Here is a 51,328-nt window from a genome sequence, read left to right as displayed (position 1 = left end):
GCCTCCGCCGGCCGGCCCGCCCGCCGACGGAGGCGGCGCTGACCGGCAGCCGGCACAGCCCTCGCCGCGACCGCGCCGCCGTCGCGTTCCACTACGACCTGTCCAATGAGTTCTACCAGCTCATACTGGATCCATCGTTGGCATACTCCTGCGCCTACTGGCCGGAGGGCACGACCGCGGACCTCGCCGCGGCGCAACGCGCCAAGCTCGACCTGATCTGCGCCAAGCTGCGGCTGCGCCCCGGCGACCGGCTGCTCGACGTCGGCTGCGGGTGGGGCTCGCTCGCCTGCCATGCCGCGCGCCACCATGGCGCCCGGGTCACCGCGGTCACCGTCTCGGGGCAGCAGCACGCCTTCGTGGCCGCCCGGATCGCCGCCGAGGGCCTCGACGAGCTCGTCGACCTGCGGCTACAGGACTACCGCGACCCGGTCGGCGGTGGCTACGACGCCGTCGCCGCCGTGGAGATGGGCGAACACGTCGGTGCCGCCGAGTACCCGGCGTTCGCGGCCCGCCTCCGCGACCTGGTCCGGCCCGGCGGGCGGGTGCTGGTTCAGCAGATTTCCCGGGGCGCACACCGACCCGGCGGGGGCGCGTTCATCGAGGCCTACATCGCCCCCGACATGCACATGCGCCCGCTCGGCGCGACCGTGTCGCTACTTGAGGACGCGGGGCTCGAGGTCCGCGGCGTCGAGGCGATGCGGGAGCACTACGGGCGCACCATCCGCCACTGGCTGGCGCGCCTCGAGGCGCAGTGGCCGGCGGCGGTTGGCCTCATCGGTTTGGAGCGGGCCCGGATCTGGCGGTTGTACCTTGCCGGCGGGGCCCAGGTATTCGAGGACGGACGGATGGGTGTGGACCAGATCCTCGCCGTCCGGCCGGGAGTTGGCGCGCAATGACCGAGCTGGAGTTCCCGTCCTGGCCCGAGCATCCGGGCCTGGGCAGCTGGATCCCAACCAAGATGCTCGCGGACGTGGTCGCCCAACTGCCCAGCCTCACCGGCGCGGACGGCTGGCTGCGGGCGGTTCCGGACCCGCATGAGCCGTTCCCCGCCGTGCACCTGCAGGTGGTGTGGCTCGCCGACGGGCGCATCCACTTCGCCACGGTCTCGGGATGCACGGTGGCGGTGGCATCCCCGCGCCGGGGGGCGCCACAGCTGGCCGATTACCGCTACGCGTCCCTTGAGCAGTTGGTCGCGGGCGCCGCCGACTGGGCCTCGGACGTCTGGCCGCCGGGGGCGCCGGCGTGACCGCGCTGTGGGAGCAGGCACCGACGTTCGTCGGGGTCGCCGTCGGCGCGCTGTTGTCGTTCACGCTCTCCGCGCTCGCCGACCGCGCCCGGTGGCGTCGCGACGTGGGTATCCGCTGGGACCCGCAGCGCATGACGGTCTACGCCGAGTACGCGTTCGCGGTGCGCGAGATGTACCAGATCGTGCTGGCGGTAGCCACACGGCACGGCTACGGCCAGGGTCCGCCCCGGCGGGTTGCTTCGGACGTGGACACGGCGATCGCGGAGGCGGAGGCGGACCGCGCAGCGCGGTTCGAGGCGGTGCTGCTGGTCGGCAGCCCACGGACCGTCGCCGCCGCACGCCGCTGGCACCAGGCCGTCTGGCACCTGGAGTGCTTTGCCTGCGGCCGGCTCGCCGGCCAGGCCGAGTGGGACGCGGCGATGCGCGAGTTCGGTGAGTCCAGGGCCGATTACTATCGGGCCGCCAGACGGGAGCTCGGCATCGAGGGTGGCCTGCCCCGCACCAGCACACCGGCGTGGAAGGCGGCCCTGGCCCAGAGGGCCGCGCAGCCGGTCGGGTCGGCCGTCGCGGGTGACGCCACGCGAGGAGCCGGTTCGGCGCCCGGCGAGGAGCCGTGACCCGCTGCCGGGGTGCGGCACCACAGCCGCACCCCGGCAGGGACGCCGATCGGAAGTGACATCGCGACGACATGTGTCGAGATCCGAGGGGCTCCAGGTCAGCAGCCGAGCCGCTTACTCGAAAGGGCGATGTCGTCGATCCAGAGGTCGAATTCACCCGGTGTCGTGCCGCCCTGGTAAAGCTGCCAGCCAATCTTCACCGTGTCGACCGTCGGCAGGACGAAGGGAACATCGTTGCCACCGTGGTCGCTCGTGGACGCGGTCAGCTCCGGGTTCGGTACGCCGTCGATCCACACCGCGACGCGATTGTCCCTTGCGTCGATCTTCCATTCGAAGCACTGCCAGGTGTCCTCGGCGACCGGGGCGGACTCCCGCCAGTTGGTCCAGTCGCCGGTCGGACCGCCGTCGGCGCCGATCCCCCAGAACGTTCCGGGGACCGTGGGCGCGTACTGGCCACCGACCGGACGGACGACCTCAGTGCTGCCGGTGCCGGTGGCTTCCACCAGTGTGAAGTGCGCCCAGTCCGGGGCGGTGGGAAAGGCATCGACGCGTAGACGCATCCGGCCGTAGAAGCGGTTACCCGGCGCGGCGAAGTCGTCGACGCGCAGGAAGGCGCGTCCGTTGTCGACCGTGTGGATGTGCAGCACCTGCTTGTCACGGCGGGCCCGTTCGACGGTGAGCGTGCCGTTGCGGGTGTCGACACCCCAGTTCAACGTGCTGGGCCCTCCGAGAGGCAGTCGCTCGAAGTCTTCGCAGAAGAGCAGGCCACGGGGGCACGAGGGCGGGGAGGCACCCGACGCGCCGGCCGGAACGCTGCCGACTGCGGTGCCGAGGATCAGTGCGGCGCTGAACACCGCGAGAAAACTGCGCATGGTCATCCTCCAGGACGGGCTGGTCCCCCACCCCACGGGCTGGGCCAGCAGGATCTTTCGGGCATGGTTGTGGCGTTATACGAGGAGGTTCGCGTCGGTCGGCCGGCGGCGGATTTCCACCGGTGTTCTCGGGGCGAGGCAGAAGCATCGGCCGGCGGCCGGGCGACCGGGTTCGAACGACCACGACGGCACCCGGGCCCGGGTCAGCGTCCTGACCCGGGACACCGGTGCCTGTCGTCGGTCAGGGGCTGGTGCAGGAAAGGCCGCCGGGTGCCGCGTCGCTGCTGCCGTTGACCAGGAAGCCGAAGGTGGTCGAGGCGTTCGCGCCGAGGGTTCCGTTGTATTCGGCGTTGCGAACGCTGACCGCCCCACTGGTGCCGGTGTTGATGCCGCTCCACAGGTTGGCGAGGGTCTGTCCCCCGGCCAGCGTCAGTCGGACGGTCCAGCCACTGAGGGTGGCAGAGCCGTTGTTGGTCACGCTGACCTCACCTTGGAATCCACCGCCCCAGCTGTTGACCATGCGGTACGTCGCGGTGCAGGCGCCCGGCTGCTCGGTGGGCGGCGTGGTCGGTGGAGTGGTGGTCGGCGGGGTCGTGGTCGGCGGGGTGGTCGTGCCCGGCACCGTGGTGGAGGCGGCGTTGAGAGCGTTGAGGACGGCGGTGTACGCCGCCTTCGGATTGCTGTTGCGGTCGAACAGCAGCGGGCTCTCGTTGCCGCGCCAGGAGTCGCTGTCCCGGATGCCCCACGTCGTGATCCCGACGCAGCGGGGGACGTTCATGCAGGCCTGAGTCAGACCCTGGTACTGACTGGTCGAGGCGTTGGTGACGTCGGCCTCGGTCAACGCCACGTCGACCCCGAGGGCCGCGAAGCTCGACAGCGTCTGCTGGAAGTTGCCCGGCAGCGAGCTGCCACCGGTGAAGTGGGTCTGGAGACCGACGCAGTCGATCGGGACGCCGCGGTTCTTGAAGTCCCGGATCATGTTGTAGACGCCCTGCGTCTTGCCGTAGCTCCAGTTCTCGATGTTGTAGTCGTTGTAGCACAGCTTCACGCTCGGGTCCGCCGCGCGCGCGGTCCTGAACGCCACCTCGATCCAGTCGTTCCCGGTGGACTGCAAGTTCGATGACCGCCGGCTGCCGTTCTCCGCGAAGGCCTCGTTCACCACGTCCCAGTAGGCGAACTTGCCCTTGTAGTGGGCCATCACGCCGTTGATGTGGTCGATCATCGCGGTCCGCAGGGCGCTGCCGCTGAGACTTCCCCAGAACCTCGGCTGCTGAGCGTGCCAGGCCAGGGTGTGACCACGGAACCGCATGCCGTGCTGGGTGGCCCAGTTGTAGATCGCGTCACCGGCCCGGAAGTCGAACTGACCCCGGTTGGGCTCGGTGGCGTCGGGCTTCATCTCGTTGACGGCGGTCATCATGTCGAACTCGCGGTCCGCGATGGTCAGGAAGCCCGAGTCGTTGAGACGGTCCGCCCCCATGGCAGCGCCGAAGTAGCGGCCGCTGCGCTCGGCGGCGGCCTGCAGCGTGGTCCCGGGCGGGCCGCTGAGATCGGCTTGGGCGAGGGTCGCCACGGCCATCGAGGCCACGATCACCGCCAGGGCGCAGGCCCCGCCCAGAAGCAGCCGGGCGGCACCCCTGCTGCGGTGTTTTGGTCGAGCGGATACGTCGTACATCTGCGTTTCTCCTCGGTGTGCGGTCTGATCCGATGCCCCACGAGGCACGGAACCGACCGACGCGCCACGGACGACGACCTGAGTGCCGCGCTCGCTGGACCAGCACGTCACAGGTGACGCCGAGCCGTCGTCAGCCCGGCCGCGCTCGAATCGGTGACCACCGGCGGCTGCCCTGTCCGCCCGGTGGATGGCGTGCACCGGCGTCGTACGCCCGTGCGGAGTGACCCTGCCCCGCCGCGATGATACATCGAATCAATTCGATCCGTGCGTCGGCTGGGCGCAGACGCCCGGACTCGACTTCCTGTCACTCCTCCGGCGCGATCAGCCGGTCGTCGGTGGCGTCGCGGACCGTGATCGCCTCCACCGGGCACGAGTCGGCCGCGTCGAGGATGACCTCGGCCGGGGCCACGACGTCGGCCAGCGGCTCGGACAGCCCGCCGACCAGGCGGAAGTGCTCGGGTGCGGTACCGGCGCAGATGCTCGTGCCGATGCAGCGGCGCGAGTCCACCCCGATCCGCCACGCGGTACTCACCACGCCACCGGCATGCCGAGCAGGCCCCGCACCAACATGCCGCGCTTCCACTCCAGCTCGGCTTCCGGTACGGCGAGCCGCAGACCGGGCAGGCGAGTCACGAGGGTGGCGACGGCAACCTGCAACTCCATGCGGGCCAGTTGCGCGCCGACGCAGTGGTGTACGCCGTGCCCGAAGCCCAGATGCGGCTTCTGCTCGCGGTCGAAATCCAGCCGGTCCGGGTCGGCGAAGACGGTACCGTCCCGATTCGCCGAGGACAGTGAGCCGAGAACCGGTTCACCTGCCCGGACCAGCACCCCGCCGACCTCGACGTCCTCCTTGGCGTACCTGGCGAAGGATGAGCCGACGCCGAGCGGAACGTACCGCAACAGTTCCTCGACCGCGGCCGGCACCAGGGACGGGTCGGCCCGCAGCCGATCGAGCTGGTCCGGGTTGTGCAGCAGGACGTAGACGAAGTTGGGGATCTGGGTCACCGTGGTCTCGTGGCCGGCCGCGAGCAGCCCTCCGGCGAGTTCCACCAGCTCGGCCTCGCTGAGCCGATCCTGATTCTCGTCGCGGGCCCGCACCAACGCGCCGAGCAGGTCGTCGATCCCCGGCTCCCGGCGGCGCTCGGCTACCAGATCACCGATGTAGCCCCAGAGATTGTTCAGGTACTCCTGGATCGTCGCCAACGGCAGGGAGGTGGTCGAGACGATCGCCTCGGACCAGATGTGGAAGCGGTCGCGGTCGGCGTACGGCACCCCGAGCAGCTCGCAGATCACCTGGATCGGCAGCGGGGTGGCGACGTGCTCCACCAGGTCGGCCGGAGGACCGAGCCGGACCATATCGTCGACCAGCGCGTCGGCGATCTCCTGGGTTCGGGGGCGCAGCGCCTCCACCCGACGTGCCGTGAACGCCTTCGCCACCAGCCGGCGCAGCCGGGTGTGATCGGGTGGGTCCATGGTCAGCATGCCGCTGTACTGCTGGCGCGGGGTCAGCCTGGGCTCGTCGCGCTGGACGGCCGGGGCGCGGCCGAACCGCACATCGCCGAGGACCGTGCGCACGTCCTCGTACCGGGTGGCGAGCCACGCCTCCTCACCGTAGGGGAGCTTTACCCGGGTCATCGGCTCGTTCTCGCGCAGCTCGCCATAGGTCGGATCGACGACCAGGCGGTCGGGCACACTGAACGGGTACGGTCGCGCGGGCGCAACGGTCCGACTCTCGGTGGTCTGCGCGCTCTCCGTCATCCGAATCCCCTTCGTCGAGACGGCGTCATCCTCAGGCCGGCAGCACATTCGCGACGGCGCCCGGATTGCCAGCGTTCACGGCTTACGAACAGCACGCATCAACGCTCAGTAATCTGTCGATATCGGATCGTAGCGATAGACGTCGATGATCGCCACGGCGGCTGGCCCGCGTCCGTACGCGACAAGCGTCATCGTGGCGATCCATGAATGTCGGCGAGATCGCCGCAGCCGAGCTTGCATCCGGTACCCCGGTACCGCCTTACCGTCGGTGGCATGAGCGATGACCAGACGTGGGTGCCCGAGTCGTGCACCTTGCCGAGCCAGCAACGGCCGTTGCGGCTGGCCGAATTCGACGACCTGTTCGCCACCGCTCTGCTCGCGCAGCAGCGGCTGTCCCCCACCGGACTGCGGTGGCGACTCGACCCGACCGCCGAGGCGGCCGCCCGGGACCTGATCGACCGGGAAAGCTGCTGCTGCTCGTTCTTCTCGTTCACCCTCGCCGCCGATACCGACACGCTGCGTCTCGACGTGCAGGTGCCGGCCGCGCACGTCGATGTCCTCGACGCGCTCGCGCTACGAGCCGCAGCCGGGATGACGGTGTGAGCGGGCTGCGCAGCGGCCAGGTCGCCGCCGCGGCCGGCGTGAACCGGCAGACACTGCGCTACTACGAACGCCGCGGACTGCTCGCCGAACCGGACCGAAGCCTGGGCGGTCACCGTCTCTACCCCGCCGAAGCGGTCACCGTGCTGAGGGTCATCAAGGCAGCGCAGGGGCTCGGATTCACCCTCGACGAGGTCGCCGACCTGCTCGATGCAGGCCAGCACCGCCACGGCCGCAGCCCCGACGCCGGCCTGCGGGCCCGCGCCCACGCAAAGCTCGCCGAAATCGAGGCGAAGATCGCGGACCTGCGGGTCATTGCCGGCACACTGCGAGCCGCGGTACGCCGGCTGCGACGACCTCGTCGAGTGCGCCGGGCAGCCGCGCTGCCCCATCCCCTTCGCCACCATCGCCGTTCGAGGAGTCGCCAATGCCGACGACCGTTGACCAGCGAGGCCGACACGATTGATCAGCTCGGAGTTCGCGGAAAGGGTCCGGCGGTCCGGGGCGGTCCCGCGACAGCCTGCGGACCTGCCGCAGCAGTCAGTGATCTCGGTCCGGGCGGAGGAAGCACGACAGCAGTTGCCGGAACTCCTGCGGGTGCTCGATCGCCGGCACGTGCCCGCATCGGCCGAGCACGTGCAGACGGACATCGGCCAGGTGTTCGAGCAGGGGCTCGGCTGCCGTTCTGAGCGGGGTGACCCGGTCCTCGGCGCCGTGAACGAGCAGCACGGGCGCGCGCACCGCTGCCAGCGTCTGCGCCGGGAGGGTGAGATCGTCTGCCCATCGTGCCCTGGGTGGAGGGAACAACGACGCGAATGCGGCCTCCCCCGCTCGCATCGCCGCCGCGCGGGCATCGACGGCCGAATCGGTCACGAGCGCCTGGTCGAGGACGAGGCGACTCAGCATGTCTCGCGCCCCGAGCGAGCCGGCGGGGGCGGCCCAGATCGCGTCGAGCTCGGCGGACAGCGGCGCACCGGGGGCGCCCATCGTCGAGACCGCTACGACACGGGTGACCTGCTGGGGGCGCGTGGCCGCCAACGCAAGCGCCACGGCACCGCCCATGGAGTGACCCACCACGGCGTAGGACTCAATACCGAGGGCATCCATCAGGCCGGCGGCCTGCTCCGTCCACAGTCGGAGCCCACCCCTGGAGCCCGCCGGGACAGGGGTGCGGCCGAACCCCGCCTGGTCAGGAGCCACCAGGTGCCAGGAGGTGCCCAGCGCCTGCGCCGTCGCTGCCCAGGCGCCGGACCCGGTCGTGCCGGGTCCGGAGCCGTGCAGCATCAGCACCGCGGGCCCGCTCCCGCTCTCCAGGACGTGGACCGGGGAGCCGTCGACGGCGACGGTCCGAAGTGTCGTCACCGGGGCAGGCCAGGTGTGCTCATGCCGAGGCGGGGCTGACGGACTTCGCGAAGAGCTCCATCATCGCCCTGCCGAACTGCGGCATGTCGGGCCATCCCCGGCAGGAGACGAGGTTGCCGTCCACGACGTCGGGAGCGTCGATGACCGTCGCGCCCGCGTTCTCCATGTCACCGGTGATGGGCGGGAAGCACGCCGTCTTCCGACCCTTCAGCAGCCCGTAGACCGCTGGCACCTGCGCGCCGTGGCAGACCAGCGCGATGGGGAGGTTGCGCGCGAAGAAGTGCTCGGTGATGCGCCTGACGTCGGCGTCGACCCGGATCCACTCGGGAGCACGTCCACCGGGGATGATGAGGGCGTCGTAGCGCTCCACGTCGACCTGGGCCCAGGGCACGTCGACCGGCAGCTTCCGGCCGTTCTTCTCCACATAGGCGTCGGAGTTGGGGTCGAACTCGTGGATGACCAGTTGCACGTCACGCATCGTCCGTGACGAGACGTCGACGTCCCAGCCGCCCTCCTGCACGCGGTAGTAGGGATACATGGTGTCGAGTTCCTCGGCGGCGTCGCCGGTCAGCAGCAGCGCTCTGGGCACCTGCTTCTCCTCGCATCTGGGGGCGGTGAGGTAGATCCAATCGGATCCGATTGCGTTAGCATTCCTCGGGCCAGCCCGCCCGTCAAGCCTCTACCGCCATTCCGTCCGCGTCCTTGACCTCCTCGAACAATCGCCGGAAACGCTCGCCGGACCGCAGGATGTGCCGACGCATCGCGTAGGCGGCGGCGTCGGGGTCACGCGCGGCGATCGCGGCCACCACGTCCTCGTGCTCGGCCATGGCCAAGTGAGCGACCTGGATGTCGTGGTGAAGCCGGAAGAGGTGAACGTGGCTGTGCAGGCGAGCGAGCGCCTCACGGATGACCTGGTTCTCCGCGCTCAGGGCGACGAGATCGTGGAAGGCTGCGTCGCGCAGCCCGAAGGCGCCGTAGGCCGTGGGCCCGTTGCCCCCCTCCAGTTCCGCCATCTCCTCCAGCATTCGGCGCAAACCGGCAACCTGTTCGGATGTTGCGCGTTCGGCGGACCTGCGGGCCGCTGCCGGCTCGAGGAGCAGGCGGACCTCGAGCATGTCCTCGAATCGGTGTCGGGTGATTTGCGGAGGAATCCGGTAGCCGGCATGGGGCACCCGCACGACCAGACCCTCGGCCTCCATGCGGTTCAGAGCGTCTCGGATCGGCGTCTGAGAGACCCCCAGCTCTCGCGCCAGGACGTCGATCGTGACGCGGGAGCCAGGCTCGATCCGCAGCGACATCAGCTGTCCGAGCAGCGTGTCGTACACCTCGTCGGCAAGCCGGCCACCGGATCTTCCGGACGGCGTTCCGCCCGTCACGGTCCTACGGCCCCGCGCGATCATCGCTTCGTCGTCCATTGTGACGTGAGGTCCTTTCTTGCGTGTTCGGGAACCTGTTGACATCAGTCACAACGCTGCGGCATGCTGACGCCCCATCAGATCGTATAGGAAAAGTGCCGGATGCCCGTCATCCTGCACCATCGCGGAACCGCCCGCCATCGCACTCGTGACGCCGGCCCGCGGGTCGGCCCCCGCGACAGCAGCCCGGGAACGCGCCTGAACAACCCAGCAACTGCTCGGCGAAGCACATAGCGAGGCTCTAGAAGTCCCCACCACCAGAAGGCAGGCAAAAGATGCGATATCAGAGCCGAATGGGACGAAAGTCGGTTACAGCTCGGAAGGTGCAGCTGGCGACGGCGGCCATGCTGCTGGTGGCCACGACCGCGACGGCTTGCGGCGACGGCAAGGACGACAACGCGAAAGCGGGCGCCCCGAAGGCACCGGCGACCATCCCCGAGCTCACCAAGGACCCGCTGACCCTCAGCTTCATCTGGTTCGACTGGCCCCCAGCCCAAGCACTGGAAGCCTTCGCGAACGCGGAGTACAAGAAGGAACGGCCGAACGCGACCATCAAGGTCAACACCGTGCCGAACGCCAACTGGCACGACGCGATGTTCACCCAGTTCGCCGCGCACAAGACCGACTTCGACATCGCGATCCTCGACTCGCAGCACATCGGCGAGGCCGTGACGAACGGCAACATCCTCGACATCACCGACTTCGTCAAGGAAAACATCGACGTCGAGGCCTACAACCCGTACCTCCTGGCGGCCTACGGCCAGTTCCCCCAGGCGGAGACCGGCAAGCGCGACGAGAACGCCAGCCTGTACGGACTGCCGCTGCTCGGCGACACCTGGACGATGATCTACCGCAAGGACCTGATCGGCGACAAGCCACCGCAGACCTGGGACGAGATGATCTCAGTCGCCGAGAAGTGTCAGGCGGACAACCCCGGCGTCAGCGGGCTGGCTTTCCACCAGGCCAACGGTTCCGACGCCGCGGCCGTCACCTACAACACGGTCAACGGCGTCTACGGCGGCAACCTCTGGGACGCCAAGGCACGCAAGATCGACGGCGTTCTCAACGACGCCGCGGGCCAGGAGGCGATGGACGTCCTGGTCAACAAGATGAAGCCGCTGACCGCCAAGGGCTCCGGCAACTGGTTCATCGACGAGGTGAACGCGGCGGTCGCCCAGGGCAAGGCATGCATCGCGTTCAACTGGATCGCCGCGAGCGGCGGCCTGCTCGATCCGAAGCAGTCGACGCTCGGCACCACGCGGGAGCAGATTCTCGACAAGTTGGGCTTTGCCACCCTGCCGAGCCAGAAGACGAACCTGGTCCCCCTCGGCGGCATGGGGATGCACGTGTCGGCCTACTCCTCCGCGGCAAACCAGGCGGAGGCCCTGAACTTCATGGAGTGGTTCGAGCGGGCTGATGTCCAGAAGAAGTGGGCCGCGGCTGGTGGTGTGCCATCGCGTACGGATGCCCTGGAGTCGCCCGAGTTCCTCAACGCCGGGCCGTTCAACCAGGTGTACACCGACTCGGTTCCGCGGATGCGGGACATGTGGAACGTGCCCGAGTACGCGCGCCTCGTCGACATTGAGAACACCAACGTGAACGCGGCTCTCAACGGCGCGAAGAAGCCGAAGGATGCGCTCGACGACATCGCCAAGGAGCAGCAGGGCGTGCTCGACTCCGGCAGCCGCAAGGGCGGCGACGGACTGTGAGTGACCCTGTCCCTCTGACGACCGACCGCCCGGTGCAGGAGGCGTCCTCGACGCCGCCTGCACCGGGCCGGTCCCGCCGGCTGACCGACCGCGGGCTCGCCGTGGCCTTCATCTCCCCCGCGCTGCTGCTGTTGCTCGCCATGTCGGTGTTCCCGTTGCTGTGGGCGTTGTACCTGTCGTTCACCGACTACTCGGCCACCCGCGGGGGGCCCGCCAATTTCATCGGGTTCGGGAACTACACCGCCATCCTGACGTCGGCCCAGGTCCACACCAGGGCCCTGACGACGTTGATCTACGTGTGCGGCGCGGTCGGCCTGCAGACCGTGCTCGGTTTCGGCATCGCCTACCTGATCTCACGGCGCACGCACGGGCGAGGAGTGCTGACCACTATGTTCCTGGTTCCGATGATGCTGTCGCCGGTAGTGGTCGGGCTGTTCTGGCGATTCATGCTCGACGCGCAGTTCGGCGTGATCAACAGCATGCTCGGCTCGCTCGGCCTGGGGCAGGTGGAGTGGCTCACCCGGCAGCGGACGGCACTGGTTTCCCTGATCGTGGTGGACACCTGGCAGTGGACTCCGTTCATCATGCTCATCGCACTGGCGGGCCTTACCGCGGTTCCCAAGTACCTCTACGAGGCCGCCTCGATCGACCGGGCCTCCGAGTGGTTCCGGTTCCGCACCATCACTCTGCCGCTGGTGTGGCCGCTGCTCCTCATCGCCGTGTTGTTCAGGGCCATCGAGGCCTTCCGGCTGTTCGACCTCGTCTACATCCTCACCAACGGTGGCCCGGGTGTCTCCACCGAGACGTTGTCGTTCCACGTCTACAAGGTCGCGTTCCTGGGCTTCAACACCGGAACCGCTTCGGCGTACGGGATCCTCATGGTCCTCGTCGTCATCGTCCTCACGCAGCTTTACCTGCGCTATCTGAACAAGCTCAAGGAGGACTGATGGCCGTCTCCGTCGACGAGGCCGTGTCCACAGGTCCTGCCCGGGGTCACGCGCCCCCCGCGCGCCGCTTTGGCGGCCGGGGCCGCTCCGTGCTGGAGGTCGTGCTGCTGACCGTGCTGGCCGTCGTGATGCTCTTCCCGGTCCTGTGGATGATCGAGACGTCCATCAAGGAAAATCGGGACGTCTACGCCATTCCGGCCGAGTTCTTCGGCTTCAAGGTCACCATGGACCACTTCAAGGACGTGTTCGTCGCCCCCGGCGGCGGTCGCTCAGCCTTGTCCGTCTCGTTCCTCAACTCCGCGGTGGTCGCCGGGGTCTCCACGGTGCTGGCCACCGTGCTGGGGGTTCCGGCGGCCTGGGCCTACTCACGCTTCTCCGTGAAGGCCAAGAAGGACCAGCTGTTCTTCATTCTGTCCACCCGCTTCATGCCGCCCGTGGTGATCGTGATTCCGATCTTCCTCATGTACCGCCAAGCCGGACTCATCGACAGCAAGCTCGGCCTGATCCTCATCTACGCCGCGTTCAACGTCCCGTTCACGATCTGGATGATGAAGGGGTTCGTCGACGAGGTGCCCGCGGAGTACGAGGACGCCGCCATGCTCGACGGCTACACGCGATTGCAAGCGTTCTGGAAATTCACCCTTCCCCTGCTGGTGCCTGGCATCGCCGCGACGGCGGTCTTCGCACTCATCTTCTCGTGGAACGAGTTCGTGTTCGCCATCTTCCTTACCTCCAGCGACGACGTGCGGACAGCCCCACCCGCCATCGCCGGCCTCATCGGTGGCACCACCACGGACTGGGGTCTCGTGGCGGCCGCCTCCGTGGTGTTCGCCCTACCGGTGCTCGTCTTCGCCTACCTGGTGCGCAAGCACCTCATCGCCGGTGTGACGCTCGGGGCGGTGCGACGCTGATGGCGGGCATCGAGGTGACCGCGCTGCACAAGCGCTACCCGGACGGGACGGTCGCGGTTGACCACGTGGACCTGTCCATCGGCGACGGCGAGTTGTTCGTGATGCTCGGCCCGTCGGGCTGCGGCAAGACGACCACGCTGCGGGCCATCGCCGGCCTGGAGAGGCAGACGACGGGCGACATCCACATCGGCGAAACGCTGGTCAATGACCTGCCGCCCGCCGAGCGCGACATCGCCATGGTGTTCCAGTTCTACGCTCTCTACCCGCATCTGAAGACCCGCGACAACCTGGCGTTCCCACTGCGGGCCGAGGGACTGCCCAAGCCGGAGGTGCACGAGCGGGTCAACGAGGCCGCCCGGCTGATGCGGCTTGGTCCTCTCCTGGACCGACGACCACGCCAGCTGTCCGGCGGGGAGCAGCAGCGCGTCGCGCTTGCCCGCGCCCTGGTGCGACGACCGCGCGCGTTCCTCATGGACGAACCCCTCACCAATCTGGACGCGGAGCTGCGGGCGGACATGCGCACGGAGATCAAGCACCTGCAGGGGGAACTGGGGGCGACGATGGTCTACGTCACCCACGACCAGGTCGAGGCGATGTCGCTCGGTCACCGGATCGCCATCCTCAACAAGGGCCGCGTCGAGCAGATCGGCACGCCACTGGAGGTCTACGACCGTCCGGCGAGTCTTTTCTGCGCCGCATTCATCGGCTCCCCGCCGATGAACCTGATTGAGGTCGAGGTGGCCGACGGGAAGCTGCGCAGTGCCGGCGGACTGGGCCTCACGCCACCGCCGGGCCTGCCGCGCGACCGTCGCCTGGTCGCCGGCATCCGGCCGGAGGCGCTGGAGGTCACCGCGCCAGGGGCGGAAGGCTCGATCCCGGCCCGGGTGGTCTCGGCGGAGTGGCTGGGCGACGAAATCATCTACGTGGTCGACCACGACGGCCAGCGTGACGTCCGGGTTCGGATGCCACCGACTATTCGTTTCGCCGCTGACGCAAAGGTCGGGCTGCGGCACACCGGCGGAGCCCCGGCGGTCTACGACGTGAGCACGGAAGAGCTGGTGGCCTGATGGGAACCGTGGCAGCGCACGGGCTGCGCAAGTCCTTCGGCAAGGTCCAGGCCCTGGACGGGGTGACGCTGGACGTGCCGGACGGCTCGTTCTTCGTCGTACTCGGGCCCTCCGGGGCAGGAAAGACGACGACCCTGCGGGCGATCGCCGGCCTCGAGAAGCTTGACGCCGGGTCTGTGCACCTGGACGGGAGGGATGCGACCGGTGACACTCCGGCCGCACGCGACCTGGCCATGGTCTTCCAGAGCTACGCCCTCTACCCGCGACACACGGTGTACGAGAACATCGCCTCGCCGTTGCGGGCACGCCGCCGTTCGTCGAGCGAGATCGCCGCTGCCGTCGAGCAGATGTCGAGCCTGCTGCACATCGAACGTCTGCTACAGCGTCGTCCCGCGCAGTTGTCGGGCGGTGAGATGCAGCGGGTCGCCCTGGCCCGGGCACTGGTCCGTAGCCCGCGCGCGTTTCTCATGGACGAGCCGCTGACGAACCTCGACCTCAAGCTCCGGGTCGAGATGCGCACCGAGCTGACCCGCATCCACCGGAGCCTCGGAGCAACCTTCGTCTACGTGACCAACGACCAGGTCGAGGCCCTGTCCATGGCCGATCAGGTAGCGGTCCTCAAGGAGGGGAAGGTGCAACAGGTCGGAACGCCGACCGAGGTGTACGAGCGTCCCGCCAACCAGTGGGTCGCCGGATTCGTCGGGAGCCCGCCGATCAGCCTGCTCACCTGCCACGCCGAGGGAGATCGCCTGGTCGGTGCGGACGGCTGGACGCTGCCGCGGCCCCGCTGGGCCACGGCTGAGGACGGTCAGGCGCTGCTGCTGGGCCTGCGCGCGGAGGACCTGTCCGTCGAGCAGCGCGGGGACGCGTCGTTGTCGGGAGAGCTCTACGGGCTTGAGCCTCTCGGTGACCGAACGGTGGTCGACGTCCGAGTGGGGACGGAGATCCTCAAGGTCAAGGCACGACCCACCGTCAGCGGTACGCCGGGCGAGCGACTGTCGGTCACTGTCGACCTGGACCGTGCGCACCTGTTCGACGCGGGCACCGGGGTGTCGCTGTCCGAGGCGGGGCGGTAACGGCGCCGGGCGGCGACGGCACCGTGCGCCCACACGTGGCAATCGAGCGCCCGTCCGTCTACGCGCACCGCGCGATCGCCGGGGCACGCCGGACATCACCAAGAGCAACACAGGAGGCGACGCAATGAGTGACCCGATGAACGTCCTGGCCCCCGAGCACCGGCGGCTCCGGATTGGCGACGCCTGGCGCGACGCCGCAAGCGGAGCCACCTTTGCCGTCGAGGACCCGGCCACCGGCAAGACCATCGCCGAGGTGGCGGACGCCGACGTCGTTGACGGGCTCGCCGCGCTGGACGCGGCGAGCACGGCAATGACGGAGTGGGCGGCCACCCCGCCGCGGAAACGGTCAGAGTTGTTGACCGCGACGTACCGGGCACTGACCGAGCGATCCGAGGAGGTCGCCCGGCTGATCACGCTCGAGATGGGCAAGCCGCTCGCCGAGGCTCGGGCAGAGGTGGCCTACGGCGCCGAGTTCTTCCGTTGGTTCGCCGAGGAGGCGGTGCGTGTCGAGGGGCGCTACAACACCGCCCCCTCAGGTGGATACCGCATCCTCACCGTCCCGAAGCCCGTCGGACCGTGCGCCTTCGTGACGCCCTGGAACTTTCCGTTGGCGATGGGCGCCCGCAAGATCGCTCCCGCGTTGGCCGCGGGCTGCACGACGATCACCAAACCGGCCGGCCAGACGCCACTCACCATGCTGTTGCTGGCCCGCATCATGGAAGAGGTCGGTATTCCCCCGGGCGTCGTCAACGTGGTGACCACCAAGCGTGCCGGCAAGGTGGTCTCCGCACTGCTGGCCGACAGTCGGACCCGCAAGCTCTCGTTCACGGGGTCGACCGAGGTCGGGCGCGTGCTGCTACGGCAGGCCGCGGACAACGTGCTGCGCACCTCGATGGAACTGGGCGGCAACGCGGCCCTGATCGTGTGTGCCGACGCCGACCTGGACGTCGCGCTCGACGGTGCCATGGTGGCCAAGATGCGCAACATCGGGGAGTCCTGCATCGCGGCGAACCGGATCTACGTCGAGGAACCGGTGCGCGAGGAGTTCACGGCGCGCTTCGCCGAGCGGATGGGCGCGCTGTCGGTGGGCCATGGTCTCGACGACGGCGTGGACGTCGGCGCGTTGATCGACGAGGCCTCGGTCGCCAAGATCGACGAGCTCGTCGCCGACGCGGTGGATCGCGGCGCCCGGGTCCTGGTGGGCGGCGAGCGTCCGGATGGGCCGGGCCACTTCTACCCGCCCACAGTCCTCGTCGACGTGCCCGAGGATGCGCTGATGCTGCAGGCGGAGATCTTCGGCCCGGTGGCGCCGATCATCTCGTTCACGTCCGACGACGAGGTGATGGCGAAGGCCAACGACACCGAGTACGGCCTGGTCGGATACGTCTTCACCCGTGACCTTCAGCGGGCGCTCCGGTTCGCCGAAGGGCTGGATACGGGAATGCTCGGCATCAACCGTGGCCTGATATCGGACCCGTCAGCTCCGTTCGGTGGCGTGAAGCAGTCCGGGATCGGCAAGGAGGGGTCGCACGAGGGAATCCTGGAATACCTCGACGTCACCTACGCGGCGATCGACCTACCGTGACCGGCCTGCTGCTCCGGGCGCCCGCCGAGGATCACCGCGCCCCGCGCACCCATAACGCCGACGTTCCGGAGAGGCACTGACATGCTTGAGACCGTCCGCGGACCACGCCAACTGATAGTGGGCGAAGGGGTCGCGCAGAACATCCCACGAGTGGTGGCCGAGAGTGGCTCACGAGTCCTCATCGTGACCGACAAGGTCCTTCTGGGGCAGCCGGGCGTGGCCGAGATCGTGGCCGCCGTGCGGGAGAAGGTCGACGTCGTCGAGGTGTTCTCCGATGCGACACCAGACGTGCCACTCGCCGATGTCGCCCTGGCCGTCTCGGCCGCCGCCAAGGTGGACGCCGACGTGATCCTCGCCATCGGGGGTGGCACGGTGATCGACCTCGCCAAAATCGTCGGCGTCATCCGGCGCCACGGTGGATCGCCGCGCGACTTCTACGGCGAGTCGAAGGTGCCGGGGCCGACGATGCCTCTCGTCGCGGTCCCGACGACGTCAGGCACCGGCTCCGAGCTCACACCCGTCTCGGTGTTGACCGACCCGGACCGCGAGCTGAAGGTGGGCGTTTCCAGCGTCCACATCGTGCCCGACTTCGCCATCGTCGACCCCGAACTCACCTACACCTGCCCCTCGACCGTCACCGCCCACTCCGGCATCGACGCGTTCTGCCACGCGGTGGAGAGCTACACCGCGCGTCCCCGGCCCCACGGACCGCGCGACCCGGTGGAGCAGGTCTTCCTCGGCCGCAACCCGATCACCGACCACTACGCGCTCCTGGCCGCGGAGCGGATCGCCCGTAGCTTGCGTCGTGCTGTCCGGGACGGAGGCGACACGGAGGCACGCGCGGACATGTCCTATGGGTCCATGCTCGCCGGGCTCGCGTTTTCCCATGCGGGCAACGGGGCCCCGCACGCTCTCCAGTACCCCATCGGCGCGGCCACGCACACGCCGCACGGCCTGGGCGTCGGGCTGCTGCTGCCCTACGCGTTGGACGCGGCCAGGGATGCCATCGGCGACCGGTTGGCCATCCTCGCCAGGGTGTGCGGGCTCGACGTGACCGACGCCTCGGATACTGAGGCCGCCGATACGTTCCTCGCCTGGCTCGACGGGCTCCTTGCCGACATCGGCATCCCTCCCACCTTGGCGGACATCGGCGTGGCACGCGCCGACCTCCCACGCTTCGCCGAGATGGCCAGTGGCGTCACCCGCCTGATCCAGAATCATCCAGGCCCGACCGACACCGCGAGCCTGACCGCGATCCTCGAAGCGGCCTGGACCGGGGACCGGAGTCGACTCGTCCGAACTTCGAGCCGTGACAGTGACCGGCCTTTCACATGACGACGGGTCCACTGCCCCACCGGGCGAACCACGCCGCCTCACCGTAGGTGAGCTTCATCCGGGCCTTTTCGCTGTTCTGGACATCCTAGCCGGCTCGCGGCCGGTGAGCCGAGCACGGAAACGGTTCTTCGGCGACCGGAAAGAGCTGCTTCCATTGAACGTTCGAAACAGACAGGTCCAATCTCGGGCGGCGCCGTCAACATCTCATGGAGGCTCGCGACCTGGGATGACGCGGCGTGACGGTGAACGCTGTGGCACCAGGATTCCTCGAGACCGAAATGACCATCGCCGTCACGTCGGAAAGCACCTGGAACGCATTAGACGATGGAGCCCAGTCGGCCGGTTCGCAAGTATCGGCTAAGTGGGCCGCCGCGCGGTGCATTGCGACGACGGCACCGCGACCAACCCGTGATCTGAGCGTTTACTCCCACGCCTGAGAAAGAGCCTCAAAGGTCTCCGGATCGGTGTGGGACGGAATGACGCACACGAGGTGACCGCCCGGGGCCCGTAAGGTGACGCACTCCAACCAGCGGCCGATCTCGACGGCGCCGTGAGCGACCAGCCGGCGGGTTTCCGCCTCAACGTCGTCGGTCTCGATGTCGACGTGGTAGCGAGCCTGGTCATCCACGGCCTGCACCGCCAGAACCAGCCCGGGCAGTGCGCCGTGCAGAGAGGTGAACTGCTGCTCGTCGGGAACTGTCCGTGCAGGCACGCCAAGGGCTTCCGACCAGAAGGCGGCAGCCGCGGCTGCCTCACCGCGTGGTACGTCAATCAGGATGGTCAAGAGTCTGCTGCGATGCGCCACGATCGACCATTATCCACATCCACTCGGAGGTTCGCAGGTCACTCCCACCACCACCAAATCGGACAAAGGCGAGCGCTCACGGCCATCCCGGCCGATTACCCAGCAGCGAGCCACCTCGATGCCATGGTGTGAGACAACTTTCACTGACGACTATTCGTTGATCTTGCCCAACGGGCTGAGATAGCCCTTGGTCTCGCCCTCTCGCTTGCCACCTGGCACAAGCCACCTGGAAGGCGGCGCGGGCGCGGCGGCCGGGAGGATCCGACGCCCAAAGTGGACTGGACTCGCGCTGCGGATCCGGCGTAGCATCCTGCTCCAGAGAGATCGTCAAGCGATCGCCGCTGGTGAATGCAGACAGCGGAACGGGGGGCTAATGATCCTTGCGCTGCCACCGCAACGCCATTTTTCCTGCACTGCTATAGCGCCGCATCCCTGGATTTTCGCCTTGGTTCCCGAGGAATGCTGCGGAACAAGCTGCGGAACAGGTCGACAAGGCTAGCGCCGATCCGCATGAGCCCATTTTCCTGATGTCGGCCAGTGTTCGGCAACCATGGACCGAATTGCAGACAGCGGTGGCCCGGCTCGCACCCGAACTCCAGAATGGTCAGACGACGATGCCGGCGAAACGGCCGGCATCGCATCCGGCGGCGTATCCAAGGCCGGGAGCCGTGTCGGTGCCGTCGCTCGTCGGGCGGGACGGCCCGGCCGGGCATCAACATCGCCTCCGGCCGTCTTCTACGACCAGGCGGCCACCACCTGCCGGGGACGAGGAACGCCCTCGCGCCGTGGTTCACCGAGTCCAGCCGCGGCGTCCCTGGGCCGGCTCAGCCCGCGAGCTGGCGGCGCCAGCGGTGGGAGAGACCACCGGCCACCTCCCTCCACACAGCGGCTACGTGCTGGCCGATATCGATCGCCGGTGCGCCACTGTCCAGAGCGATTGTGCCGACTACTGGAACAGCAGGTCCGTCGAACGGCCCGATGCACACGGGGCACCAGATGAGAGGGGTTTCGCGAACCGTGGTGACAGTTGATATCTTCGGTCGCTGCCAGTCATACACCGAGAGCCGGGAGGCTCGCGCAGCCAACCTTTACCCGTACTTCATTCCCTTCGAGGGGCACGACGCGACCGTCGCGCAGACACTCGACGGCGACATCCTCATGTGCGGCTCGAACAACTACCTCGGGCTGACCTCTGACCCGCGCGTGAAAGCCGCGGCGCAGGCGGCGATCGAAGAGTACGGCACGTCGCGCACGGGCTCGCGGCTGCTCAACGGCAACACGCCACTACACGACAAACTTGAACAGGAGCTGGCCGACTTCGTCGGTATGCCGGCGGCACTGGTGTTTCCGACCGGCTACCAGGCAAACGTCGGAGTGATCGCATCGCTGCTGTCGCGTCACGACGTGGTCATCCTCGACCGCGAAGCGCACGCCTCGGTCTACGACGGCGGCGGCATGAGCCGGGCCAAGACCCGACGGTTCGCCCACAACGACATGGGCGACCTGGAGCGACAGTTGGCAGCCAGCCCCTCGGACGCCGGCCGTTTGGTGGTCGTGGACGGGGTGTACTCGATGGCCGGCGATCTGTGCCCGCTCACCGAGGTGGTACGGCTGTGCCGGCAGTACGGGGCCCGCCTGCTCGTCGATGACGCGCACGGTATCGGCGTGCTGGCCGACGGCCGGGGCACCAGCGCGCACTTCGGCGTCACCGATCAGGTCGACCTCGTCACGGTCACGTTCAGCAAGTCGCTGGCGTCGATCGGCGGTGCCGTGCTCGGCCCGGAGGATGTCATCGAGTACCTGCGCCACCACGCGCGCAGCCTCATCTTCAGCGCATCCGCCCCACCGGCCAGCCTGGCCGCCGCGTACGCCGCGTTGGGCATCCTGAAGGCCGAGCCGTGGCTGTGCCAGCAGGCGACAGAGAACGCGTCGTATGTGCGTCGGGAGCTCACGGCCCTGGGCTACGACCCGGTCCCGAGCGAGACGCCGATCGTGTCGGTACGGCTCGACGACGTACCGCAGACCCTGCTCGCGTGGCGCAACCTGCTGGACCGCGGCGTGTATGTCAACGCCGTCATCCCCCCGGCGGCTTCGCCCCGGCTGCGAGCGAGCTTCTCCACCACGCACACACCGGAGCAGCTCAAACGCGTCGTCGCCGCTTTCGCCGAGGTCGGCGACCTGATGTCCCTGGAGGATCAATGACCGTCAACCAGCTCGAACCCACAGTCAGGACCCGGGACCTGGTGGTCGCATGGGCGCGGATGTGGCGCCTGCACTTCGTGCCCTTCTCGCTGTCGGCAGGTCTGGTCGGTATGACCGCGCCACCGGCCGGGGCCAACGCCGCGAGTATCGTGATCGGGCTGCTGTTCTGCACGTTGGGATACGGCGTCGGCGTGGTCATCAACGACTGGTTCGACCGTGAGGCCGACGCGGTCAATGCGCCGGACCGCCCGTTCGTCACCGGGCTGATCAACCCCCACATCGGCTTGGCGCTGACGCTCACGCTGTCCGCGGCCCTGATGGTGGTGGCCGTCGTGGTCGCACCGACGCTGGCGTTGTGGAGTGTCATCGCGATCGGTGGGCACCTGGTCTACTCCTGGACCAAACGCATCCCCATGCTGGGCAATCTCGTCAACGGCGTGGACATGGCGCTGTTCACGGTACTCGGCGCCGTGGCCGTCCGACCCGACGCAGGTTGGCTCGACATCCCGGCGGTGACCTGGTTCCAGACGGCGCTCGTCGCTGTCACGTTCAGCGGCTTCTGCCTCGTCGGGTACTTCAAGGACATCGAGGGCGACCGGGTCGCGGGCTACCGCACGCTGCCGGTGGCCATCGGCACCAGGGCCTCCAGCCGGATTGCCGTGGTATTTCCGATTGTGGCGGTGGTAGCGGCGGGTACAGCCGCTGTGGCGGAGGCCGATAGCGCGGGTGCCTACGCCGAGATCGTCTGCTGGGTGCTGCTGATCGCGTCGGCGCTCGGCTTCACGCAGAGCCTCGTGACACTCAACCGGGCGCCAGAGACCCGGGCGTACGAGGCACTGGTCTGGTTCATCCGGGCGACCACACTGTTCTTCCTGTCGCTCGGCGCGCTGCACCGACCGACGCTCTTCCTCGTCGTCGCCGTTCCGATGATGGCCTACCTGGAGCTGACGCTGCGTGCGACCCAGTCCTCCCGGCAGGCGTGACATGACCTCTATCGCCGGGAACCCGTTGTTTCTGAACGCGGCCGAGGGCAGCCTGATCATGGCGATGCGCGAGCGCATGGTCCGATCGCCACGGCAACTCAACAACGCCTTCGAGGCCGATGCCGAACTCCTCGACCTGGGTGCCGCCGGGCTTCTGGCGGTTACGGTCGACACGTTGAACGACGGAGCCGAACTGGCCACCGCCACCACGCCGTACGCGAAGGGATGGCTGACCACCACGGTCAGCGTGAGCGACCTTGCCGCGGTGGCCGCCGACCCGGTCGCTGTGCTGGTCTCCTGCTCGCTGCGCCGGGACAGTTGGTCCCTCGATGATGCCCGCGAATTCGGGCGCGGCGCATCCGAGGCCGCCGAGCGGTACGGCTGCCACATCGTGGGCGGTGACACCAACTGGGCCAACGAGGAAAGCTTCACCTCGTGCGCCCTGGGAACCGTCCCACGCGGATCCGTCCTGAGCCGGACAGGTGCTCGGCCCGGCGACGCGCTGTATGTGACCGGTCCGATCGGAGCCGGCAACGCGGTCGGATTCCGTGCGTTGGCACTGGGCGGTACGGGGGTAGGCCAGCCGTGGCTGCCGGAGGCGCGGGTGGCCGCGTGCGAGCCGCTGCGCCGCTACGCCCGGGCGTGCATCGATACCAGCGACGGTCTGCTGAGCGCGGCGGTCAGCCTCGCCGAGGTCAACGGCCTGGGGGCCGAGGTGGTGCTGCGCGACGAGGTGTACGCGCCGATCGTCTCCGCGGTCGCCGACTCGGCGCGCCTGCCCCGGTGGTGTTCGGCTGCCGCCGAGTGGGGCGAATTCGAGCTGCTGTACGCGGTCGATCCCGTCGACGCGGAGTCGTGCTCCCGGGCGCTGTCGCAACGCGGACTGTCTCCCCTCCCGGTCGGACAGCTCGTCGCCGATCCGGAGCTGCTGCTGTTCGACGAGTCAGGCCAGCGCCAGGAGCTGCGGAACCTGCTGCTGCGTATGCGGGCACTCGACCCGGCCGGGTCGTTGCTCGCCGATCTGCGTGCCCTGCTGGCGGGGGGTTCATGATGGGGTCGGGTCTCGCGCTGGTGACGGGTGTCACCGGCTGCGTCGGCCGCGCGGTCGCCGCCGCCCTGCGGGAAGAGGGCTGGTCGGTACGCGGGCTGGTGCGGGCACCCGCTCCGGACGACGCGACGTACGCGGCGCACCTCGGTGACCTGACCGACCCGGAGTCGCTGCGCGGTTCCTGCACGGACGTCGACCTCGTGGTGCACGCGGCCGCCGATCTCACCGACTGGCGACCCGGCCCGCGCATCTGGCAGGTGAACCGGGACGGCACCCGAGCGTTGCTGGACGAGGCGCGGCGCTGCGGCGTCTCCCGATTCGTCTATCTGAGCACCGTCGACGTCTTCGGTTTCAACGCCAGGAAGGTCATCGACGAGGCATCACCGCGGCGGGTGCCGCGATACCCGTACCCACTGTCGAAAGCTGCCGGCGAAGACCTGGCGTGGTCGTACCACGGGAACGGTCTTGATGTCACTGTGGTTTACCCCGCCTGGGTCTTCGGCCCCGGCGACCGCAACTTCCTGCCCGAGCTCGTGCGCGGGCTGCGCGCCAACCAGCTCGTCCAGTTCGACCGCGGCGCACCACCGATCGAGTTGACGTACAGCGCGAACCTGGCCGACGCGATCGTGCTGGCCGGCACCACTCCCAGCTGCGCCGGCGGCCGGTTCATCGTCGGTGACTCGTACGGCCTCACCCTGGGGCAGCTGTTCGCCTCGGTGGCCGAACGGATCAGGGCCAGGCCGCCGACCTCCTCGATCCCGTTCAGCGCTGCCCTGGCCGCGGGAGCCGTGTCCGAACTCGCCGGGATGGCCGGCATCGGGGTCAGATCCGGCCGGCCGCTGCTCACCCGCTACGCGGTTCGGTCCGTCGCCGGGGGGATGCGGTACGACGTCAGTCGGATCCGGTCGATCGGCTATTCACCCCGGTACGGCTTCGCGGAGGCGCTGAGCCACGCCATGGCGGAACTGGAAATGGAGCAGGCGCATGGCAGCCGATGAGAACGACCCGGTCGTCTGCATCATCAACCCCGCGTCCGGGGTCCAGCGCCGGCGCACGATCGTCCAGCGGATCGCCGCGGAACTGCCCGAGGCGGAGTGCTGGTCCACCCGCCACCCCGGGCACGGCATCGCCCTCGGACGGCAGGCGGTCGAGGAGGGGTACGGCACCGTGGTGGCGATCGGCGGCGACGGCACGCTGTCCGAGGTCGCCAACGGGGTACTGGAGGGTGGCGGGGGGAAGGTACGGCTGGCGTACGTGCCGGCCGGCACCTGCAACGACTTCGCTCGCGGCCTGCGGCCGGTCACCAACCTCGGTGGCCTGCTCGACCGCACCCGTGACCGGGAGACAGACGTCGGCCTGGTGACCTTCACCCGGCCCGACGGCACGCGGGACCACCGGTACTTTCTCGTCAGCTGCACGGTCGGGCTGATCAGCGTGATCGGGCAGCGGTTCACCGAGAAGACACCGGTCAACCGGGTGCTCAAGCGGCTCAACCTCCAACTCGCCGAGACGGCGTCGAGCATCCGGACGCTGGCCCGCTGGCGGCCCGTCACGGTGCGGTTGGAGCTCGACGGCGAACCGTCCAACCGGAGCATCACCAATCTCGCCGTACTCAAGGTGCCGTACTTCGCCGGTGGGCTGACCTTCGGCCGCACGGAGCCGCCACGGGCGGGTTACCTGGACGCGGTGTGGGTGGCGGGTGTGGGCCGCGTCGGCGTGACCGGGCTGATGTGGCAGCTGTTCCGCGGTGCCGCCGAGGGGCATCCGGCGATCCACCGGCAGGAGGTCCGCACCGTGGGCGTCGACGCGGACAGCCCGCTGCCGGTAGAGGTCGACGGCGAGATCGTCGGATACACCCCGGCCGAGTTTTCGATACATCCGTCGTCCCTGACGACGGTGGTATGAACCCAGCGAGGGAGCGACACGTGCCTGCCCCGAACACCTTCCACATCGGACTCGTGGTTCCCGACTACACCGGGCAACTCAGCCCGATGGCCACGCTCGGCAGAGAACTCCTTCGGCGGGGTCACCAGGTCACCCTGGTCTCCCTGCCGGACGCTGGAACGAAATCGTTCACGGCCGGGTTCGCCTTCGCACCGATCGGCGAGCGCGAGTTTCCGGTCGGCTCACTGGCCCGTTTCTCCGAGGAGCAGGGTCGGCTGACCGGCCTGGCCGCGATCCGGTTCATCGTCCGGGGGTACGTGCGCGAGGTCGAGGTTCTCCTGCGAGATCTGCCGGGCCTGGTGAAGAGGCACGGCATGGACGCGCTGCTGGTGGACCAGGTCTACGGCGCTGGCAACTCCGTCGCGGAACACCTCGACATTCCGGTCGTGAACGTGTGCAACGCGCTGGCGCTGAACACCGAGCCCGGTGTGCCACCGTTCATGACGGCGTGGCCGTACCATCCCTCGTTGCTCGCGCGGGTGCGCAACATGCTGGGCGACCAGGTGATCGCCCGGGTCATCCGGCCGGTGGTGCAACGGATCAACGAAAGTCGTGCCGCGTGGGGCCTGCCGCCCGTCAACGGTGTGAACGACGGCTCCGATCTTGCCCAGATCACCCAGCAACCGCCGTTTTTCGACTTCCCCCGCACCCGCCTGCCGGACTCGTTCCACTACACCGGGCCGTTCCATGACGAGGACAGCACCGAGCCGGTGTCATTCCCGTGGGATCAGCTCGACGACCGTCCGTTGATCTACGCGTCGATGGGTACCCTCCAGAACCGCCTCCCGCACATATTCCAGGCGATCGCCGAGGCTTGTGCCGGGCTTGACGCGCAACTGGTCATCTCCCTCGGCAGCACGGACGTCGAGCCGCCGACGAGCCTCGCCGGAAACCCGATAGTGGTCCGGTACGCGCCACAGCTCGACCTGCTGGCGCGGGCGTCTCTGGTCATCACGCACGCCGGCATCAACACCGCACTGGAAACGCTTGCCCATGGCGTACCGATGGTCGCGCTGCCGGTGGGGAACGACCAACCGGGCGTGGCCGCCCGGCTCAAGTACCTCGGCGCTGGCGAGTTCATCCCGGTGCACAAGGTGACCCCGGCGCGGCTACGGGCCGCCATCGACAAGGTCAGCGGCGACCCCGCCTACCGCGCGAAGGCGCAGCACTACCAACGCCGGATCGCGGAGTTGGACGGCGTGCGGCGTGCGGCCGACATCGCGGAGGAGGCGTTCCGGACGCGCCGGCCGGTACGCAGACAGGAGATGTCCGAAACCACGGAGGGTGGCCGCCGATGACACAGCAGGCAGGACGCATGGCCCGGCAACTGCCGACGCTCAACGGTTTGCGGGGGGTCGCCGCGGTCACGGTCTTCTTCTCCCACACGACGTTGTTCGGGTTCTTCGCCGACGAGCGGATCGACGACTGGTGGTACGCCGTTCTCAGCCGTACCGGATCCGCCGCGCTCGGCTTCTTCTTCATCCTCAGCGGTTTCGTCCTGACCTGGTCGGCTCCCGACCACGAGCCGAATCGCCGGTTCTGGCGTCGACGGGCCGCCCGGATCGTGCCGAACCACCTGGTCGTCTGTGCCGTGTTCATCGTTCTCATGGTTCTGATCCGAGGGGGCGCGCCGCTCTGGCCAACGCTGGCGAACATCACGCTGGTGCAGAGCTGGATTCCGAACGAGTTCATCTTCAACGGGGTCAATCCGCCGAGCTGGTCGCTGAGCTGCGAGATCTTCTTCTACGCATCGTTCCCGTGGTTGCTCGCCGGCGTCCGAAGGCTTTCCGCCGCCTGGCTCTGGTCGATCACGGGCGGCATCGTCGCCGCGATGCTCGTCGCACCCGCGTTCTCCACGGCGTTCCTCCCGGCCGAGCCGACGTACACCTACGCGGACGCGGCATTTCCGCAGTTCTGGTTCGTCCAACAGTTTCCGTTGATCCGGATGCTGGACTTCGTCCTCGGGATCGTCATCGCCCAACTCGTCATGCGAGGGTTGTGGATCAGGGTGAGCCTGCCCGCCGCCGCGCTTGTCACGCTGGCCTTCTACGGCATCTCGGAGGTCGTGCCGCTGCTCTACTCGGTGGTCGCGGCGATGGTCATCCCGCTCGCGTTGCTGGTGGCTGCCGCGGCGCGGGCGGACGTCGAGGGGCACCGCTCACCGCTGCGTGGGCGGGTCGCCGGCTGGCTGGGCGACACCTCCTTCGCCTTCTACCTCCTTCACATCCTGGTGCTCTACGGCGCCGGCAACATGTCCCCGAGTGGCTTCGGCGTCGCCGCAGCGCTGGCCGTGATGGTCAGCGCCTACCTGGTGACGCTCGGCCTTGCATCGTTGCTTCACATCGGCGTGGAACGGCCGATGATGCGCCGGTTCGCCAGATCCCGGCAACCCGCCGCCGGCCCTCAGCCCGCCGCGGTGGCTGCCGCTTCACCCGCCACTGAACCGATGCCCGTCGCGACGGGTGACGGGACGCGAGTCACGTAGCGACAGCCGGACGTCGGAACCGAACCGGTGCCCTGGCTGATCCTGTCCGGATCAGCCAGGGCATCAGTTCACCGGACGGTCAGTGTGGCCCGGACCGCGCCAGCCGGACGCAGAGTCACCATCGGTACGACCTCCGGCCGCTCATCGGGCGCGGCGACACGGTAACGGGCGAGCAACGCGCTCAGCAGTACGGTCATCTCCAGCAGCGCGAAGTGTTCCCCGATGCAACTGCGCGGCCCGCCACCGAATGGAAAGTAGGCGTAGCGCGGCCGGTCCTGCTGCCCGAGGAACCGGTCGGGGTCGAAGCGCTCCGGGTCGGGCCAGAATTCCGGATGCCGGTGCGTGACCCAGGGAGCGACCACCACCTTGGTATTGGCCGGAATTCGGTGACCGGAGACGACGACGTCCGCTTCGGTCATCCGCTCCATGCTGTAGACGGGCGGGTACAGCCGCATCCCTTCCATGACCGCAGCTCGCACCAGTTCTTCGTCACCCGTGCCGATCCCGGCAGCGACCCGGTCCTGCACCTCGGGGTGCCGACCCAGCAGGTGCATGGTGAAGGCCAGCCCGGCCGAGGTCGTCTCATGCCCGGCGAGCAGGAACACCAGGATCTGGTCCCGGATCTCCTCCATGGACAGCGACTGCCCGGTCTCCGGATCCTTGGCCGCGAACAGCCGACTGAGCATGTCCTCGTTCTCCTCGTCGCCCACCCGCTGGCGGGCGGCGATGATGCGGTCGACGATTTCGTACTGGGCCGTGCGTACCTGCGTGATCCGGCGCGACCGCGGAGTCGGCCAACTCAGCGGCAGCTTGACGACCTGCAGGGCGCGGGCCAGCGCGAGGTCACCCAGAATGGGCATGAGCTCCTGCAGACGGGGGACGACCTCGTCGATGTCGTCGCCGAACAGCGCCCGGCCGACCACCCGCATCGTGTAGCGCTGCATGACCTGGTACAGGTCTACGACGGATCCCGCCGTCACCGCCATGTCGTCGACGACGCGAGCCGCCTCCTCGGCCATCAACTCGGTGTAGCGGGCCACCCGGCGCGGCGTGAACAGCGGTTGCAATGTCCGCCGCTGTTGCAGCCAATGGTCTCCGTCGCTGGTCAGCAGGCCCTCACCGATGAACTCCCGAAGGATCTCGTACGCGCTCGCGCGACGGCTGAAGACCTGCGGCGTGGTGAGGACCTGATGGATACCGTCGGGGTGGTGCACGTTCACCACGTCGACGCTGACGGCACGTGGCCCCCGAGGCAGTCCGACGTGGTAGGCCACCACGTCGCCGTAGGTGTGGAAGCCGTCCAGGATCGATCCCAGCAGGTCGTCGCGGAGCGCCGGCAGCATGCCGAGGAGCGGATGCCCGACCGGACCCGGCACGGCGGCGGCCTTGGACAACTGTGTCGTCACGGTGATCCCCCGTTCAGTTGATCGACGTACGTCGACTATATGTCCACGCACCACCCCCCTTTCCAGTCCCTTGAACGCGGCAACACGGGCAGCCGGGCGTGGCGCCGTTGGACGGCGCGCACGCCCGGCTGCGCGGGCAGGCGCGGCTGCTGCGCTCGCGCCGGCGGCTGCTCACCAGTGGCGGTACGACGTCCAGTCGACGTCCGCGTAGACACCCTCGGCGCCCAGGTCCTGAACCCACAGGCCGACGAACGCGCCGGTGAAGCCCCAGCCCTCAGGCTCGCCATCCACGAGGGTCGCGGCGTACTCGTCGGACAGGATGGTGGCGTCGAGGTCTGCCGGCAGGTCGACCCAGCGCGCCTCGCCGGCCAGTTGATAGGCGAACGTGAGACGCGGGCCGTCGAAGGTGACCCGCAGCGTGATGTCACCCGCGCTCGGCAGGTCGACGCGGCACGCGTCGTGGATGACACGCCGACCGTTGTCGCATGACATCACCTCCAGCACCGGCTGGCCCTCGTCGTCGGCGGTCACATAGGCGTAGTGCCAGTTGCGGGTGTTGTAGTAGGCGGTGACGCCGGCGAGCTGGCGGTAGTTGGCCGGCTCGAAGTGCAGGTGTGCGGTCAGCTCGCACTGCTTCGACGTCACGCGGCGCGCGACCAGACTCGGACGCGACCGGCCGACCGGCGACTGGCCGCCGTGAATCCGCAGGAACGAGGGCCGCGACGTGAGGTCGACCCAGTCCGCAGTGGCGGGACGGCGCAGCGTCGACCACTCGGGGCCGAGCACCGGCGCGGTGAAGTCGTCCCGTTCCTCCGCCAGATCCTCTGCCGGCTCAGCGTCGCCCGGCACGGGTACGAGCACCGCCGGTATCCCGTCCTCGATGCGCGGCCACTCCCCCTCCGGCCATTGCACCGCCTGGATGGCGGTCTCCCGGCCGAGCACGCACCGGCCGAGGGGGGTGTACGGCCGGGCCGTCAGGTGGGCCAGGTACCAACGCCCGTCCGGCGTGGACACGAGGCTGCCGTGACCGGCCTTCTGCAGCTCCAGCTCGGGACGGCCGTACGAGGTGAGCAGCGGGCCGTCCGGATGGGCCTCGTACGGCCCGAACAGGCTACGGGAGCGGGCCATCGTCGCCTGGTGCGTCCAGGACGTGCCGCCCTCCGCGGTCAGCAGGTAGTACCAGCCGTCCTTCTGGTACACGTGCGGAGCCTCGGTGACGCCGGCGGTGGTCCCGTGGAAAATTGTGCGCTCGGTGCCGACGAGGCGACGGACCTCGCGGTCGTACTGCTGGATCTGAATGCCCGCGAACCGATTGCGGCCCGGCCGCCAGTCGGCAACCATCGACAGCATCCAGGTTGTGCCGTCCTCGTCGTGGAACAGCGACGGGTCGAATCCGCGCCCATGCAGCATCACCGGGTCCGACCACGGCCCGGCGAGGTCGCGCGCGGTCACCAGGTAGTTCTGCGGATCCCAGTACCCGCTGGCGAAGCTCGCCACCTCGGCGTACAGGAGATGAAACTCACCGTCCACATAGGACAGATTGGGCGCCCAAACACCATTGGAGTCACCTGCTCCGGTGAGGTCGAGAAGCCGCCGCTCGGTAATGACGCCACCGAGCGGGCGCCAGTGCACCAGGTCGGTCGAGTGGTGCAGCCGAACGCCCGGGTACCACTCGAAGGTCGACGTGGCTATGTAGTAATCAGTGCCGACGCGCAAGATCGACGGGTCGGGGTTGAAGCCGGGAAGGATCGGGTTTCGGATCAGCCGGCCGGGCACTTCGCCGCCGTGCGGCCCGGCCGCCGCCGGACTCTGTGTTGCGGTCGTCATTTTCGGTTCTCCGTAACGGTAGCCTCGTCGAAAGTTTCGGCGAAGTTCGATCGCCGGATCGGCACAGACTAGCCGTTGGAACGGCCTAGTGACAATGTCGACCGCCTGTACAGCTGTGTCTTTTCAGCACTCCTTGTGTCCGGAAGTTGCGCCGATATTTCGCCCCCACAACCCTCTTGGTGGCCCCGGATGAGGGCCTGACCTTCGGGTCCGGTACGGCTGCTCCCGGCGCCCGCGCGCGCGAGCGCCTCATCGACGTCGGTGACCCTGAGCGGCTGGTTTTTCGGCCCGGCGAGGTCGGTCGAGGGCGCGATCGTGACGGTCCGGCGCCCGGTCGCGTGTGGCGGGACGGTCTCCGGGCCGCCGGGTCTGCTGCACCGGTAGGTGATGGCATGACCGGTGTCAGTGCCCGCCAGACGCCACGCGGTCCAGGGCGGGGTGGCTGAACATGACCGTCACGGCGGTCCTCCAGAGCATGTGCAGCGGAGACGGGGCGTTCCCGATGGCCTCGATCCGACGGGCAATCGTTTCGAATTCGAGCCAGCCGAGACGTTTCACGTCAAGATTCCAGCCGAGGAAGATTTTGAGCAGCAGGAACCATACAAGCGGATTAGGCAGGTCGTGGTCACGCACGATTGTGGAGAGGGAGCGACGCCCCACCTGCGGGCTTGACCCGACGAGGGCATTCATCGCCTCGAAACGGGCTCGGAAACTCATCGCCGGGTTGTCCGCGATACGGGCGAGCCGATCGGCCGAGTCGCCGAATGGCAGAAGGAGCGTCAGCGCGGCGCGCAGCGAGCGGGGCGTGTCCGGGTCACCAGCCAGGGCTGCGCAGAGGTCGAACGAGCGCTCTGGCACGGCCGGAATGAAGGAGGTGTATTGAATCGGCGTCGCTGGGATCCCGCAGACGGTTTCGTAATGCAGTTCGCCATGACGTTCGAGCTGCCGTAAGGGCTCGTCCGCGGCGGGGCCGAAGAGCATCGCCAGGGACGTCGCGGCTGCCACCCGGAAGCGGGCCGGCATGCTGGGGTTGGCCACGACGCGTTCAAGCTCCTCGGGGTCGCTGAAGTGTCGGCCGAGCCAGGTCGCCGCGTGCAGCTCCCGCCTGGGCCTCCCCCGTACGGCGAGATCGTGCAGTGCGTGTCGGCGCTTCGCTGCTGCGGCCCGCACGTGCGCCCAGGCTTTTGTCTCGTAGCCCCTCTCGTAGCCCCAGGGCTTGACCGAGCGCGGTTCACCGGCGAGACGTCGAGCAGCGGCCCGAGAGAGATTCGCCCCGACCGCAGGCGACTGGAGCCAGGGAAGTTGGGAGACCGGCTCCCGCCAGAAGCCCGTCGCATTCGCTGCCGCGAGACTCGCCAGCTCGGTGATGCTCCCCGCCTCGGCAAGACGGGCGGCGCAGCCGTAGGTCCGAGGCAACGGCTCGTGCCGGTCGAAGATCGCCCGCAGGATCGGCACGCCACGGGTCTGGTCGCGGGCGAACACCTCAGCCGCCGCGAGATATTGGAGCCAGTCACTCCCCGTGTCCGCGGTCTCCTCCTGTCTCGCGGTCATCGTCACCAGCGGTTCCAGGTCACCTAGGTCGGCCAGAATCTTCCCGCCCGCAAGCTGGACGAGCCGGCCCACACCGGCTTCCTCTACCAAGGCTCGTAACGGGGTGAGGCTACCGTCGTGGGCCAAGCGCTCAGCGGCTACCAAGCGCTGCATGTCGCTGAAGTCGGGGTCACCGGCCCGCCGGGAGAGTGCTTGCCGCCCCAGGCCGCCGAGCGCTCCGCGTTCCCGACCGGAAGGGGGGCCGAAGAGGTTCTTCGTGCGCGGGTCGACCTGCAAGCCGCGGGCTCGCAGAGCGTCCACGGCCCAGGTGGCCGGTTCGGACGCGAACTGTTCGGCAGCATGCCGGAGCTGAGCGACGCCGACCGGGCGGTCGACGTCGATGACCACGTCGGCCAGCACCACCCGCGTCCACTCCGGCACGTCATTGTCCCCTGCCATGGCGATCAGACGCCGCAGTACGTCTTGGTCGACGCTCAGCTCGCGCAGCACGCGCAGGGCTTCCGGCGCGGTGGGGGTGTCGTCGCCCAAGTGAGCGGAAAGGCCGTCCAGCACTGTGGCCCGTGTCGGGTCGTCTACCGGAACGCCGACGGCAATCATGTCGGCGGCCGTGATGATGCCCTCTTCAGCTACGAGAGAGCGGACCATCGCATCCGCGTCGGGGCGGCGGGCCGCAACGAAGGCGGCCAGGCTGCGGGCCGCGGGGTTGGCGGCCATGACACGCCAACGCGCGGTGTCGAGCCTGCCGGCCATAGCCCGCGCAAAGAGGAACTCGGCGAAACTCTGGTGCAGAAACGCGAACTGCCCGTGCCGCATCCCGAAGAGCCCGGTGCTACGCAGTAGGTCCTCAGTCTGCCTGCGGGCGTCGGGAACGGTATCGGTCAGACGATGGGGCGCGTTGGAGTCAAGCCAGGCAAGGGCGGCGCTGCACAGGTCGGCGTTCGGCTGGGCGACGCGGGCCACGCCGACGGCGTCGAGCATGCGAGCGATCACCTCGTAGAAGTCGTCTTTCAACCACGTGGCGATCGCGAGGCCGGCACGGCCCCGTCCCTGCAACGCATCCACCAGGGACGCTTTCGCCTCCGAAAGTTCGTGGCGGCCGTCGAGGAGGTGCTCGACGAACCTCGCGTAGAGATGAGCGCGACTGGCCGGCAGGGCACCCCCGTCGGCCTGCTCGTAGACCATCACCGCAATCGTGGCAAGCAGCGGAACGCGGGCCACCGGGCCGAGCCGGGCACCCGCCACCCGGGTGAGGAAGAGGGCGGCCTCGCGCGCGGCGGCCTCCGGGTCGTGCGGCAGGCGAGCGGTGAACCAGCGCCGCGCGAAGTCGGCGAGATCAGCCCGGTCGAAGGGGCGCAGCTCGTACTCGGCGACCCATGCATTCCTCAGCGTGGCGAGTTCGGCGTCGGGCAGGGGGCGGGACGTCACCAGGAAACGATGAGTGACGTCACCCTCGCGGAGGAGGCTGCGCAGTTCCCAGAGCAGGCGTGAACGATCGTGGGCGTTCACCACCTCGTCGACGCCGTCGACGATCACGTGCCAGCGTCCGCCGGGCACCGGCGGCTCCGCGAACAGCTCGGCATCCACGGTGATACCCAGGTCGCGGGCGCAACTCAGCGTGAGCGCATCGAGCAGCGACCGCCCTACCAGGTCGGTGGCGGTGACCGAGATCGCGAGCGTCCCGAAGTCCCCGGCGGTCAGCGCCCGACTGGCGATCGCGGCCGTAACGGTCGCGGCAAGGGTGGACTTCCCCGATCCGGCTCCGCCGAGCAACAGCCCGTGCCCGTCACTGGTAAGCACGTCGTCAACGCTCACGAGCGCTCGGTGCTGCCCCACACTCACGCCGCCGAGCGCGGGACGCTGTCGGACGTAGACGTCAGGCAATGCAGGCGCCGGCCAGCCGACGAAGAATCGGTACCGATGTCGGGCACCATCGTCTTTGAGTCGCCGCGTCAGCCCGATAATCTGCGGATTGACTACCGGAGTCGGGCCCGGACGGCTACGTCGCAGAGCGACCATCAACGCCGCCGCACCCACCGCCGAGGCCGCCCACGCCGACGGCTCGACCAGCCAGGCCGGCACGGCCGGAACGAGACGAAGGGCGAACAGGGCGACGCAAAGCGTCAACAACGGCCAGGGCAACCGGCGTGGGCGACCGGTAGCTCCACGGGCACGGAGCTCAGCGCGAATTGCCACGAGCAGCGCGGCGACCCCGGCGGCAGCCCCCACCATGGAGGCAATCTGGTCGCCGGTCTCCAGCCAGGCCGCCGCGCGATCCATGCCCGGATGGTAGCCGCGCAATGACGCGTAGGCCGGACGGCGCTCGGCGACATCGCCGCCGTGCTCCACGACGCCGGCCCCCGCCGACAAGGCCGAGGTCTACCGGCAACACAGACTCCGGCCGAACTACCAGCCTGAACACAAACGGTGCGCGCCGCAGTGGATCTCAGCGCACACCGTGGGCACATTGTTTGTGTCCGAAGGGGGCGTCGCGGCTAGACGGTCACCGGCGCGGCCACCGGTTGCCCGTCGGATGGCGCCTGGTCGTATGCGTGGCGGCGGACGCCGCGCGTCAGTAGGTAGCCGATCATCCAGAACTCACCGATCGTCGCGGGAGCGACCAGAAGGTCAGCGATGGCCTGTGCGTCGGGGGCGAGGTATCCGATGAATGCGCTGAGCAGGTATCCGATGCCGCCGCCGACGAGGATCCAGCCGAGTGGGCGGGGCATCCAGTTCGAGCGGAGCACGCAGCGCCCCATGGGGATGAGCCAGAGGCCGAAGAACAGCGCTCCGACGCCCCACAGGTTGCCGCTGGTCAGGTAAAGAAGTTGGACGGTGGCCGCCGCGTCGCCGACCGGGTCGAGCGCGAGGTCGACAGCCGTGGCGAGCAGTGCCGCGCTGACCAGGACCACGACCGCGTTGATGAGGCCGAAGGCGGCGATGGCGCCGGCGGCAAGCCGGTCCGCGGTGCGGAACAGTCGGTAGAACCATGCGGCGGCGAGGGCCTGGCTGATGACGATGAGCAGCTCGAAGGCGACTCCGACGCGCGCGAGTGATTCGTGCTGGACCAGGTTGGCGAGCGTCGCGTTGGGGTCCTCGGCACTGAAGAGTCGCGGCCGGATGAGCAGAAAGCCCAGTGCGCCGGCGAAGGCGAGGGCGAGGTAGAGCAGCCCGGTCACGCGGGCCGTACGGACAAGCGCGGGCATGGTGGCTCCTTTGGGGCCGTACCGGCGTGGTGGTGGTCGCGCTCCGACCACCATCCTTACAATGTAAGGTAACCATACGATGTAAGGTGCCGGCAAGAGGTGGGAGGACAGGTGGCAGCGAAGGCAGTTCGGCAACCGCTCAGCCGCGAACGCGTACTGGCAGCGGCGGTTGCCCTTGCGGACGCTGAGGGGGTCAAGGCGCTGACGATGCGTCGCCTCGCTGCCGACCTCGGTGTCGAGGCCATGTCGCTCTACCACCATCTGCCCGCCAAGGAGGCACTCCTCGACGGCGTCGTGGAGACCGTGGTCGCCGAGATCCATGCGGCGGTTGGCGGCAACGCCACGAGCGATCGGGATGAAGACTGGCAGACCCGGCTGCGCCGACAGTTCCTCGCGGCGCGTCAGATCATGCTGCGTCACCCGTGGGTGCCCGGGCTGTTGGGCTCGCGTCGCACCATCCCCGTCGGTCTGTACGCGTACTACGACGGGATCGTGGGCACCCTGCTCGGTGCAGGGTTCTCGCACCGCCTCGCGCATCGGGCGATGCACGCGTTCGGCAGTCTGCCGCTCGGGTTCGCGCAGGAGATCTTCAGCCCGTCGTCAGCTGGCGGGAGCATGGAGGACGACGTCGCGGAGGCGGACCTGGCCGCGATGGCCGATGCGCTACCGCACCTGACGGCCATGGTGGCCACCGAGATCCACGACGTCACCGACCCCACCCTCGGTTGGTGCGACGGCCAGACCGAGTTCGAGTTCACCCTCGACCTGCTCCTGGGCGGGCTGGAACGCCTCCGCGCCTGAGGACGATCGCGAACTCGTAGCGGGCCGTGACGAGCACCGGGAACGAGCCGAACGAGCCGGCGCCAATCCTGCCGTACTGACAGCGGCGTACCGGTACGGCTGGGTGAAGGCGTCAGCTATCCGTCGCGCCTCTGCCGCGCTGGAAACCCGCGTTGAACGCCTTCGCCATCACCTTCAGCGACCGCTTTCCAGCCGCTGAAACCTACTACCCAAGATCACCGGAAACACTCTTAGCGAGACAGGCGGCGCGCTCCCCGATTAGGCGTTCAGGCGGGCCCTGCGGTCTCAAGGTGGTCCGTATGGAACCAGTTTAGTTGCCACCTCATAACTGGATAGGTTTCCGGGCGGATTGAGTGTCTGTTGTGGAGGCTGGTAGCTTGGCCGAATGTGTCCGTCTGTCCAGCCGCCGCCGTCGTCGTCGTATGACGATCGTTGAGCAGTACAAGACTCAAGAGGAACGATGACATCAGTACTCATCGTTGAACCGGTATCTTCCGGCAACGAGCTCGTCGTCCGAGCCGCAGCCATGGGTTGGAACATCGTGGTGGCGAGCTTCGATGCCGAAGACCGAACTCTGACGGCGGCGACCAAGGATCTGGCATCCACCCTCGTCCAGGTAGATACGAATGACGCACACGCCATCGTTGAAGCGGTGAGTCGCTCGCCAGTGGGGGCCGGGCTCGATGGTGTCGTAGCCGGTTCGGAGTTTCACGTCGAGATCGCGGCCCGAGTTGCGGAGAAACTCGGTCTGCCGGGCCTGACCACCACCGATGTCGCGCTCGTTCGGAACAAGGCCAAAATGCGTGAGGCGCTGCAACGCGCCGGCGTCCGGTCGCCCCGGCACCGGGAGGTGGCCTCCCGCGCCGAGGCGGAGCTCGCGTGCGCGGCGCTGACGTTCCCGGTGGTGGTCAAACCGGTTGAGTCGTCGAGCAGCATCCATGTCTTGAAGGCGCACGACACGGCCGAGGCTGTGCGGGCGTACGCAGCCATCGAGGCCGATGGCATGATCGACCTTGGCAGGCCGCTCGGTGACGAGGTCGTCATCGAGGAATACGTTTCCGGCGACGAGTACAGCGCCGACGGATACGTTTGGCGCGGCGAGGTGCGCATCGCCGCAGTGACCAGGAAGCTCCTCGGCCCCGAGCCGACCTTTGTCGAGCTCGGTCACATCACACCCGCTCCTCTGGGACCCAACGATCTGGGCGCGATCGAGCGGTACGTCGGCCAGGTGGTCCGGGCAGTCGGGCTGGAAAATAGCGTGTTCCACTGCGAGATGCGCCTGTCCGCGAACGGACCGGTACTCATGGAGATCGCCGCACGACTGCCGGGAGACCAGATCGTGCACCTGGTAGCCGACGTCACAGGTGTGTCGATGGCGGACGCCGCCTTGTTGATGGCGGTCGGCGCGAACCCGGAGACCTGCCTCGATGAACACGCGGCAATCGGGGGGGCTGCGGGGATTCGCTTCGTGGACCCCGGCAGCATCACCGCCTACACACGTATCGAGGGATGGGACGACGTGCCGCGCTACGCCGATGTCGTGGAGCGAAAGGTGCTCGTCCCCGCCGGCGAGCAGATTCCCTCGACCTATGAGGCCCTCCGACGCGTGGCGTATGTCCGCTATCGCGCTTCCGATCCAGACGCCGCTATGACGGTCAACGAGCGACTGGGCCGGGAACTGCGACCGGTTGCAGCGTATTTGTCGTGAGTATCGCGAAGTACTATGCGATGCGGTTCGCCAGCTGGCTGTGCGACTACCTGGTCCTGTTCGCGGTACCAGTGTTCGCCTACAGCGTGACCGCCGATGTGCGCTGGTCGGGCGCAGCGGTCTTCTTCCAGTGGGGACCGAGGCTCCTGGGACTGTCGGCAGCGATCCTGCGGCTCGACAACATACGGCAGCGGACCTTGATGGTCGTGGCGGATCTGACCAGGACCGCGACGGCGCTGGTGGCTGGGCTGATGATGGCGGTGTATCCCGGTGCGGTGTTGCCGGTGCTGATGATATTCGCGATGGTCGTGGGCCTCTGCTTCGAATTGACCTTCGTCGGGGGCGAGAAGATCGGACTGTACTTGGTCCGCCCCGAGGGGCAGGAGCGATTCCAATCGCAGCTGACCGCCTTCGAGCAGGCGGCGATGGTCCTGGGGCCGGCGGCGGCGGGCGTGGTGCTGTCGTTCCCACCGCCGGCGCTGATGTTCGTGGCGGCGGGCCTGTTCGGGGTCTCGCTGCTGATGTCGATATCGGTCCCCTCGGGCGGCACGGCGCCCACTTCGACAGCGAAGCGCACCCTACGCGCGACCGTACGCGGTGCGCTCGAGGACCCGGTCCTGCGCCGGATCGTCCTGGTCACCATGGGCCTGAATTACGTGCTCGCGCTGATCAACGGGGCTGCGCCCCAGATCGCGTTCGGAACGTTCGGGACAAGCAGCAGTGAGCTGGGCCTGATGTACGCGGCGAGCAGCGTGCCGGCCATCGTCGGCCTGTTGGCCTTCCACCGGCTGACCTCGCGTGTGTCGCTGTCGACGATCGGGATCGCTGTCGCGGTGGGGATGTGCCTGGCCGCGTTGGGCGTCGCGCTGGCGGCCCAGCTGTGGGTTTTCGCTGGATGCCTCGGTGCGTTCCTGCTGCTCGACTCGTTCTTCAGCGTGTACATCCGGGTCGTCAGAGCGCGTCGGGTGCCACTGGAGAACTACGCGGCGACCGTGGGGCTTTTTGGCATGCTGCTGATTGTGCCGATGCCGCTCGCGGGGCTCACACTGGCCGCCGTCGGGAATCTCATTGACCCAGCGGTGCTCATCTCGACGTCCGCTGCGGCCGTGTTCATCGGCGCCGTCATCACCTTACCGAGAGGGCCAGCCCTCCTAGTGGCCCCCGTCGCCCTGCGGTAGGGACGACCCGCACCAGTCACGACTCCTGGCCCCGGTCAGGCTGCTGCGAACTTTCCGGACAGTGCTTGGAGCCCTGGAGCGGGGTGCGGCAGGTATGGGCCGCCTACTCCCCCGCGGCCCGCAACGGCGCCGACGTGACCCACACGCTGAACGAGGGACTGGCGTCGTTGCGGGCGCACGAGGAGTACCTGAAGGGCCTCGGCCAACCCGCTGGGCCGGCCGGGCGATCAGTGCCGCCCGCCGATCCCGGATTGCGCCTGCTCGAGACCGGTCAGCCTTTCCCGCACCGTCTCGGCGTCGGGGTGGTTCAGCTCGTCGAGGATGACCACGGCCTGCTGCCAGCATTCCTTGGCACCCGCGAAGTCGCCCATCGTCATCAGAGTGTTGCCGAGGTGGTGCTGGCTGTCGGCCTCGGCGTAACGGTTCGCGGCGTCCCGGTTCAACCTGATCGCCTCGCGGTAGCACTCGATCGCCTCGGCCGGATGACGCAGTTGGTGGTTGATGTAGCCCAGGCTGTCCCAGGTCGCCGCCTGCCCAGACAGGTCGCCGAACTCCCGCAGCACCACCAGGGCCCGGCCGCAGTGGTCCTTGGCGGCCTCGTACTGCTCCAACATGGCCAGCGACCAGCCGACATTGTTGAGCGAGACCGCGTGCGCCAGCCGGTCGTTCGCGATCTCGGCCAACATGAGGGCGGCCTGATCGTGGTCGAGCGCCTCGCGGTGGCGGCCCTGCCGCTCGAAGACGCGCGCCAGGGCCAGATGCGCCTGGGCCTGATCACTCGTCGAACCGACCTCGCAGGAGAGGTCGAGCGCACTCCGGCTGTGCGTGTAAGCGTCGTCGTACCGGCCCAGCCAGGCATGGGCCACCCCGGTGCCGCGGTGCGCCTGACCCATGGCGCGCCGGTCGCCGAGCCGCCGGGCGGCGTCCAGGGCAAGCCGCTGCGTGTTGATCTGGTCCCGCCAATGGCCCTGGCGGTTGAAGTACTCCATCAACGATCGAGCGAGGCTGCACAGGCTCGCGTCATGACCCTCGTCCCCGGCCCGGCGAACGAGGTCGAGCAGCATCGCGTGCTCGGCGGTAAACCACTCCACCGCCTCCCGGGCCGTCGTGATCCGGGGAAACCCGGCGTCCGGGCCCTCCCCAGCCTCCTGAGACAGATGCGGCTCGAGCAGTACGGCGGCGCGGCGTGACAAGGTCACGTAGTGGGTGAGCAGCCGGCGAACAGCGGCGGACCGCTCCTCCGCGCTGTCCACCGCGTGGACCAGCTCCATCGCGTAGCCCCGGAGCAACTCGTGCAAGGACAGCCGGGTCAGCTTGTGCTCGCTGACCATCTGAGCGTCCTTCAGCTCATTGAGCAACGTCCGCGTCGCGGGCAGGTCCAGCGCCGCGAGGTGGGCCACGGCCAGTTCGTCGATGTCCGGACCGGGCGAGAGCGCCAGCAGGCGGAACAGTCTCGCCGCGGCCGGGCTCAGCGTCCGGTAGGTCCACACGAATACGACGTGGACGTCCCTCCCGGCCTCAGCCTCGGCCGGCGCCCCGGCCGATCCAACCGCCGCGTCGAGCTCGTCGGCGAGCGTACGAAGGTCCAGGTCAGGGTGGGTCGCGGCGCGTGCGGCGACGAGGGCCAGGGCGAGCGGCAACCCGGCGCACCGGGCGATGAGCCGGTCGACGGCCGCGCTGTCCGCCGTGACCCGGGCGGCGCCCAGCCGGTTGGAGAGCACCCGCCTGGCCTCGTCGCACGGCAACGGGCCGACCGCGATGGGATAAGCGCCCTCGGTCGCCACGAGGCTGGGCAACGCACGGCGGCTGGTGACCAGGACCAGGCAGTCGGGGGTGCCGGGCAACAGGGGCCTGACCTGGTCGACGTCACGCGCGTTGTCCAAAACCACGAGCATCCGGCGACCAGCGACGCAGCTGCGGTACAACGCCGCCTGTGCCTCCAGGCTGACCGGGATGCTTTGCGGCGGCACCTGGAACGCGTCTAGGAACATGCGGGTGACCTCTTCCGGCCGCACCACCACGCCGCTCGGCTCGAAGCCCCGCAGGTTGGCGTAGAGCTGCCCCTCCGGGAACTGCTGCGCCACCCGGTGTGCCCAGTGCACCGCCAGTGAGGTCTTGCCTGATCCAGCGGCACTCCAGAGGACGCACAGCGCGGGCTGCTTCTCCGCCTGGGAAGTTTCGAGGATGTCCGACAACTGGGCCATCTCCGAGTCGCGGCCGGCGAACCCCCGGACGTCGATCGGCAGCTGCGCCGGGACGACCAGGGGCCGGCGCGGTGCGGGCCCGGCGACGGCATGGGGCGGGCGCCGGGGCGGGATCCGGACCTGCGGTGCGAGAACGGCGTCACGGCTGATCGCCGGGCCGGTCGGTCCCATCCGGTCGCCCTGCAGGATCGCCTGCTGCACCCGCTGCAGCTCGGGGCCCGGCTCGATGCCGAGCGCCTCGACCATCTGCCGGCGCACGGCCGCGTAGCGGTCGAGGGCCTCGCTCGTACGCCCAGCAGCGTACTGGGCCTGAATCAGCGTCGCCGCCAGGCTTTCCACCAGCGGATAGTCGTAGGCCAGCACGTTCAGCTCCACGATGACCGCCTGGGGGTCCCCGATCGCCAGCTCCGTCCGGGCCCAGGCGACGACGGCGTCCAGCCGCTCCAGCGTCCACGCGTCCCGAGTGCGTTCCGCCCAGGCGCTGGTCAGGCCGGCCAGTGGCTCGCCGCGCCACAGGGCGACGGCTTGCCGGAGCAGCCCCCGCGCTTCGGCCTCGGAGCACAGCCGTCTGTCGGCCCGCTTCACCAGCCCGCGGAAACGGTGCAGGTCGATGTCGTCGGGCGCCATGTCGAGGCGATAGCCCCCGGAGCCCAGCAGCAGCCGGGCCGGATCCCCGGATCTCGTGTCGATCATCTCCAGCAACCGCCGGATGCGGGTGATGTGACTGTGCAAGGTGCGCCGCGCCCGCTCGGGTGGCTCCTGGCCCCACACCCGCTCGACGAGCACGTCGGCCGGCACCGTCCGTCCGACCTCCACGGCCAGCGCGGCCAGAACCGTGCACTGTTGCGGTCTTCCCATCGACGAAGGTCGACCCTGCGAGCGACCTTCCACCGGCCCAAGAATCATCAAGCCCACAATGCCCCCGTTGATCGCCTAAGCCGGACAACCCCGCGGCTCAGGCCGTACCCCACCGTGTCAACGCCACTGTCAACTCGCCGTCAAGAAATCAGCCTACATCACTGACCATGCTTGTCCAAGGCAGATGGAGGGGGGCCATGTATGTGCCTGAATCACGGTGGTGCCACCAAGTTACGGGGTATTTCAATGGCTCGACAGGATGAGTTTGTCCAGAAACCTGGACTTCTGACATCAGCATTCGAGAATTGGATTGACGGCACCACTTTCTCCTGCCTCGGTGCACGCGCGTCGGTACGCCAGAAGCAACTATCTTGCGTCGAACTGAAGTCGATGCTCGACGCCGACAGCACCCGTGAACTGCACCGAGAAATTGTCGGCTTCGTCGACCAGACCCGGCTGCACGAGACCAGGTTCAGCTCTTTCGCGGCCATCTTCGAAAATCCGCGGCGGCTGAGCGAGACGGAATTCGAGCACACCCTCTGGGCGCAGCTCGCCATGCTTCGCCAGGTGGATCGGGAGAAGTACGCGTGGGCGCCGGGCGTCTCCAGTGATCCCCATTCCCTGGACTTCGCCTACAGCGTCGCCGGACATCCGTTCTTCGTCGTGGGTCTGCACTCCCAGGCGTCGAGGATCTCCCGTCGGTTCACGCACCCGGTGCTCGTCTTCAACTCCCACGTCCAGTTCGACCAGTTGAAGCAGGAGGGGCTCTACGCCTCGCTCCAGGACAAGATCCGAGCCCGCGAGCTGCGGCTTCAGGGGTCCATCAACCCGAACCTCGCCGACTTCGGGGAGCAGCCGGAGGCTCTCCAGTACTCGGGGCGTCCGCAGCCGGCGGAGTGGCGGTGCCCGGTCTCGGGCGGGTCGGCGACGTTCGACGAGAGTTCTCGGTGAACACCTCCGTCAGTCAGGCTTCCCTCCTGTCTCTGCGACGAGCCCGCCGGGCGGACGCGGAGGCCCTGCACGACCTGTCCGCTCCGTTCGTCGCGCTCGGTCGGCTGCGTCATCGCGACGTCGTTGAGTTCGCCCGGCGTCACGCCGACTTCCTGGTCGTCGAGGACGACAACCGGATAGTGGCCTGCGCCGGCGTCCAGCGCTTCGGGGGCGACTGGGTCCTGGACAACCTGTGCGTCCACAGCAGCTTCCAGGGCCGCCGGACCGGAAGCCTTCTGCTCGAACGGACCCTCCAGGAAGCGGCCCGGTCATCGGCGCGTGCGCTGTACGCCGCGTCCAGCCCGACCAACGCGTGGTTCCTCGGACACGGGTTCGTTGAGGTCGAGCCGGCTGCCGGGCCTCGGCGCTGGGTGAGCCAGCTGGATCCCGCGCGTAATTCCGTCGTCTACCGCCGCTGGATCAGACGGTCGTCGGCCTAGGGAAAGGGTAAAAAACAGTGACAGAGCTGCCTTCTGCGATAGTGACCGGCGCGTCGTCGGGTTTCGGCCGGGCCGTCGTCGAGCGACTGGTGAAGACCGGTCGGCCCGTCGTGGCGCTGGCCCGTCGCACCGAACGGCTCACCGAGCTCGCCGACCGCCTCGGCCACGACCTGGTGCATCCGCTGACCGTCGACGTTCGGGACGGCGACGCCGTCGCCCATGCTTTCGGCGACCTGCCCGCACCGTTCTCCGATGTGGGCGTCCTCGTCAACAACGCCGGTCTCTCGAAGGGCTTCGGCCCGATCCAGGACGCCGAGCTGCGCCACTGGCGCGAGATGGTCGACACGAATGTGCTGGGGCTCCTGCACTGCGTCCGCGCGGCCCTGCCCGTCATGCTGGCCGCCGGCCGCGGCCACGTGGTGAACATCGGCTCCATCGCCGCGGTGTACCCCTACCTCGGTGGGAACGTCTACGGCGGCACCAAGGCGTTCGTCCACCAGCTCAGTCTCAACATGCGCACCGATCTGGAGGGCAGCGGCATCCGCGTCAGCTGCATCGCCCCCGGCATGGCCCGTACGGAATTCGCTCTGACCCGGTTCGACGGGGATCAGGAGCGGGCAGACGCCTTGTACGACGGTAGCGACCCGCTCACCCCGCAGGACATCGCCGAGGCGGTGGAGTGGTGCATCTCCCAGCCTCAGCGAGTCAACGTGAGCCTCATCGAGCTCATGCCCACGGACCAGCCTTTCGGCCTCAGCTTCCGCCCGAGTCAATCCAAGGAGCAGTGATGACGCGCACCGTCTGGAGTGTCAACGACTGGGATCCGCTGGAGGAGGTCATTCTGGGCTCCGCGGCCGGACTCACCCCGCCTCCGGTGGACGTTTCACTGAGGCACTTCTTCGAGCCCCCGGCGGACGCCAAGGACGAGCGGATCGACGCCGGCACGCTGCAACGCGTGGTGGACGAGACCGAGGAGGACTTCGCCCTGCTGACCGAGACGTTGACGAGTGCCGGTGTACGGGTGCGCCGTCCGGACGCGACCGCCGTGGGCCGGCGTTACGCCACTCCGGAGTGGGAATCCGTCGCCATGCACGCGCTGATGCCGCGGGACTGCCTGCTGGTGATCGGCGACCGCATCATCGAGGCACCGATGCCGATGCGTGCCCGCTACTTCGAGACCGCCCCGTTCCGGCGCCTGCTCCGGGAGTACTTCGACGCGGGCGCCTCCTGGTTCTCGGCGCCGAAGCCCCTGCTGCCCGACGAGACCTACGTGTACGAACCTGGTGCCTCGGTCGTGGCGGAGCATGAGCCGTTGTTCGACGCGGCCAACATGCTCCGGTGCGGGACCGACATCTTCTTCAACGTGAGCAACACCGGCAACCGGCGGGGGGCGGCCTGGCTGCGCCGGCAGCTGGGCTCGGACTTCCGGGTGCACGAGATCTCCATCTGCAGTGATCACGTCGGAACGACGTTGCACATCCTGCGGCCGGGGCTGCTGCTGGCCAACTCGGAACGCCTCACCGCGGATCAGATTCCCGCCCCGCTGCGGTCCTGGAAGACCATCTGGGTGGACACACCAGAGAACGACGGCTATGCCTTCGACTGGCCGCGCGCGTCCGTCTGGGTCGGTATGAACATTCTTGCCCTCGGCCCCGACACGGTCGTGGTGCCGGCCAACCAGACCCGGGTGATCAAGCAGCTGGAGAACGCCGGCATCACCGCGGTCCCCACCAGCTTCCGGCACGGCCGCACGTTCGGCGGCGGACTGCACTGCTGTTCCCTGGACGTCCGCCGGCGCGGCGAGCTCGAGACGTACCTGTGACTCCGTCGCGCCGGCGACGCTTTCCTGAACAGAAAAGGCCAGCGAGTTGACGCTCACCATCCTTGCCTCGTTCGCTCTCAGTGCGTTCCTGCTGAACCTGAGCCCTGGGCCGTCGATCCTCTACGTGATGTCGCGCAGCGTCGTCAACGGGCGGATCGCCGGAGTGTTCGCGGCCTTCGGGCTGGCTAGCGGGAGTGCGATGTGGGCGCTCCTGACGGCGATCGGCGCGTCCGCCCTGATCGCCTCGTCCGAGCTGGCCTTCACGGTGCTGCGGTTCGCCGGTGCGGCGTACCTGCTCTATCTGGGCATTTCGGGGCTCCGTGACCAGCCATTCACGGTACGAACCGAGAGACCGGCCAGGGTGTCCGGCTTGCGAAGCTACCTTCAGGGCTTCCTGGTGGAGGGCACGAATCCGAAGACGGTCACCTTCTTCCTCGCCCTGGTCCCGCAAATCATCGTCAGTCTCGACGATCCGGGCCTGCTGGTCCTGATCGGGTTCTGCCTGATCGTTCCGCTGACCGCCCTGCCCATCGACGTCACCGTCGGGGTGACCGGAGGCACCCTGGCCTCCAAGATCGCCACACGTCCCCGGGTGGGGCGTGCGCTCAACTACCTGTCGAGCGCCGTCCTCATCGCCCTGGCCAGCCTGGTGCTGTTCGACCGATGACCCGGCCCGGCCAACCGTCCGGGCCTCGCGCGAAGGAGTCTCTCGTGTTCGCTGTCGAGGCGACAGTCGAAGCGCTCTACCGGTATCCGTTCAAGTCCATGCGGGGCGAGACGGTCGATGACGTACGGCTGGGCAGCCGCGGAATGGCCGGCGACCGCGAGTGGGCCGCCACCTTCCCGGATGGGCGGGTGGGCAGCTGCAAGACCTGGAAGCACGTCCGTCGCCTCGACGGCCTGCTCGCCTACGCGGCGCGCACACGCCACGGTCGCGTCGAGGTTCACGCGCCGACCGGCGCCGTGCTGACTGCCGGCGACCCCGACCTGGACGCGGCGCTCACGGCGTTGGCCGGTGAGCCGGTGCGGGCTTCCCGGGAGTCGGGCACACCTCACTTCGACATCGGCGCGGTCCACCTGATCTCACGGTCGGCCCTCACCGCGCTGGCGGCCGAGGTGCCGGGAGGAAGCGTGGTCCCGGTGGCCCGCTTCCGGCCCAATATCGTCATCGCCGGGGAGTGGGGGCCGGGATTCGAGGACGACTGGATCGGCCGCGAGGTGTCCATCGGGGAGACCACGAGACTCGAGATCACCGAGCAGACCGAGCGGTGCGTGACGGTCACGCTGCCGCAGCCGGGCGTGCCCCGCGACAAAGAGGTCCTCCGGGTGCTGGCGGAAAGGAGAAACACCAACTTCGGGGTGTACGCGAAAGTCATCCGTGAGGGCTCGGTGCGGTTCGGCGACCGCGTCCGCGTGAGCTGAAGGCGGTCTTCTGACGCCGGTGACAGCCCGGCTACCTGCCACCTGATCGAGGGGATTGCCGATGTCCGTGAACGCTGTGTGGAGCAGTAACGACTGGGACCCGCTGGAGGAGGTCGTGCTGGGTACGGCCGTCGGCTTCACTCCCCCGCCCGTGGACCCCTCCCTCCGCCACTTCTTCGAACGACCCGACGAGGCGGAGCGTGAGAAGATCCCCAGCGCGATGCTGGATCGAGTCGTCGACGAAGCGGAAGAGGACTTTCACGAGCTCACCGCGGTACTCGAGTCGCACGGTGTCGCCGTTCGACGCCCCGAACGCCCGGTGGCGGGACAGCAGTATTCGTCACCGAACTGGGCGTCCGTCGCGATGCATGCGCTCATGCCGCGAGACTGCCTGTCGGTCATCGGTGACATGCTGATCGAGGTCCCGATGCCGATGCGGTCCCGGTACTTCGAGGTCTTCCCGTTTCGCGACCTGCTGCGCGAGTACTTCGATTCCGGAGCCCGATGGCTGTCGGCGCCGAAGCCGAAGCTGCCTGACTCCACGTACATCTACGAGTCGAATGCCTCCGTAGTTGCCGACGATGAACCCTTGTTCGATGCCGCGAACCTCTTGAGATGCGGGTACGACATTTTTTTCAACGTCAGCAGCACCGGTAACCGGCGAGGTGCGACTTGGCTCCAGCGAACTTTGGGGCCGGATTTCACGGTGCACGAGATGTCCATCTGCGCGGATCACGTGGACACGACACTGCACATTCTTCGGCCGGGCTTGCTGTTGGCCAACGCCTCTCAAATGACGCCCGAAATGATACCGAGCCCGCTGCGGAGCTGGAAGACGCTGTGGGTCACCGATATCGAGGATGACGGTTTCGCTTTCGACTGGCCACGAGCTTCTCGCTGGGTCGGGATGAACCTCCTCGCGCTCGGCCCGGATCGTGTGCTCGTCCCGTCCACCCAGGTTTCCCTAATGCGTCAGCTGGAGCAGGCCGGGGTGGAGCCGGTACCCGTGCGGTTCCGGCACGGCCGTTCTCTCGGGGGCGGACTGCATTGCTGTTCTCTCGACATCCGGCGGCGGGGAGAGTTGGCCAGGTATTTCTGACCAGGTCGGCGGCGGTCCTCGATGCTAGCGGCACCGCGTGCTTCCGTGCGCCCATTTGCCGTTCAACATTTTTCGCTAAGTAAAGTTTCGTACGGACGGTCTTGACGTCAACGAGGTCCACTGGCTACCGTTTACATAGTCCAATGTAAATGCTTGGATCTTTATGGGGTGAGGAACGAGTCGGCGACGAATCGGGTTGCCAACGACGGTCCCTGAGTCATCTCGTCGCCACCCAGATTCGGCCAATCGGCACTTCTCCCGAACAAGACTGCTGAACAGAACGGAAGACTTGCATGTCAACACTCGCCGACGGCTATGACATCATTGATCTGCCTCCGATCTCGCAGGAGGTGCTGGACAGCTACGACAATGTCCCGCTCGATGTCTACATGGGAAACCAGACGCGTTACAAGCGCTTCTCGCAGTACAAGCTCGACCACACCTCCGACGCCTGGACGTTCGAGCTGCTCGCGCACCGCCCCTACGGCCAGTCCCGCAAGTACAACACCGTCGCGGGCGGCATCATGCGCGAGTACGAGCCATTGCAGGCCGACTTCCTCCCCTACCTGCACGCGGTCGCCGCCAGCCTGCCGCTGGACCGTTCCGAGAGCTGGCAGGTGAACGTTCATCAGAACCGCAGCCGCGCCACGGAGGCGAAACCCGGGCTGGTCACCCCGGAGGGCGTCCATAAGGACGGGCACGAGTACGTCGCGATCCTGGTCTTCAATAGGCACAATGTGACCGGGGGCGAGATGCGGCTGTGGAAGTCCCTCGACTCCTCCGAGCCGTTCTGGCGTGGCACCGTCCAGCCTGGCCATGCTGCGCTGCTCGATGACCGCGCCGTCGCACACGACGTCACAGATCTGCACCCGGGTATCTCCGGCCAGGAGGGGCACCGCGACATCGTCATCGCCGCGTTCTCGCGCTGGTCAGAGCGTTGGTACGGTGAGGAGCACGACCAGGCGGTGCTCGACAGCGAACCCTTGGCGCCATGAGGGCGACGGGTGGACGTGTCACTGTGGTCGACCGTGAGGTTTCGGGTGGATGCCCGTTGGACTGCCCGGATGCCTGCAGCTGGATAGTTGGCGTCCGCGACGGTGTCGCCGTCACGTTGCGTGGTCGCCCCGAGCACCCCTTCACCCACGGCACTCTCTGCGTGAAGGTCAACCAGTACCTCGACCACGCGGCGTCGCCCGATCGTCTCCGTCATGCACTGCGTCGCACCGGCCCGAAGGGCACCGGCAGGTTCACGAGGATCAGCCTGGACGTGGCGTTCGACGAGATCGCCGAACGGTTCGACCGGGTTCGTCACGAGTACGGCGGCGAGTCCATCTGGCCGTACCAGGGAACGGGCAACCTGGGGTACCTCCAAGGGCTCCAGGGCCAGGCCGGCGCACGGTTGTGGAACGTGCTCGGCGCCTCCGAGCACGACATGACGATCTGTTCGGCGGCGGGGCTGGTCGGCGCGGACCTCGCCACCGGCACCCACCGGGGCATCGATCCGGAGTCGCTGGCCCACTCGCGGTTGATCTTGCTGTGGGGCGTCAACACCCTCACCACAAGCCATCACCAGTGGCGGTTCATCAACAAGGCACGCGAGCAGGGCGCGTACGTCGTCGCGATCGACCCAGTGGCCACAAGGACCGCCCAGCAGGCCGACGAGCACCTGGCACCGCGGCCCGGTACCGACGCCGCCCTCGCGCTGGGCCTGCTCAACGTGGTGGTCGCCGCCGGCGGGGCGGACCGTGACTACCTGGCCGACCACACACTGGGGTGGCCCGAGTTCCACGCCCGCATCGAGCAGTTCCCTCCGGAACGGGCCGCGGAGTTGACCGGCGTTTCCCGCGCGCAGATCGAGCGGCTGGGGGAACGGATCGCCACCACCAGACCCACCGGCATCCGCGCCGGCAGCGGGATGCAGCGCCACGCGGGCGGCGGCGCGGCCGTCCGCGTGCTCGCCTGCCTGCCCGGCGTCACCGGTGACTGGGGCAGGCTGGGTGGTGGCCTCACCTACTCGACCGACGGGTACTTCGGCGGGAACCGGGAGGCGCTCCTCCGCAGCGACCTGCGTGCGGCGCCGGTGCGGCGGCTCTCCATGACCAGGCTCGGCCAGAACCTCCTCGACCTGACCCCGCCGGTCAAGGCGCTGTTCGTGTACGGGGCCAACCCGGTGGTCAGCAACCCGGATCAGCAAAGCGTTCGCCAGGCCCTCGCCCGCGAAGACCTGTTCACGGTAGTCGTCGACCACTTCCAGACCGACACCGCCGACTACGCCGACATCGTGCTGCCCGCGACCATGCAGACCGAGCACCTGGATGTCCTCGACGGCTACGGCCACATGTACATCGCGTGGAACGAGCCGGCGACGGTCCCTCCGGGCGACTGCCTGTCCACGACGGAGATGTTCCGCCGAATCGCCAGGCACATGGGGTTGTCCGAGCCGAGTCTCTACGATTCGGACCAGGAGTTGGCGGCCCAGTTGCTGGCCTCGGACCATCCATCGCTGGACGGTATCGATGTCGAGTCCCTACGCCGAGACGGGTGGGCGAGACTGAGTTATCCGGCCGATTTCGTGCCGTTCGCCGACGGCTTCCCGACACCGTCCGGCAAACTGGAATTCCGGTCCGAGCGAGCCGTGGAGGCTGGGTTCGAGGCAGTGGCGGGATACACCCCGCCACGCGAGTCGACCGACCCGGAACTGGCCGCGCGGTACCCGCTCTCACTGATCGCCGGTGCCTCGCACTTCTTCCTCAACTCGGTCTTCGCCAACAAGCCGGAACTGCGGCGCCGGGCTGGTCCGCCACGGGTCGAGCTGCACCCGGGCGACATGGCGGCTCGTGGGCTCACCGACGGCACACCGGTCGTGGTCTTCAACGACCGCGGTTCATTCGTCTCCACCGTGTACGCCTCCGCACACATCCGCAGCGGAGTCGTAGCGACCACAAAGGGCCATTGGATGAAGCTCACAGGCGGCTCGACCGTCAACGCGACGGTGAACGAGCGGGACGCCGACATGGGCGGCGGTGCGGTGTTCCACGACAACCGCGTCGAGGTCGAGGAATGGCAGCCCTCCGCGGCGCGAGACTGATATCAGACGACACATTATTTCCATGGGGGTACGACCGTGCAACGAACAGCTTCTGTCGTCGACGACATCTCGGACTGGCTGTCGATATCAGC

General features: G+C 68.3%; 44 protein-coding genes and 1 pseudogene (1 of these 45 cut by a window edge). 31 read left to right on the top strand and 14 right to left on the bottom strand.

The features are described 5' to 3' along the window. The 3 genes from DLJ59_RS13915 to DLJ59_RS13905 all read left to right on the top strand — a co-directional run. Positions 1-896, top strand: an 896-nt coding sequence (locus DLJ59_RS13915) for an SAM-dependent methyltransferase (RefSeq protein WP_148096948.1), incomplete at its 5' end; no start/stop codon positions are given. Further along, positions 893-1,246 carry a hypothetical protein gene (locus DLJ59_RS13910; RefSeq protein WP_124772929.1) on the top strand — a complete coding sequence of 118 codons (354 nt, stop codon included), beginning with the start codon at positions 893-895 and terminating at the stop codon, positions 1,244-1,246. The genes DLJ59_RS13915 and DLJ59_RS13910, both read left to right, overlap by 4 nt. Then, on the top strand, positions 1,243-1,863 hold the full coding sequence (locus DLJ59_RS13905; RefSeq protein WP_124772928.1) for a hypothetical protein: 621 nt from the start codon (positions 1,243-1,245) through the stop codon (positions 1,861-1,863). Before DLJ59_RS13910 ends, DLJ59_RS13905 begins: the two co-directional genes overlap by 4 nt. Before the next feature lie 98 nt (positions 1,864-1,961). On the opposite strand, the gene DLJ59_RS13900 is transcribed toward DLJ59_RS13905, so the two are convergent. From DLJ59_RS13900 to DLJ59_RS13885, 4 genes are all read right to left on the bottom strand, one after another. Continuing rightward, entirely contained in the window at positions 1,962-2,735 is a 774-nt protein-coding gene (locus tag DLJ59_RS13900) for a hypothetical protein (RefSeq protein ID WP_124772927.1), read from the bottom strand. A gap of 241 nt (positions 2,736-2,976) precedes the next feature. Next, positions 2,977-4,407 (bottom strand): glycoside hydrolase family 10 protein, encoded by a 1,431-nt coding sequence (locus DLJ59_RS13895; protein WP_124772926.1) that lies wholly within the window; start codon positions 4,405-4,407, stop codon positions 2,977-2,979. A 304-nt stretch (positions 4,408-4,711) separates the two neighbouring features. After that, positions 4,712-4,939 (bottom strand): ferredoxin, encoded by a 228-nt coding sequence (locus tag DLJ59_RS13890; RefSeq protein ID WP_124772925.1) that lies wholly within the window; start codon positions 4,937-4,939, stop codon positions 4,712-4,714. Further along, positions 4,936-6,165, bottom strand: coding sequence for a cytochrome P450 (locus tag DLJ59_RS13885; protein ID WP_124772924.1), 1,230 nt, complete (start codon positions 6,163-6,165; stop codon positions 4,936-4,938). The genes DLJ59_RS13890 and DLJ59_RS13885 overlap by 4 nt, the downstream gene beginning before the upstream one ends. Positions 6,166-6,438: 273 nt before the next feature. Here DLJ59_RS13885 and DLJ59_RS13880 point away from each other — a divergent pair, with 273 nt between their 5' ends. Together DLJ59_RS13880 and DLJ59_RS37400 are read left to right on the top strand one after the other, a co-directional pair. Beyond that, a complete protein-coding gene (locus DLJ59_RS13880; protein ID WP_124772923.1) occupies positions 6,439-6,768 on the top strand; it encodes a hypothetical protein in 330 nt (109 codons plus the stop codon). Further along, positions 6,765-7,040 (top strand): annotated as a pseudogene (locus DLJ59_RS37400) (MerR family transcriptional regulator); the annotation flags it as partial. The gene DLJ59_RS13880 and the pseudogene DLJ59_RS37400, both read left to right, overlap by 4 nt. Positions 7,041-7,305: 265 nt before the next feature. Here DLJ59_RS37400 and DLJ59_RS13870 read toward each other — a convergent pair. The 3 genes from DLJ59_RS13870 to DLJ59_RS13860 form a co-directional block, all read right to left on the bottom strand. Further along, positions 7,306-8,127 (bottom strand): alpha/beta fold hydrolase, encoded by an 822-nt coding sequence (locus DLJ59_RS13870; RefSeq protein WP_124772922.1) that lies wholly within the window; start codon positions 8,125-8,127, stop codon positions 7,306-7,308. A gap of 19 nt (positions 8,128-8,146) precedes the next feature. Beyond that, positions 8,147-8,716, bottom strand: coding sequence for a DJ-1/PfpI family protein (locus DLJ59_RS13865; protein ID WP_124772921.1), 570 nt, complete (start codon positions 8,714-8,716; stop codon positions 8,147-8,149). Positions 8,717-8,798: 82 nt separating this feature from the next. Next, complete coding sequence (locus DLJ59_RS13860) at positions 8,799-9,542, bottom strand: GntR family transcriptional regulator (RefSeq protein WP_124772920.1); 744 nt, start codon at positions 9,540-9,542, stop codon at positions 8,799-8,801. 323 nt (positions 9,543-9,865) lie between these two features. Here DLJ59_RS13860 and DLJ59_RS13855 point away from each other — a divergent pair, with 323 nt between their 5' ends. The 7 genes from DLJ59_RS13855 to DLJ59_RS13825 all read left to right on the top strand — a co-directional run bounded on the left by DLJ59_RS13855 (position 9,866) and on the right by DLJ59_RS13825 (position 18,172). Continuing rightward, positions 9,866-11,251, top strand: a complete 1,386-nt coding sequence (locus DLJ59_RS13855) for an extracellular solute-binding protein (RefSeq protein WP_244236008.1) — start codon at positions 9,866-9,868, stop codon at positions 11,249-11,251. Further along, entirely contained in the window at positions 11,248-12,198 is a 951-nt protein-coding gene (locus DLJ59_RS13850; protein ID WP_124772918.1) for a carbohydrate ABC transporter permease, read from the top strand. The genes DLJ59_RS13855 and DLJ59_RS13850 overlap by 4 nt, the downstream gene beginning before the upstream one ends. Continuing rightward, a complete protein-coding gene (locus DLJ59_RS13845; protein ID WP_124772917.1) occupies positions 12,198-13,109 on the top strand; it encodes a carbohydrate ABC transporter permease in 912 nt (303 codons plus the stop codon). Before DLJ59_RS13850 ends, DLJ59_RS13845 begins: the two co-directional genes overlap by 1 nt. Further along, positions 13,109-14,176, top strand: a complete 1,068-nt coding sequence (locus DLJ59_RS13840) for an ABC transporter ATP-binding protein (RefSeq protein WP_124772916.1) — start codon at positions 13,109-13,111, stop codon at positions 14,174-14,176. The genes DLJ59_RS13845 and DLJ59_RS13840 overlap by 1 nt, the downstream gene beginning before the upstream one ends. Then, complete coding sequence (locus DLJ59_RS13835; RefSeq protein ID WP_124772915.1) at positions 14,176-15,252, top strand: ABC transporter ATP-binding protein; 1,077 nt, start codon at positions 14,176-14,178, stop codon at positions 15,250-15,252. The genes DLJ59_RS13840 and DLJ59_RS13835 overlap by 1 nt, the downstream gene beginning before the upstream one ends. A gap of 124 nt (positions 15,253-15,376) precedes the next feature. After that, positions 15,377-16,837 carry an NAD-dependent succinate-semialdehyde dehydrogenase gene (locus DLJ59_RS13830; RefSeq protein WP_124772914.1) on the top strand — a complete coding sequence of 487 codons (1,461 nt, stop codon included), beginning with the start codon at positions 15,377-15,379 and terminating at the stop codon, positions 16,835-16,837. 81 nt (positions 16,838-16,918) lie between these two features. Further along, a complete protein-coding gene (locus DLJ59_RS13825; protein WP_124772913.1) occupies positions 16,919-18,172 on the top strand; it encodes an iron-containing alcohol dehydrogenase in 1,254 nt (417 codons plus the stop codon). 421 nt (positions 18,173-18,593) lie between these two features. Here the strand turns inward: DLJ59_RS13825 and DLJ59_RS13820 are convergent, their stop codons facing one another. After that, a complete protein-coding gene (locus DLJ59_RS13820) occupies positions 18,594-18,977 on the bottom strand; it encodes a VOC family protein (protein ID WP_124772912.1) in 384 nt (127 codons plus the stop codon). 1,017 nt (positions 18,978-19,994) lie between these two features. On the opposite strand from DLJ59_RS13820, the gene DLJ59_RS13815 reads away from it, so the two are divergent. The 7 genes from DLJ59_RS13815 to DLJ59_RS13785 are packed head-to-tail and all read left to right on the top strand — an operon-like array spanning position 19,995 to position 27,639. Beyond that, the gene (locus DLJ59_RS13815; protein WP_208648677.1) at positions 19,995-21,179 is read left to right on the top strand and encodes an aminotransferase class I/II-fold pyridoxal phosphate-dependent enzyme; all 1,185 of its coding nucleotides are present in this window, start codon (positions 19,995-19,997) and stop codon (positions 21,177-21,179) included. After that, a complete protein-coding gene (locus DLJ59_RS13810) occupies positions 21,176-22,162 on the top strand; it encodes a UbiA prenyltransferase family protein (protein WP_124772910.1) in 987 nt (328 codons plus the stop codon). Before DLJ59_RS13815 ends, DLJ59_RS13810 begins: the two co-directional genes overlap by 4 nt. A 1-nt stretch (position 22,163) precedes the next feature. Further along, positions 22,164-23,213 (top strand): thiamine-phosphate kinase, encoded by a 1,050-nt coding sequence (locus DLJ59_RS13805; RefSeq protein WP_124772909.1) that lies wholly within the window; start codon positions 22,164-22,166, stop codon positions 23,211-23,213. Further along, positions 23,210-24,208 carry an NAD-dependent epimerase/dehydratase family protein gene (locus DLJ59_RS13800; RefSeq protein ID WP_124772908.1) on the top strand — a complete coding sequence of 333 codons (999 nt, stop codon included), beginning with the start codon at positions 23,210-23,212 and terminating at the stop codon, positions 24,206-24,208. The genes DLJ59_RS13805 and DLJ59_RS13800 overlap by 4 nt, the downstream gene beginning before the upstream one ends. Continuing rightward, complete coding sequence (locus DLJ59_RS13795) at positions 24,195-25,115, top strand: diacylglycerol/lipid kinase family protein (protein WP_124772907.1); 921 nt, start codon at positions 24,195-24,197, stop codon at positions 25,113-25,115. The genes DLJ59_RS13800 and DLJ59_RS13795 overlap by 14 nt, the downstream gene beginning before the upstream one ends. 20 nt (positions 25,116-25,135) lie before the next feature. Further along, positions 25,136-26,452, top strand: coding sequence for a glycosyltransferase (locus tag DLJ59_RS13790; RefSeq protein WP_208648676.1), 1,317 nt, complete (start codon positions 25,136-25,138; stop codon positions 26,450-26,452). Next, the gene (locus DLJ59_RS13785; RefSeq protein WP_124772905.1) at positions 26,449-27,639 is read left to right on the top strand and encodes an acyltransferase family protein; all 1,191 of its coding nucleotides are present in this window, start codon (positions 26,449-26,451) and stop codon (positions 27,637-27,639) included. Before DLJ59_RS13790 ends, DLJ59_RS13785 begins: the two co-directional genes overlap by 4 nt. Before the next feature lie 68 nt (positions 27,640-27,707). Here DLJ59_RS13785 and DLJ59_RS13780 read toward each other — a convergent pair whose 3' ends face one another. From DLJ59_RS13780 to DLJ59_RS13765, 4 genes are all read right to left on the bottom strand, one after another. Then, positions 27,708-29,045 (bottom strand): cytochrome P450, encoded by a 1,338-nt coding sequence (locus tag DLJ59_RS13780; protein WP_124772904.1) that lies wholly within the window; start codon positions 29,043-29,045, stop codon positions 27,708-27,710. Between the two features lie 171 nt (positions 29,046-29,216). After that, positions 29,217-30,872, bottom strand: a complete 1,656-nt coding sequence (locus tag DLJ59_RS13775) for a glycoside hydrolase family 43 protein (RefSeq protein ID WP_208648675.1) — start codon at positions 30,870-30,872, stop codon at positions 29,217-29,219. Positions 30,873-31,274: 402 nt separating this feature from the next. Beyond that, a complete protein-coding gene (locus DLJ59_RS13770; protein ID WP_124772903.1) occupies positions 31,275-34,700 on the bottom strand; it encodes an NACHT domain-containing protein in 3,426 nt (1,141 codons plus the stop codon). A 215-nt stretch (positions 34,701-34,915) separates the two neighbouring features. After that, positions 34,916-35,626 (bottom strand): DUF4386 domain-containing protein, encoded by a 711-nt coding sequence (locus DLJ59_RS13765; RefSeq protein WP_124772902.1) that lies wholly within the window; start codon positions 35,624-35,626, stop codon positions 34,916-34,918. A 111-nt stretch (positions 35,627-35,737) separates the two neighbouring features. Between DLJ59_RS13765 and DLJ59_RS13760 the strand changes: the two genes are divergently transcribed. From DLJ59_RS13760 to DLJ59_RS13750, 3 genes are all read left to right on the top strand, one after another. Next, positions 35,738-36,427 (top strand): TetR/AcrR family transcriptional regulator C-terminal domain-containing protein, encoded by a 690-nt coding sequence (locus tag DLJ59_RS13760; RefSeq protein WP_124772901.1) that lies wholly within the window; start codon positions 35,738-35,740, stop codon positions 36,425-36,427. A 460-nt stretch (positions 36,428-36,887) separates the two neighbouring features. After that, on the top strand, positions 36,888-38,135 hold the full coding sequence (locus DLJ59_RS13755; protein ID WP_124772900.1) for an ATP-grasp domain-containing protein: 1,248 nt from the start codon (positions 36,888-36,890) through the stop codon (positions 38,133-38,135). Beyond that, positions 38,132-39,313, top strand: coding sequence for an MFS transporter (locus tag DLJ59_RS13750; protein ID WP_124772899.1), 1,182 nt, complete (start codon positions 38,132-38,134; stop codon positions 39,311-39,313). The genes DLJ59_RS13755 and DLJ59_RS13750 overlap by 4 nt, the downstream gene beginning before the upstream one ends. A gap of 227 nt (positions 39,314-39,540) precedes the next feature. Here DLJ59_RS13750 and DLJ59_RS13745 read toward each other — a convergent pair whose 3' ends face one another. Continuing rightward, on the bottom strand, positions 39,541-42,375 hold the full coding sequence (locus tag DLJ59_RS13745; RefSeq protein WP_158630833.1) for an AfsR/SARP family transcriptional regulator: 2,835 nt from the start codon (positions 42,373-42,375) through the stop codon (positions 39,541-39,543). A 201-nt stretch (positions 42,376-42,576) separates the two neighbouring features. On the opposite strand from DLJ59_RS13745, the gene gntA reads away from it, so the two are divergent. The 9 genes from gntA to DLJ59_RS13700 all read left to right on the top strand — a co-directional run bounded on the left by gntA (position 42,577) and on the right by DLJ59_RS13700 (position 51,236). Beyond that, positions 42,577-43,326 carry a guanitoxin biosynthesis heme-dependent pre-guanitoxin N-hydroxylase GntA gene (gntA, locus tag DLJ59_RS13740; RefSeq protein ID WP_341869588.1) on the top strand — a complete coding sequence of 250 codons (750 nt, stop codon included), beginning with the start codon at positions 42,577-42,579 and terminating at the stop codon, positions 43,324-43,326. Beyond that, positions 43,323-43,805, top strand: coding sequence for a GNAT family N-acetyltransferase (locus tag DLJ59_RS13735; RefSeq protein ID WP_158630832.1), 483 nt, complete (start codon positions 43,323-43,325; stop codon positions 43,803-43,805). The genes gntA and DLJ59_RS13735 overlap by 4 nt, the downstream gene beginning before the upstream one ends. Before the next feature lie 17 nt (positions 43,806-43,822). Then, positions 43,823-44,593 (top strand): SDR family NAD(P)-dependent oxidoreductase, encoded by a 771-nt coding sequence (locus tag DLJ59_RS13730; RefSeq protein ID WP_124772895.1) that lies wholly within the window; start codon positions 43,823-43,825, stop codon positions 44,591-44,593. Then, entirely contained in the window at positions 44,593-45,627 is a 1,035-nt protein-coding gene (locus tag DLJ59_RS13725; RefSeq protein ID WP_124772894.1) for an inosamine-phosphate amidinotransferase 1, read from the top strand. The genes DLJ59_RS13730 and DLJ59_RS13725 overlap by 1 nt, the downstream gene beginning before the upstream one ends. 46 nt (positions 45,628-45,673) lie before the next feature. Continuing rightward, positions 45,674-46,294 carry a LysE family translocator gene (locus tag DLJ59_RS13720; protein WP_124772893.1) on the top strand — a complete coding sequence of 207 codons (621 nt, stop codon included), beginning with the start codon at positions 45,674-45,676 and terminating at the stop codon, positions 46,292-46,294. Positions 46,295-46,338: 44 nt separating this feature from the next. Further along, positions 46,339-47,049 carry an MOSC domain-containing protein gene (locus tag DLJ59_RS13715; protein ID WP_158630831.1) on the top strand — a complete coding sequence of 237 codons (711 nt, stop codon included), beginning with the start codon at positions 46,339-46,341 and terminating at the stop codon, positions 47,047-47,049. A 61-nt stretch (positions 47,050-47,110) separates the two neighbouring features. Next, positions 47,111-48,148, top strand: coding sequence for an inosamine-phosphate amidinotransferase 1 (locus tag DLJ59_RS13710; protein ID WP_124772891.1), 1,038 nt, complete (start codon positions 47,111-47,113; stop codon positions 48,146-48,148). Between the two features lie 293 nt (positions 48,149-48,441). Further along, on the top strand, positions 48,442-49,143 hold the full coding sequence (locus DLJ59_RS13705) for a 2OG-Fe dioxygenase family protein (protein ID WP_124772890.1): 702 nt from the start codon (positions 48,442-48,444) through the stop codon (positions 49,141-49,143). Beyond that, positions 49,140-51,236, top strand: coding sequence for a molybdopterin-containing oxidoreductase family protein (locus tag DLJ59_RS13700; protein ID WP_124772889.1), 2,097 nt, complete (start codon positions 49,140-49,142; stop codon positions 51,234-51,236). The genes DLJ59_RS13705 and DLJ59_RS13700 overlap by 4 nt, the downstream gene beginning before the upstream one ends. Positions 51,237-51,323: 87 nt before the next feature. Here DLJ59_RS13700 and DLJ59_RS37395 read toward each other — a convergent pair whose 3' ends face one another. After that, positions 51,324-51,328, bottom strand: the end of a protein-coding gene (locus DLJ59_RS37395) for a hypothetical protein (RefSeq protein ID WP_244236007.1). Its footprint extends 196 nt past the window's final position; 5 of the gene's 201 nt are visible here — the last part of the coding sequence; the start codon falls outside the window, past its right edge — the gene reads right to left on this strand; it ends in the stop codon at positions 51,324-51,326.

This window comes from Micromonospora inaquosa (genome assembly GCF_003857055.1).
Lineage (GTDB): Bacteria > Actinomycetota > Actinomycetes > Mycobacteriales > Micromonosporaceae > Micromonospora > Micromonospora inaquosa.
Note: the sequence above shows the minus strand (reverse complement) of the source record. Positions and strands in the feature narration are given on the sequence as shown.

Coding starts and splice junctions, on each gene's coding strand:
- DLJ59_RS13910 (WP_124772929.1), top strand. CDS start 893: ATGACCGAGCTGGAGTTCCCGTCCTGGCCCGAGCATCCGGGCCTGGGC.
- DLJ59_RS13705 (WP_124772890.1), top strand. CDS start 48,442: ATGTCAACACTCGCCGACGGCTATGACATCATTGATCTGCCTCCGATC.
- DLJ59_RS13770 (WP_124772903.1), bottom strand. CDS start 34,700: ATGGATCGCGCGGCGGCCTGGCTGGAGACCGGCGACCAGATTGCCTCC.
- DLJ59_RS13745 (WP_158630833.1), bottom strand. CDS start 42,375: ATGGGAAGACCGCAACAGTGCACGGTTCTGGCCGCGCTGGCCGTGGAG.
- DLJ59_RS13830 (WP_124772914.1), top strand. CDS start 15,377: ATGAGTGACCCGATGAACGTCCTGGCCCCCGAGCACCGGCGGCTCCGG.
- DLJ59_RS13755 (WP_124772900.1), top strand. CDS start 36,888: ATGACATCAGTACTCATCGTTGAACCGGTATCTTCCGGCAACGAGCTC.
- DLJ59_RS13710 (WP_124772891.1), top strand. CDS start 47,111: ATGTCCGTGAACGCTGTGTGGAGCAGTAACGACTGGGACCCGCTGGAG.
- DLJ59_RS13795 (WP_124772907.1), top strand. CDS start 24,195: ATGGCAGCCGATGAGAACGACCCGGTCGTCTGCATCATCAACCCCGCG.
- DLJ59_RS13885 (WP_124772924.1), bottom strand. CDS start 6,165: ATGACGGAGAGCGCGCAGACCACCGAGAGTCGGACCGTTGCGCCCGCG.
- DLJ59_RS13895 (WP_124772926.1), bottom strand. CDS start 4,407: ATGTACGACGTATCCGCTCGACCAAAACACCGCAGCAGGGGTGCCGCC.
- DLJ59_RS13860 (WP_124772920.1), bottom strand. CDS start 9,542: ATGGACGACGAAGCGATGATCGCGCGGGGCCGTAGGACCGTGACGGGC.
- DLJ59_RS13845 (WP_124772917.1), top strand. CDS start 12,198: ATGGCCGTCTCCGTCGACGAGGCCGTGTCCACAGGTCCTGCCCGGGGT.
- DLJ59_RS13825 (WP_124772913.1), top strand. CDS start 16,919: ATGCTTGAGACCGTCCGCGGACCACGCCAACTGATAGTGGGCGAAGGG.
- DLJ59_RS13810 (WP_124772910.1), top strand. CDS start 21,176: ATGACCGTCAACCAGCTCGAACCCACAGTCAGGACCCGGGACCTGGTG.
- DLJ59_RS13805 (WP_124772909.1), top strand. CDS start 22,164: ATGACCTCTATCGCCGGGAACCCGTTGTTTCTGAACGCGGCCGAGGGC.
- DLJ59_RS13880 (WP_124772923.1), top strand. CDS start 6,439: ATGAGCGATGACCAGACGTGGGTGCCCGAGTCGTGCACCTTGCCGAGC.
- DLJ59_RS13840 (WP_124772916.1), top strand. CDS start 13,109: ATGGCGGGCATCGAGGTGACCGCGCTGCACAAGCGCTACCCGGACGGG.
- DLJ59_RS13765 (WP_124772902.1), bottom strand. CDS start 35,626: ATGCCCGCGCTTGTCCGTACGGCCCGCGTGACCGGGCTGCTCTACCTC.
- DLJ59_RS13785 (WP_124772905.1), top strand. CDS start 26,449: ATGACACAGCAGGCAGGACGCATGGCCCGGCAACTGCCGACGCTCAAC.
- gntA (WP_341869588.1), top strand. CDS start 42,577: ATGTGCCTGAATCACGGTGGTGCCACCAAGTTACGGGGTATTTCAATG.
- DLJ59_RS13900 (WP_124772927.1), bottom strand. CDS start 2,735: ATGCGCAGTTTTCTCGCGGTGTTCAGCGCCGCACTGATCCTCGGCACC.
- DLJ59_RS13775 (WP_208648675.1), bottom strand. CDS start 30,872: ATGACGACCGCAACACAGAGTCCGGCGGCGGCCGGGCCGCACGGCGGC.
- DLJ59_RS13725 (WP_124772894.1), top strand. CDS start 44,593: ATGACGCGCACCGTCTGGAGTGTCAACGACTGGGATCCGCTGGAGGAG.
- DLJ59_RS13835 (WP_124772915.1), top strand. CDS start 14,176: ATGGGAACCGTGGCAGCGCACGGGCTGCGCAAGTCCTTCGGCAAGGTC.
- DLJ59_RS13700 (WP_124772889.1), top strand. CDS start 49,140: ATGAGGGCGACGGGTGGACGTGTCACTGTGGTCGACCGTGAGGTTTCG.
- DLJ59_RS13800 (WP_124772908.1), top strand. CDS start 23,210: ATGATGGGGTCGGGTCTCGCGCTGGTGACGGGTGTCACCGGCTGCGTC.